Annotated in this window: 52 protein-coding genes and 2 tRNA genes; 35 read left to right on the top strand and 19 right to left on the bottom strand. The window is 67.6% G+C overall.

Going from position 1 to position 57504, the window contains the following annotated elements:
• Positions 1–612 precede the first annotated feature (612 nt).
• The 9 genes from WKF39_RS14690 to WKF39_RS14650 form a co-directional block, all read right to left on the bottom strand.
• Positions 613–900, bottom strand: a complete 288-nt coding sequence (locus WKF39_RS14690) for a hypothetical protein (protein ID WP_340389720.1) — start codon at positions 898–900, stop codon at positions 613–615.
• Positions 901–953: 53 nt separating this feature from the next.
• Positions 954–1175, bottom strand: a complete 222-nt coding sequence (locus tag WKF39_RS14685) for a hypothetical protein (protein ID WP_340389718.1) — start codon at positions 1173–1175, stop codon at positions 954–956.
• 161 nt (positions 1176–1336) lie between these two features.
• Complete coding sequence (locus tag WKF39_RS14680; RefSeq protein WP_340389716.1) at positions 1337–1537, bottom strand: helix-turn-helix domain-containing protein; 201 nt, start codon at positions 1535–1537, stop codon at positions 1337–1339.
• Between the two features lie 142 nt (positions 1538–1679).
• Positions 1680–2219 (bottom strand): hypothetical protein, encoded by a 540-nt coding sequence (locus WKF39_RS14675; RefSeq protein WP_340389714.1) that lies wholly within the window; start codon positions 2217–2219, stop codon positions 1680–1682.
• A 124-nt stretch (positions 2220–2343) separates the two neighbouring features.
• Positions 2344–2856: a hypothetical protein gene (locus tag WKF39_RS14670; RefSeq protein ID WP_340389712.1), complete on the bottom strand. Its 513-nt coding sequence runs from the start codon at positions 2854–2856 to the stop codon at positions 2344–2346.
• Positions 2853–4577: a tyrosine-type recombinase/integrase gene (locus WKF39_RS14665; protein WP_340389710.1), complete on the bottom strand. Its 1725-nt coding sequence runs from the start codon at positions 4575–4577 to the stop codon at positions 2853–2855. Before WKF39_RS14665 ends, WKF39_RS14670 begins: the two co-directional genes overlap by 4 nt.
• A 12-nt stretch (positions 4578–4589) precedes the next feature.
• Positions 4590–5996, bottom strand: coding sequence for a site-specific integrase (locus WKF39_RS14660; RefSeq protein WP_340389708.1), 1407 nt, complete (start codon positions 5994–5996; stop codon positions 4590–4592).
• Between the two features lie 112 nt (positions 5997–6108).
• A tRNA-Gly gene (locus WKF39_RS14655) sits at positions 6109–6182 on the bottom strand.
• A 47-nt stretch (positions 6183–6229) separates the two neighbouring features.
• The gene (locus WKF39_RS14650; protein ID WP_340389706.1) at positions 6230–6775 is read right to left on the bottom strand and encodes a 4-amino-4-deoxy-L-arabinose transferase; all 546 of its coding nucleotides are present in this window, start codon (positions 6773–6775) and stop codon (positions 6230–6232) included.
• 31 nt (positions 6776–6806) lie between these two features.
• Here WKF39_RS14650 and WKF39_RS14645 point away from each other — a divergent pair.
• From WKF39_RS14645 to WKF39_RS14620, 6 genes are all read left to right on the top strand, one after another.
• A tRNA-Pro gene (locus WKF39_RS14645) sits at positions 6807–6880 on the top strand.
• Between the two features lie 108 nt (positions 6881–6988).
• Positions 6989–8653, top strand: a complete 1665-nt coding sequence (locus WKF39_RS14640) for an alkaline phosphatase D family protein (protein WP_340389704.1) — start codon at positions 6989–6991, stop codon at positions 8651–8653.
• Positions 8654–8782: 129 nt separating this feature from the next.
• On the top strand, positions 8783–10150 hold the full coding sequence (tig, locus tag WKF39_RS14635; RefSeq protein ID WP_340389702.1) for a trigger factor: 1368 nt from the start codon (positions 8783–8785) through the stop codon (positions 10148–10150).
• Between the two features lie 57 nt (positions 10151–10207).
• On the top strand, positions 10208–11467 hold the full coding sequence (locus WKF39_RS14630) for an alpha/beta fold hydrolase (RefSeq protein WP_340389700.1): 1260 nt from the start codon (positions 10208–10210) through the stop codon (positions 11465–11467).
• A 27-nt stretch (positions 11468–11494) separates the two neighbouring features.
• A complete protein-coding gene (locus tag WKF39_RS14625; protein ID WP_340389698.1) occupies positions 11495–11956 on the top strand; it encodes an SRPBCC family protein in 462 nt (153 codons plus the stop codon).
• A 3-nt stretch (positions 11957–11959) separates the two neighbouring features.
• On the top strand, positions 11960–12430 hold the full coding sequence (locus WKF39_RS14620) for an SRPBCC family protein (RefSeq protein ID WP_340389696.1): 471 nt from the start codon (positions 11960–11962) through the stop codon (positions 12428–12430).
• Positions 12431–12436: 6 nt separating this feature from the next.
• On the opposite strand, the gene WKF39_RS14615 is transcribed toward WKF39_RS14620, so the two are convergent.
• Complete coding sequence (locus WKF39_RS14615) at positions 12437–13174, bottom strand: GntR family transcriptional regulator (RefSeq protein ID WP_340389694.1); 738 nt, start codon at positions 13172–13174, stop codon at positions 12437–12439.
• Between the two features lie 121 nt (positions 13175–13295).
• On the opposite strand from WKF39_RS14615, the gene WKF39_RS14610 reads away from it, so the two are divergent.
• From WKF39_RS14610 to WKF39_RS14515, 20 genes are all read left to right on the top strand, one after another.
• Positions 13296–14189: a TIM barrel protein gene (locus tag WKF39_RS14610; RefSeq protein WP_340389692.1), complete on the top strand. Its 894-nt coding sequence runs from the start codon at positions 13296–13298 to the stop codon at positions 14187–14189.
• A complete protein-coding gene (gene iolC, locus WKF39_RS14605) occupies positions 14186–15148 on the top strand; it encodes a 5-dehydro-2-deoxygluconokinase (protein WP_340389690.1) in 963 nt (320 codons plus the stop codon). The genes WKF39_RS14610 and iolC overlap by 4 nt, the downstream gene beginning before the upstream one ends.
• Positions 15148–16041, top strand: coding sequence for an aldolase (locus tag WKF39_RS14600; RefSeq protein WP_340389688.1), 894 nt, complete (start codon positions 15148–15150; stop codon positions 16039–16041). Before iolC ends, WKF39_RS14600 begins: the two co-directional genes overlap by 1 nt.
• Complete coding sequence (gene iolB, locus WKF39_RS14595) at positions 16038–16916, top strand: 5-deoxy-glucuronate isomerase (RefSeq protein WP_340389686.1); 879 nt, start codon at positions 16038–16040, stop codon at positions 16914–16916. Before WKF39_RS14600 ends, iolB begins: the two co-directional genes overlap by 4 nt.
• Positions 16913–18856 (top strand): 3D-(3,5/4)-trihydroxycyclohexane-1,2-dione acylhydrolase (decyclizing), encoded by a 1944-nt coding sequence (iolD, locus tag WKF39_RS14590; RefSeq protein ID WP_340389684.1) that lies wholly within the window; start codon positions 16913–16915, stop codon positions 18854–18856. Before iolB ends, iolD begins: the two co-directional genes overlap by 4 nt.
• 94 nt (positions 18857–18950) lie before the next feature.
• Positions 18951–19913: a sugar ABC transporter substrate-binding protein gene (locus WKF39_RS14585; protein ID WP_340389682.1), complete on the top strand. Its 963-nt coding sequence runs from the start codon at positions 18951–18953 to the stop codon at positions 19911–19913.
• Positions 19914–20010: 97 nt separating this feature from the next.
• Positions 20011–21045, top strand: coding sequence for an ABC transporter permease (locus WKF39_RS14580; protein ID WP_340389680.1), 1035 nt, complete (start codon positions 20011–20013; stop codon positions 21043–21045).
• Entirely contained in the window at positions 21042–22070 is a 1029-nt protein-coding gene (locus WKF39_RS14575; protein ID WP_340389678.1) for an ATP-binding cassette domain-containing protein, read from the top strand. The genes WKF39_RS14580 and WKF39_RS14575 overlap by 4 nt, the downstream gene beginning before the upstream one ends.
• A complete protein-coding gene (locus tag WKF39_RS14570) occupies positions 22067–23218 on the top strand; it encodes a Gfo/Idh/MocA family oxidoreductase (protein ID WP_340389676.1) in 1152 nt (383 codons plus the stop codon). Before WKF39_RS14575 ends, WKF39_RS14570 begins: the two co-directional genes overlap by 4 nt.
• The gene (locus tag WKF39_RS14565) at positions 23215–24204 is read left to right on the top strand and encodes a Gfo/Idh/MocA family oxidoreductase (RefSeq protein ID WP_340389674.1); all 990 of its coding nucleotides are present in this window, start codon (positions 23215–23217) and stop codon (positions 24202–24204) included. Before WKF39_RS14570 ends, WKF39_RS14565 begins: the two co-directional genes overlap by 4 nt.
• Before the next feature lie 7 nt (positions 24205–24211).
• Positions 24212–25219, top strand: coding sequence for a Gfo/Idh/MocA family oxidoreductase (locus WKF39_RS14560; protein WP_340389672.1), 1008 nt, complete (start codon positions 24212–24214; stop codon positions 25217–25219).
• Positions 25216–26016 carry a TIM barrel protein gene (locus WKF39_RS14555; protein ID WP_340389670.1) on the top strand — a complete coding sequence of 267 codons (801 nt, stop codon included), beginning with the start codon at positions 25216–25218 and terminating at the stop codon, positions 26014–26016. Before WKF39_RS14560 ends, WKF39_RS14555 begins: the two co-directional genes overlap by 4 nt.
• Entirely contained in the window at positions 26013–27182 is a 1170-nt protein-coding gene (locus tag WKF39_RS14550) for a phytanoyl-CoA dioxygenase family protein (protein ID WP_340389668.1), read from the top strand. The genes WKF39_RS14555 and WKF39_RS14550 overlap by 4 nt, the downstream gene beginning before the upstream one ends.
• 126 nt (positions 27183–27308) lie before the next feature.
• The gene (locus WKF39_RS14545; RefSeq protein ID WP_340389724.1) at positions 27309–27884 is read left to right on the top strand and encodes an ATP-dependent Clp protease proteolytic subunit; all 576 of its coding nucleotides are present in this window, start codon (positions 27309–27311) and stop codon (positions 27882–27884) included.
• A gap of 79 nt (positions 27885–27963) precedes the next feature.
• On the top strand, positions 27964–28566 hold the full coding sequence (locus WKF39_RS14540; RefSeq protein ID WP_340389666.1) for an ATP-dependent Clp protease proteolytic subunit: 603 nt from the start codon (positions 27964–27966) through the stop codon (positions 28564–28566).
• Between the two features lie 144 nt (positions 28567–28710).
• Positions 28711–29982, top strand: a complete 1272-nt coding sequence (gene clpX / locus WKF39_RS14535) for an ATP-dependent Clp protease ATP-binding subunit ClpX (protein ID WP_340389664.1) — start codon at positions 28711–28713, stop codon at positions 29980–29982.
• A 47-nt stretch (positions 29983–30029) separates the two neighbouring features.
• Entirely contained in the window at positions 30030–31181 is a 1152-nt protein-coding gene (locus WKF39_RS14530; protein ID WP_340389662.1) for a saccharopine dehydrogenase NADP-binding domain-containing protein, read from the top strand.
• A gap of 84 nt (positions 31182–31265) precedes the next feature.
• Entirely contained in the window at positions 31266–32669 is a 1404-nt protein-coding gene (locus WKF39_RS14525; RefSeq protein ID WP_340389660.1) for a cytochrome ubiquinol oxidase subunit I, read from the top strand.
• Entirely contained in the window at positions 32666–33679 is a 1014-nt protein-coding gene (locus WKF39_RS14520; protein WP_340389658.1) for a cytochrome d ubiquinol oxidase subunit II, read from the top strand. Before WKF39_RS14525 ends, WKF39_RS14520 begins: the two co-directional genes overlap by 4 nt.
• 37 nt (positions 33680–33716) lie before the next feature.
• Positions 33717–35369 (top strand): putative PEP-binding protein, encoded by a 1653-nt coding sequence (locus WKF39_RS14515; RefSeq protein ID WP_340389656.1) that lies wholly within the window; start codon positions 33717–33719, stop codon positions 35367–35369.
• Between the two features lie 37 nt (positions 35370–35406).
• Here WKF39_RS14515 and valS read toward each other — a convergent pair whose 3' ends face one another.
• Together valS and WKF39_RS14505 are read right to left on the bottom strand one after the other, a co-directional pair.
• Entirely contained in the window at positions 35407–37983 is a 2577-nt protein-coding gene (valS, locus tag WKF39_RS14510) for a valine--tRNA ligase (protein ID WP_340389654.1), read from the bottom strand.
• An 84-nt stretch (positions 37984–38067) separates the two neighbouring features.
• Positions 38068–40185 (bottom strand): MMPL family transporter, encoded by a 2118-nt coding sequence (locus WKF39_RS14505; RefSeq protein ID WP_340389652.1) that lies wholly within the window; start codon positions 40183–40185, stop codon positions 38068–38070.
• Between the two features lie 128 nt (positions 40186–40313).
• Here WKF39_RS14505 and WKF39_RS14500 point away from each other — a divergent pair, with 128 nt between their 5' ends.
• The 4 genes from WKF39_RS14500 to WKF39_RS14485 are packed head-to-tail and all read left to right on the top strand — an operon-like array spanning position 40314 to position 43554.
• The gene (locus WKF39_RS14500; protein WP_340389650.1) at positions 40314–41651 is read left to right on the top strand and encodes a folylpolyglutamate synthase/dihydrofolate synthase family protein; all 1338 of its coding nucleotides are present in this window, start codon (positions 40314–40316) and stop codon (positions 41649–41651) included.
• A gap of 30 nt (positions 41652–41681) precedes the next feature.
• Positions 41682–42032 carry a DUF4233 domain-containing protein gene (locus WKF39_RS14495; protein ID WP_340389647.1) on the top strand — a complete coding sequence of 117 codons (351 nt, stop codon included), beginning with the start codon at positions 41682–41684 and terminating at the stop codon, positions 42030–42032.
• 30 nt (positions 42033–42062) lie between these two features.
• Positions 42063–42695 carry a metallophosphoesterase gene (locus WKF39_RS14490; RefSeq protein WP_340389645.1) on the top strand — a complete coding sequence of 211 codons (633 nt, stop codon included), beginning with the start codon at positions 42063–42065 and terminating at the stop codon, positions 42693–42695.
• Between the two features lies 1 nt (position 42696).
• Positions 42697–43554 (top strand): chromosome partitioning protein ParB, encoded by an 858-nt coding sequence (locus WKF39_RS14485; protein ID WP_340389643.1) that lies wholly within the window; start codon positions 42697–42699, stop codon positions 43552–43554.
• A gap of 33 nt (positions 43555–43587) precedes the next feature.
• On the opposite strand, the gene ugpC is transcribed toward WKF39_RS14485, so the two are convergent.
• The 5 genes from ugpC to WKF39_RS14460 all read right to left on the bottom strand — a co-directional run bounded on the left by ugpC (position 43588) and on the right by WKF39_RS14460 (position 49659).
• Positions 43588–44751 (bottom strand): sn-glycerol-3-phosphate ABC transporter ATP-binding protein UgpC, encoded by a 1164-nt coding sequence (ugpC, locus tag WKF39_RS14480; protein WP_340389641.1) that lies wholly within the window; start codon positions 44749–44751, stop codon positions 43588–43590.
• Between the two features lie 4 nt (positions 44752–44755).
• A complete protein-coding gene (locus WKF39_RS14475) occupies positions 44756–45613 on the bottom strand; it encodes a carbohydrate ABC transporter permease (protein WP_340389639.1) in 858 nt (285 codons plus the stop codon).
• A gap of 1 nt (position 45614) precedes the next feature.
• Positions 45615–46574: a sugar ABC transporter permease gene (locus WKF39_RS14470; protein ID WP_340389637.1), complete on the bottom strand. Its 960-nt coding sequence runs from the start codon at positions 46572–46574 to the stop codon at positions 45615–45617.
• On the bottom strand, positions 46571–47884 hold the full coding sequence (locus WKF39_RS14465) for an extracellular solute-binding protein (RefSeq protein WP_340389634.1): 1314 nt from the start codon (positions 47882–47884) through the stop codon (positions 46571–46573). Before WKF39_RS14465 ends, WKF39_RS14470 begins: the two co-directional genes overlap by 4 nt.
• 98 nt (positions 47885–47982) lie before the next feature.
• On the bottom strand, positions 47983–49659 hold the full coding sequence (locus WKF39_RS14460; protein WP_340389631.1) for a glycoside hydrolase family 13 protein: 1677 nt from the start codon (positions 49657–49659) through the stop codon (positions 47983–47985).
• A gap of 38 nt (positions 49660–49697) precedes the next feature.
• On the opposite strand from WKF39_RS14460, the gene ndk reads away from it, so the two are divergent.
• Positions 49698–50105, top strand: coding sequence for a nucleoside-diphosphate kinase (ndk, locus tag WKF39_RS14455; protein ID WP_340389628.1), 408 nt, complete (start codon positions 49698–49700; stop codon positions 50103–50105).
• 31 nt (positions 50106–50136) lie between these two features.
• Here the strand turns inward: ndk and WKF39_RS14450 are convergent, their stop codons facing one another.
• Positions 50137–50766: a hypothetical protein gene (locus WKF39_RS14450; protein ID WP_340389626.1), complete on the bottom strand. Its 630-nt coding sequence runs from the start codon at positions 50764–50766 to the stop codon at positions 50137–50139.
• 113 nt (positions 50767–50879) lie between these two features.
• Between WKF39_RS14450 and WKF39_RS14445 the strand changes: the two genes are divergently transcribed.
• Both WKF39_RS14445 and WKF39_RS14440 read left to right on the top strand, forming a co-directional pair.
• On the top strand, positions 50880–52811 hold the full coding sequence (locus WKF39_RS14445) for a TIGR03960 family B12-binding radical SAM protein (protein WP_340389624.1): 1932 nt from the start codon (positions 50880–50882) through the stop codon (positions 52809–52811).
• Between the two features lie 432 nt (positions 52812–53243).
• Positions 53244–53438 (top strand): hypothetical protein, encoded by a 195-nt coding sequence (locus WKF39_RS14440; protein ID WP_340389622.1) that lies wholly within the window; start codon positions 53244–53246, stop codon positions 53436–53438.
• Here WKF39_RS14440 and WKF39_RS14435 read toward each other — a convergent pair.
• Positions 53428–54657 (bottom strand): MFS transporter, encoded by a 1230-nt coding sequence (locus WKF39_RS14435; protein WP_340389620.1) that lies wholly within the window; start codon positions 54655–54657, stop codon positions 53428–53430. The genes WKF39_RS14440 and WKF39_RS14435 overlap by 11 nt on opposite strands.
• Positions 54658–54700: 43 nt before the next feature.
• Here WKF39_RS14435 and WKF39_RS14430 point away from each other — a divergent pair, with 43 nt between their 5' ends.
• Together WKF39_RS14430 and WKF39_RS14425 are read left to right on the top strand one after the other, a co-directional pair.
• On the top strand, positions 54701–55465 hold the full coding sequence (locus WKF39_RS14430; protein WP_340389618.1) for a TIGR03936 family radical SAM-associated protein: 765 nt from the start codon (positions 54701–54703) through the stop codon (positions 55463–55465).
• Positions 55466–55631: 166 nt separating this feature from the next.
• A partial coding sequence (locus tag WKF39_RS14425; protein ID WP_340389615.1) for an Rne/Rng family ribonuclease occupies positions 55632–57504 on the top strand: 1873 nt, incomplete at its 3' end.

The following is a 57504-nucleotide window of genomic DNA, read 5'->3' as shown; positions in this document are numbered from 1 at the left end:
GCGCTGCTTGCCGCAGCCGTCAACCGAGCACACTTTGGGACGACGACGCCTAGGCGCGATGACTGGGCTGCCGGGTGACCGTCCACGGAGCTGCCGGGCGTAGTGAGTGCGGCAGAGCCCCCACTTGAGGATCTCGACCGGCCGGCGGCACCCTTCGACCTGGCACACGAGCTCTTCGTTGACCGGCTCGTTCATAGACCGGCCTCGCATCCGCTAGGCAGCGAGGACGCATGCGAGGTGCAGCAGGTCCGATCTGGGGAGGCAGAGCCGGCCAAGGCCGGCTGGTTTGTTTCGTCGGTGTCGGGATTTTGTGCCCCCGTTTTTCTGAGAATTCCGGGGGATAAATAGGAAGAACCGGTACTTCCAAGGGGGGTCGCGCACTCAAAAGTCTGACCATCTGACTGCATCTGAGGTGCGTGGCAGCTCGATCGCGTTGCGCGCGCGAAGTGAGTGGTTGGCTCGCTCCCAGGATGGTCCTCTGTCTTTGTCTTCAGTGGTTCCTCAGTGGTTCCTCTTATGTGTTGGCTGTAACGGCCAACAGGAGTGGGCATGACGGCCAACACCCATTGGCTGTAACGGCCAACTCGGTAGTTGGCTGTAACGGCCAACACCTCAACCACCTCCAGATGGGTTGTCCACAGGCAGCACGAGCTGGTTCATGTGCGGCCACTTCTCGACCAGCAGATGCCACGTCGAGGTGGTCCTGCTGCTGGCTATGTCGCTGGCCGGCGAGATGCAGCCGGCAAGCCTCAGCTCACGCCAGACGCGTGAGACCGTCGTGCGCTGGCTGTCGTGTGAACCGGCCAGGCCAAGAGCGCGCGCTATCGGACGCCAGCCGGCGAAGTAGATCGGCTGGTCGTCGGTGTCCTTCGCGGTGAGCGCCATAACAGTCAGGGCCACTCGCGCCTTATGGTGGCGAGCGAGGTGCGGCATCGCGTGTACGACGGCCGCGCTCACGAGCTGCGCGCCCACGGTGGAGGCACCTCCGCAGGCGCACCGACCGGCGGCGGCTGCGATTCCATGAGGCGGCGGAGCTTGTGCGATGCGACGCCTTGGACGCCGGTGACGATCGTGCCGCCGGCCATCAGGAACTCACAGACCTTTGCGCGGACCAGGTCCCGGTCAGCGCCGTGGATCTCGGCACTGACCGCAGGGCGCAGGCTTTGCAGAGCCACGGCTAGCTCCCAGCTGTAGTGCGAGGCGGTGCCGAGGTCCAAGGCGACGTGACAGCCGGGTGTGATTGGCTCCGTGCAGTGCAGCGTGAACCTACGTCTGTCGACTGTCACGAGGACGGGCACGCTCGGGCGTCCTCGGGTGGTGGTCGATGTGCGGCCGCTCATCGCGCGGAGGCGTCCAGGTACGCCTGAAGTTCGGAGAGCCGGACGCGGACAGCACGGCCGAACTTGGCGGATCGAATCTCGCCACGCCGGATGGCGGCACGCACGAAGTTCTCGGACAGGCCGAGGTACTCGGCGCACGCAGCCGCCGTCATCAGGGGATCAGGGTTCTTCGGGGTGGTGCTCGTGGAGTCGGACATGGGGATCTCACGCGACGCGCACGCGCGCCCAGAGGGCGAGCAGGGGCTTAGTGGCGGAAGACTGCCGAGGGCGGCGCGGTTAGCGCGTCACGTGGCTTTCAGAGCGGGATCGGCTGGGGTCTAAGTCAGGCCGAGATGGTGCTCACGCGGCGGCAGTCTCGCGGCGGGCACTCGGGGCACCCGGGGCATGGATGCATGTGGCGGTCAGATGCAACGCTCGGTCCTCTGGCGGCGACTCCCAGAGGGTGTGCGCGTGGGACGCGCGGCCGGTCTCGATCTCCGCGAGGTCAGCAAGGTTGTCGGCTTCGGTCAGTTCAGCGGTGCTGATGTGTGTCGCGTCCCGCTCGATGACCATGGCCAGCAGGAGGATGTCCCGAATGACGCTCTCAATCGTGGCCAGACCATCGGCGTCGGGACCGAAACACGACCGGATGACGCCTGCGAATCTGCCTAGCTCGATGGCAGCTGCGTGCAGCTGAACGACGCGTGCGCGGCCGTCGCTGATGTTCGCCTGGTCGTACCGATCGAGGTGCGCGTTAGCCGACTGTGCCTCGGGGAACGGCGAATCGATGTGCCAACTGAGAGTGCGGGCCGGATCCTGCTCGGTGGTAAGAACGTGACGACGCGGGGGCAGCGCAGGGCGCAACGAGGAGCGCGCTCCTCGTTGCTGCCGTGGCTTCACATCAGTGACGCTAGCGCGGCGGTGTGTCAGAACGAGGGCAACTCGCCGCGCTGGAGTCTCTGGGGTCGACTTTTCCGCTCTGGGGCACACGTTCGACGCACAGGTCGCGGGACGGTGTGCGTGGTCACTCTGGCTCACGGGCAACCCGGTCGAGAAGATTTTCGAGATTGTCTGCGGCGGCAAGTAGGGCGGCGGCTACGTCGCGGCAGTCCTCGGCGGTGAATCGTTCACCGGCGTGGTTCCCGTCGACGTACAAAGCTGCTGAGATGGCGCTGCGGTGGATGGGACCCGCCGGCGCGATCGCCAGTTCGTCTTGGGTGACCTCGACGCTCGCGCGGGAGGTCTGGTGGCTGGTCGCTTCGTGCCAGCGGACGAGGCCGCCGTCTGCGTCCTCGTCGTACCGGTGCCCCGGCGGCAGCTGGCACCAGGAAGGGCAGTCGACTTCGCTCACTGGTCCATGGATCGCGTGTCGTAGGCACGCGTGCACCAGTTCGGTGTCTGTGAGTACCTGGCGATATCGGCCGGCACGGTCGAGGGTGAAGCCGGCACTGAGGATGGATTCCCAGTCCCATCCGTGGGGTCCGCCGTACGGGGCGAGGACGGCGCTCAGATGTGTGATCACGTCGTCGCGGTTCATTCGCGGTCATCCGATGTCGAGGATGCGTTTCGAGCGCGGCCCGGCGTGCGCCTGGCGTCATCGGCTGGGTGCGCGGTTTCGAGACCCGGAACCGGCGGGACGGACTGCACAGCGGCCGTCAGGGCGGTCGATGGAATCGCGACGTACCTGGCCGTCACTGCCGGCGAGGAGTGGCCCAGCAGCTCTTGCACGGCGCGGAGGTCGTACGCGCCGGCATAGGCGCGCGAGCCAAAGCGGGTGCGCAGCTTGTGGGCGCTCCAACCGGGTGGCATGCGGTCACTGATCAACTTCCCGACGTGCTGAACGGTCAGGGGCGTGTCAGAACCGATCGCACAGAACAGGTAGCCAGACACGATGCCGCGTGCGGCGCAGTACCCGTCCAGTTCGACCGACAGGGCCGGATGCATCGGGACCATGCGAACCCTGCCGCCCTTGCCGACGATGCGCAGGCCGTCCTCGGTGATTGCGTCGGCATGCAGGTGCGCGATCTCCGCGCGTCGCAGTCCAGCCATCGCGCCGAGGAGGATCATCACACGCACGTCGGGACGAGCGCCGTTGATGGCGTCACGAATGACTGGCTCTGGGGCCGGCTGAGGTACGCCGATCGGCACACGCACGCCTGGCAGGCGGGCTGCTGGGTTGTAGCTGAGCCGGCCGCTCTCGTAGGCCCAGCTGAACATGGTCTTGAGGCTGGAGCGGTGCCCCTTGCGAGTCTCGGGGCTCCATGCCGGGTTCGCCAGGTAGTCGGTCAGAGCTTGTCGGTCGACGGCGGTCGGATCGAGCTGAGTCGCCTTCGCGAAGTGCAACAGGTGCGCTCGACGGAGCGCGAGGGTCGCCGGGCGAAGTCCGCGCGCCTGCTGCTCGCGGTCGTAGTCATCCAGCAGTCGCGCCCAGCGTGCGGCGGGGGAGTCGCCGGCCAACGACACGCTCGGGAAGCCGGCCAGCTGCCAGGCGCGCAGCACGTCGGTGGTCAGGCGGCCGCTCGCCGCGTGCGGGTAGTCGGCCTGGCGCGCCCATGCCCGCGCCGGATGTTCGTGACCTGATGCGACCAAGTGCCGCGCCTGGGGGGTCAGGGGCGGCAGCGCAGCCAGGGCGGTGTCTCTCGGCAAGATCTCAGGGGTAGCGGGCAGATCGACCGTTGGATCGAATGGCAGCCGGCCGGACGCGTGGGACCAGGAGAACAGATCGACCAGGGAGACGCGGTGCGCCTTGCGAGTTCCGGTCGCCCATTCAGGCTTAGCCAGGTACTCCAGAATCGTGGAGCGTTCAACGGCGGCCGGCTGCTGCCAGCACTCGCGCGCGAACCTTTCCAGGTGGGCCATGCGACCGGCGGCCGAGGTGGATCGGGCCAGCTTTGTCCTACGTGGCGCTTCGGCATCAGGGGCGGGGCGGTCGCGACGCCATGCGCAGGCGCGATCGAGGGCGGTTGAGTTTGGGACGCCAGCCTCACCGGCCTCCTCGAGCGCACGACGGGCGACGCGACGACCCGCAGAGTCGGGCACACCCAGACCATCTAGTCGCTCGACTAGGTCGAGTTCCTTCGTTGTCAGGCCGGCGCTGGTCTGCGGGTCGGTCTGAGGTGCTGGCTCGGCGGAGCGCTGCTGGAGGTGGGCGGCGAAATCGGCGAGCAAAGCGGGCCAGGTGACGTCCGTGGGAGCGGCTGTGTCGGGGCCGTTCGCAGGGTTCGGTGTGACTACTGAGAGGTGGCGCGATTCGATCACGGGTCGTTCCTCTCAGGCGCTCTTGTGGATGGAGATGACGTTGGCCGGAGGGACGGCGAGGTCGCTCAGCCGTTGAGCGATCTCGCGGTCGCGTTCGACCGTGGCGTGCTGGTAGCGCATCGCCGCCACGATCGTTGAGTGGCCGAGGCGGCTTTGAATCTCGCGGATGCTCGCGCCGGCCTGAGCGGCAAGGGTCGCCCCGGTGTGGCGGAGGTCGTGCCAGCGCAAGTCGGAGCGGCCGGCGGCACGACGGGCACGGGCGAAGATCTGCGTTCGCTGATTGGTCTGCACGATGCTGTCGTCATGGTTGGCAAACACGAGCGCGGAGGGGCCGGCAGGGGTATGCGCGTTGAGGTGGTCGCGCAGGATCTGCACGACGTGTGGCGGAACATGGACCATTCGACGCGAGGAGTCGGTTTTGGAGGGTCCGAAGGTGGGCGGGTGCCCGCGGAGCTCGCGCACAGCTCGCTCGACACGCACTGTGCCGGCGTCGAGGTCGACATGCTCACGTGACAGGGCGAACAGCTCGCCGGCGCGCAGGCCGGTGTACGCGGCGAGGTGAACTGCGGCCGCGAGGTGATCGGGCATGGCGGCTGCGATCGTGACGATTTGAGAGGCGGTCGCCGGCACGCGCTCGGCGGCCTTGACCTCGGCGGCTCTCGGGATCTGGCAGGGGTTTGCCACGATCAGGCCGTCGCGCACGGCTGCGTTCAGCACAGCGCGCAGCGTCCGGTACGCCTGAGCGACCTGGGGGCTCGCGGACGGGTGCGAGTCGATCACCGGGGCGACTGCCGGCGCAGCTGGAGAGCCGGCCGCCGTCCAGGCCGTCATGAGCGCCTGCGACAGGCGGCCGGTTGGCTTTACCGTGAGGCCGCGCGACTTGCCCCACTCGCGAGCGTCGTTGGTCGGCCGGCGACGAGCCCTGCTGGTAGCGCCGGCCGCGAGGCGTGTGGCGGTGTAGAGCTGCTGAGAGTGCACGGCGGCGGCGTACCACTCGCGCACGTCGGCCACCGTGATCGCGCGCAGCTGCATCGCACCGAGGTCGATCGACTTGCCCTTGCGGTTCCCGCGCGGCGGGGTCGTGAGCGTGGCACAGATCCAGCGGCGCGACACGTCGCCGTAGGTCTCGACCGTCCGAGGTGAGAGGTCGGTGCGGGTGTCGAGATAGTCGTGCAGGTAGTCCGTCAGCGTCTGCGAGCCGAGATCAGGATCGCGCCAGGTGCCACGCGTGAGGTCGGCTTGGCTGGCTGCGATCCAGGCGTCGGCGTCTCGCTTGCTAGCGAAAGTCTGCGGAGCGCTGTGGCGGTTACCCGCGTGGTCGACGTATCGAGCCTGGTAACGGCCGGACGGGAGTTTGCGAATGCCGCCGAACATGCGGCGGGGGGAGCGGGCGCGAGAGGCGTTGCTGGGGCTGGTCATGTGGGGTCCTTGAACGACGTAGGGCACGTTAGGGCACAAACGCCGTAACGTGACCCGCCGTTAGACCATGTGGCGGGGACCAAAATCCCCGCCACACCAGCGGTTTCTTACGAGCGGACGACGAGACTCGAACTCGCAACATTCTGCTTGGAAGGCAGAGACTCTAGCCAATTGAGTTACGTCCGCGGGGGCTTGCAGCAACGACGTACATCTTGCCACACGGCCCGCGCTGGTCACGCATCGGTTTGGATCACGATATCGGCGTGGCGACGAGTCTGCTCGGCGGCGAAGTGTCGCGACTCCTGCGCGGCCCAGACGTCCCAGAACGGCCTGTAGGTGTCTCCGTCGCGCGCGAGCGCGCGTCGTTTGCGCACCCCGGCGGGCGCCTCGAGCCAGAGCAGTGCACTGAGATGGGGGCGGATGATTCCGGCCCCGCTCCCGACCCCGTCGAGGATCAGCAAAGGGGCGGGCGCGACCCGCAGCAAGGGTCCGGGTCGATCTCTGACCCAGCTCCACCGGTGCACGCTGCCGATCTCGCCGACCGCGATCGCGCCGAGCACGCCGGCGATCATCGGTGGCGTCGCCGCCAGGCCGTGCCAGCCGGGATAGATGTCGTCCAGATGCAGGACAGTCGCACCGGTGACCGCAGCGAGCCCGGCGACGAGATCGGTCTTGCCGGCACCGCTCGGCCCGTCGACCGCCACGACCTTCGTCGATCCGCACACGGGCTGCCGTGAGGCGATGAGCGTGACGATGTCGTCATACCGATGCGAAGGCACGGACACAGTGTCCACTAGACTGACGCGGCTACGGGATGTAGCGCAGCTTGGTAGCGCGCGCCGTTTGGGGCGGTGAGGTCGCAGGTTCGAATCCTGTCATCCCGACCGATGTGATGCACGTCTCAGGGCGGTGCAAGACGTACGTCAAACCGATGTGTGACGTTCACCCTCAACTGGACGGTCAGTTCCGCCCGGGCTGCGGCAATGGTGGGTGTGAGAACCAGTGAAGCCACTGAGCTGCTGGATCGCCGGCAGCTGTTGGCCGGCAGTGTGGGAATCGCCGGCCTGGGCATGTTCGGCCCGGCGGCCCTCCCGGCTCGGGCCCCCGAACCGACCGGCTCGCGGTTCCAGCACGGCATTGCGTCCGGCGACCCGTTGCCGGACGCCGTCGTGCTGTGGACCCGCGTCACGCCCACCGCGGACGCGCTCCCCGGCTCGGGCCGGGGGCCCGATGCCCTGGTCAGTTGGGAGGTCTCGGTCGATCGCGACTTCGAGTCCGTCGTGCGCACCGGGACGGTGCGCGCACACGTAGGGCAAGACCACACCGTCAAGGTCGACGCGACCGGTCTCAAGCCCGCGACGAACTATTTCTATCGCTTCACGTACGCCGGGGACCTCTCACCGGTGGGCCGGACCCGGACAGCGCCCGCCCCGGGCGACGAGCTGGCCGAGCTCCGCTTCGGTGTGGTGTCCTGCGCCAACTGGCAGGCGGGCTGGTTCAGCTCCTACCGGCACCTGGCCGATCGTGGCGATCTGGACGCCGTGATCCACCTCGGCGACTACCTGTACGAGTACCAGCCGGGCAAGTACTCCTATGGCCACGACAACCTGGACGTCCGCAGGCACGATCCTCCTCGCGAGACCATCAGCCTCAGGGACTATCGGCGGCGTCATGCGCAATACAAGACCGATCAGGACCTGCAGGCGCTCCATGCGGCAGTCCCGTTCATCGTGACGTGGGACGACCACGAGGTCGCCGATGGCAGCTGGGAGCACGGGGCGTTCGAGCACCATCCGGGCAAGGAGGGGCCGTATGGTCGGCGCGGCCGGGCGGCCCAACGGGCGTACGACGACTGGAGGCCGGTTCGGTTGTCTGGAACGGCCGGCGCCGGCGACGGCCGCAAGATCTATCGCCGGCTCCAGTTCGGGCAGCTGGTCGACCTCTCGATGTTGGATCTGCGGAGCTATCGCAGCGAGCGTGCCGTGGCCGGTGAGCCCGCGATCGACGACCCGGCTCGCACGATCACCGGAGAACACCAGCTCGCCTGGCTGACCGGGACCCTGGTCACCTCGCCATGCCGGTGGAAGCTCGTGGGAAACCCGGTGATGGTCGCGCCCGTGAGGATGCCGCCCAAGCCGATCGTCGGCGACTTCGCCCTGAGTCAGGTCATCAGTCTCACCCCGCTGAAGTCCTCCGCACCCAACACCGACGAGTGGGACGGCTACACCTCGGATCGCAAGCGGCTGCTGGAGCGTCTCGAGGCAGAGGGCACGTCGGATGTCGTGTTCTTGAGCGGTGACGTGCACTCCGCATGGGCCAGCGAGGTCCCCGGCCCCCGTGGCGTCCCGCTCGCCACCGAGTTCGTGTGCAACTCGATGACGAGCAACAACGTCGATGACTTCATCGGCGCTCCGGCACGTACCGTGTCGCTGACCCTGGAGGCCGCGATCCAGGAGGAGAACCCGCACGTCCGCTTCGTCAACCTCGACGACCACGGCTATTCGGTGCTCCACGTGACTCCCGCCGCGGTCCAGATGGTCTGGTATGCCGTGACGGATCGGCGGGATCGCCGCTCCGCTGCGCCACGGCTCGCGGCCTGGCAGGTGCGGTCGGGAACCCCGCGGATCGTCGCGGCGGATCGCGAGCTGCAGGCCTGATCGGGTCGCCGACTCCCTTTTTGGCCGGTCACGGTCTCATGAGAGACTGGTACGTCGCTGTTTTGGCCGACTGAGCGTCGGCCCCAGCACCCACCCGCCAAGCACCGAGATCATGCAGGAGTCAGTCACGTGAAAAGCACCACCGAGACACTGAGCCCGACCCGGGTCAAGCTCACCATCGAGGTGCCCTTCGAGGAGTTCAAGACCAACCTCGATGCTGCCTACAAGACCATCGGCTCGCAGATCACGATCCCCGGCTTCCGCAAGGGCAAGGTCCCCGCGGCGATCGTCGACCAACGCGTCGGCCGCACCGCGGTCCTTGACGAGGCCATCAACTCCGCGCTCCCCGGCTGGTATTCCCAGGCGCTGCAGGACACCAACATCCAGCCGCTGAGCCAGCCCGAGATCGATCTCGCCAAGTTCGTCGACGGCGAGCCGATCGAGGTCACGGCCGAGCTCGACGTACGTCCTGAGCTCGACCTGCCTGACGTCTCGACCATCGAGGTGACGGTCGAGGACTCGACCGTCACAGACGACGACGTCGAGGAGCAGCTGACCGCGCTGCGCGAGCGCTTCGCGACATTCGCCGAGATCGACCGCCCGGCAACCGAGGGCGACTTCCTCACGATCGACCTGTCCGCGTCGCAAAATGGCGAGGAGATCGAGGCTGCCCAGGCCGCAGGCATGCCCTACACGATCGGCAAGGCGACGATGCTCGACGGCCTCGACGAGGCTGTCACGGGTCTGTCGGCCGGCGAGTCCAAGACGTTCACGACCCAGCTCGTCGGTGGAGACCTGGCAGGCCAGGACGTCGACGTCTCGGTCACGGTCAAGGACGTCAAGGAGCAGCAGCTGCCCGAGCTCGACGAGGAGTTCGCCCAGACCGCGTCGGAGTTCGACACGATCGACGAGCTGCGCGCCGATCTCGTCGACCGGGTGACCCGCGGCAAGCGCATGGAGCAGGCCAACGAGGCCCGTGACCTGGTGCTCGACGAGATCGTCAGCAAGATCGACGCCCCGCTGCCGGAGGCCCTTGTCGCCGAGGAGATCACGAGCCGGCGCGAGCAGATCGAGCAGCAGCTCGCGATGGCCGGAGTCGAGTTCCAGACCTACCTCGATGACGAGGAGCAGACCGTCGACGAGTTCGAGGCCGATCTCGAGAAGCGTGTGCGCGACTCGCTGGTGGCCCAGTTCGTGCTCGACCAGATCGTCGCCAACGAGGAGTTCGGCATCGATGACGCCGAGCTGTCGCAGCACATCATGCGCCGCGCGCAGCAGTCCGGCGAGGACCCCAACTCCTACATCCAGCACATCATGGAGCACAACCACGTCCCCGACATGGTGAGCGAGGTTCTGCGTGGCAAGGCGCTCGCATCGCTCGTCGAGTCGGCCAAGGTGTCGGACAAGTCGGGCAACGTCATCGAGCTGGCCAAGCTGCGTGTCGACGGCCGCTACGAGGACGAGGTCGACGACACCGAGGCTCCCGCCGAGGCGTGATCGAGGACTCGCCGCAGGGGAGTTCACTTTACGTTCGGATACCGGCAGTATGGGAACATGCCTGTCGAACCCGCACGGACGACTGATGTCGCGGCGTTGGCGCTGGACTACAGCGATCGCCTGATCGTCGGCACGGTGCGCGATCTGCACCACGCGGCGACGAGGCGCGCCTTCAAGGCGACCCGTGTCGTCGGCGGTCACCTGCCCGAGTCGCTCCATGACGCCGTCGTGACGTCGATCTACGGCGCGATCTCTGGCGTCCTGCGGGTCTCGAGTGGTTCGGTGCGCGCCATGGCATCTCGCGGTATCGGCAAGCCGATCGAGGACACGAGGCGAGGTCGGCTCGTGGTGGCAGCAGTCAACGGGCTCATCGGCGACGAGCTGCGCATGCTCGACGACCCGCAGGCCATCACGATGGCCGTGCGCCACGAGGGCCAGGATGTGTCCGCGACGTCCTGGCCACTGGCCGAGGCGTTCCGGCACGGCACGAGCCACCCCGTGGTCTTCCTCCACGGTCTGTGCGAGAACGACGAGTCATGGGCCAACGCCGCCAAGGTGCACGGCACGACGTATGCCGATCGGGTGGTCGCCGAGACCGACGGCACGCCGGTGATGATTCGCTACAACACGGGCCTGCACATCTCCGAGAACGGCAAGCATCTCGACGCCCTGCTCCAGCAGCTCGTGGCGTCGTGGCCCGTGCCGGTCACCCGCATCACGCTCGTCGGGCACTCGATGGGCGGGCTGGTCGCACGTGCGGCGACCAATCACGCGACGGCATCCGGCCAGACCTGGCAGCAGGTCGTACGCGATGTGGTCTGCCTCGGCACACCCCACGCGGGCGCCAATCTCGAAAAGGTCGCGCACCTCGGCTCGCGGCTGCTGCGGTTCTGGCCGGAATCGACCCCGTTCAGCGCGATTCTCGAGTCCCGATCGTCCGGCATCGTCGATCTGCGGCACGGCTACATCACCAAGGACGAGTGGGAGGGCCAGGACCTCACGGGGCAGTGGGGCCTGGACCGGATTGCCGCGGCACCGCTTCCCCATGCCGAATATCACTTCGTCGCGTCGACCCTCGGTGCGTCCCAGCGCCACCCGCTGAGCTCGGTGCTCGGCGACCTGCTGGTCCACTTCTCGTCCGCGACCGGCGTGGGTCGGGCCGGCCCGATCGTCGAGGGTGCGACATTCGAGTACCTCCCCAGCGCGCACCACTTCGCACTGCTCAACCACCCGAAGGTGGGAGACTGGCTGGTGGAGTGGCTCAACTCCCGCACGCGCAACCCACGCGCAATTCCCGCCGCACCGCGGCAGGCCTGATCCGCACCACCCTTTCCGAGGAGATACATGCCCAACCAGCCCGTGATCCAGGACAGCATCGAGATCGACGCCCCGCCGACCGCGGTCTGGAGCGTCGTGTCGGACCTCAAGCGCATGGGGGAGTGGAGCCCACAGTGCGTACGCATGCAGGTCTTCGGCGGTGAGGTCAAGGAGGGCACGCGGACGCTCAACGTCAACAAGCAGGGCAAGCTGCGCTGGCCGACCAATGCCAAGGTCGTCGACTTCGTGCCGGAGCAGAAGCTGGCCTTTCGCATCGTGGAGAACCGCACGGTCTGGACGTACGAGCTGGAGCCCACGCCGACGGGCACGAGGCTGACCGAGAGTCGACGAGCGCCCAAGGGCGTGTCCGGACTCTCCAACGTCCTGACGCAGCGTGTGCTCGGCGGGACCGCAGAGTTCGAGGCGTCACTCCAGCAGGGCATCCGGCGCACGCTGGAGCGCATCAAGGCCGAGGCAGAGAAGGGCTGAGTCATGGGTCAACCCGCACTCGAGTCGTCCGTCGACATCGCCGCCACGCCGGATGTCGTCTGGGCGGCCGCAGTCGACTGCAAAGCCATGGCCCGCCGCAGCCCCGAGCTGGTCGGCATGTGGTTGTTCGGCAAGCCCACGGTTGGCCGGCGCGGGATCAACCTCAATCGTCGCAAGGGTTTCGTGTGGCCGACGACGAGTCGGATCACTCGGTGGAAGCCGCCGTCCAATGACAACGGCCGCGGCACCTTCACCTTCCATGTCTGGCCGACCAATGTCGACTGGTCCTATGAGACCGAGCCCATCGCGGGCGGCACCCGGCTCACCGAGCGGCGTACGGCCTTGGTGGACCCGACGCTGTCCGTGCGGCTGACTGCGAAGCTGGCGCTGGGCGGCGCAGAAGGCCACGATGCCGAGCTCTGCACAGGGATGGACGAGACGCTCGCCAGGATCAAGGCCGACGTTGAGGGATGACCCGCCTCAGCGGTCGACGAGGGTGAGCTCGAAGGCGTAGAGGTCGGGGCGATAGGCGTGGCGACCGTACTCGACGGCTCGTCCGGCGTTGTCGTATGCCGTGCGCTGCATCGTCAGCAGCGGAGCGCCCTTCTTCTCGCCCAGCAGGGCAGCCTCATCGGCGGCTGCGCCACGCGCACCGATGCGCTGACGCGCGACTCGCATGAGGATGCCCGAGGCCCGAAGGTGCGCATAGAGCCCGGTCTTCTCCAGGTCGATCGCGGCGAGGTCCACGACGTCGACGGGGATGAAGTTGTGCATCAGGGCGAGGGGCTGCTTGCCGACGAAGCGCAGCCGCTCGAGCGACCAGACGTCGTCGCCGGGGGTGAGCTGCAGCTCGTGCGCGACGTCCTCCTCGGCGGCAACCTTGCCGACCGCGATGACCTCGGTGCGCGGCTTCTGTCCCGCGGCGGTGAGGTCGTCGAACAGGCTGGTCAGCTCGACCGATCGGCGAATCTTGCCGTGCACGACCTGGGTGCCGACCCCCCGCTTGCGCACCAGCATGCCCTTGTCGACCAGCACCTGGATCGCCTGACGCATCGTCGGCCGTGACAGCCCCAGGCTCTTGGCGAGGGCGATCTCGTTGTCGATTCGCTCACCCGGGGCGATCTTGCCGGCCAGGATCGCCTGCTCGAACTGCTCGGCCACCTGAAAGTACAACGGGACGGGGCTCGAACGATCGAGGGTGAACTTCGGGCCGGGCATGCGGACAATGTATCCATTCATGACTGGACGTCAATATGTCAGGACAAAGACTTGACAGTGCATGTGATGGGCGACACACTCGTCCTGATAGTTTGTCAGCACAAACCCGCAAAGGACATGCATGACCGCGAGCGATCTGCGCCCGACCGGGCCCCGGGTGGCCGGCGCCCCCATCTCGTGGGGGGTGTGCGAGGTCCCCGACTGGGGCTTCCAGCTCCCGCCGGAGCGGGTCATGGCCGAGATGGAGCGGATGGGCCTTCGCGCGACCGAGTTCGGACCCGATGGGTTTCTGCCCGAGGACCCGGAGGCCAGGAAGGCGTTCCTCGAGACATACCGGCTGCGGGCCGTTGGCGGCTTCCTCCCGGTCGTCCTGCATGACGATGCCCATGACCCGATGAGCGAGATCGACACGTTCGTCGACGGCTGCCTCGCCACTGGTGCGGGCGTCATGGTGCTGGCCGCGGCAACGGGTGTCGACGGCTACGACGTGCGCCCGGTCCTCGATGAGGCGCAGTGGCGGACCCTGCTGGACAATCTCGACCGGATCGCGGACCACGCCAAGGAGCGCGGCGTCCTCGCCGTGATCCACCCCCACATGGGCACGATCGTCGAGACTGCCGATGACGTCCGGCGGGTCGTGGAGGGTGCTCACATCGGTCTGTGCATCGACACCGGCCACCTGGTCGCGGCCGGAGCCGATCCCGTCGCGATCACGCTCGCCCACGTCGACCGTGTTCGCCACGTGCACCTCAAGGACGTCGACGCGGCGATCGCCGAGCGCCTGCGAACCGGTGAGATCGGCTTCTCCGAGGCCGTCGCCGAAGGACTGTTCTGCGTGCTGGGCACGGGGGACGTCGATCTGATCGCGATGTTGGAGGCGCTGCGGGACGGCGGCTATGAGGGCTGGTACGTCCTGGAGCAGGACGTCATGTTCAAGGACGGCGAGCCCGAGGGCGAAGGTCCGATCGCCGACGTACGTGCGAGTCTGGACTTCGTGAAGGCAGTGCTGGCATGACGTTCGAGCTCATCACGATGGGACGTGTCGGCGTCGACATCTATCCCGAGCAGATCGGGACACGTCTCGAGGACGTCACCTCGTTCGGCAAGTTCCTCGGCGGCAGCTCGACCAACGTCGCCGTCGCGGCCGCCCGGCTGGGTCACTGGGTCGCCACCATCACGCGTACCGGCGAGGACCCGTTCGGTCGGTTCGTCCACTCAGCGCTGCGGGGTTTCGGGGTCGACGACACGTGGGTGACTCCGGTTGCCGGCGTGCCGACCCCGGTCACGTTCTGCGAGATCTTCCCGCCGGATGACTTCCCGCTGTACTTCTATCGTGAGCCCAAGGCGCCGGACCTCGAGATCTCGCCCGATGACCTCGACTACGACGCGATCCGCGCCGCAGACGTCTTCTGGGTGACCGGGACCGGTCTCTCGCAGGAGCCGAGCCGCTCGGCCCACCTGGCCGCTCTGGAGGCCCGGGACAGGCGGGGGATCACGGTGCTGGACCTGGACTACCGCCCGATGTTCTGGGAGTCCGCGGAGCTCGCGAATGCCCAGATCCAGGCCGCGCTGCCCCACGTCACGGTCGCGGTGGGCAACCGTGAGGAGTGTGAGGTCGCGGTCGGTGAGTCCGATCCGCAGGCCGCGGCAAAGGCGCTGCTGGCAACCGGTGTGGAGCTCGCGATCGTCAAGCAGGGACCGGCCGGGGTGCTGGGCGTGCGCCGCGACGAGTCCGTCGTGGTGCCTCCGGTGCAGGTCGACGTCGTCAACGGATTGGGGGCCGGCGATGCGTTCGGCGGCGCCCTCGTGCATGGGCTGCTCCACGGCTGGGACCTCGAGGTCACGCTGCGGTTCGCGAATGCGGCCGGTGCTTACGTTGCCGGGCAGCTGGCATGTGCCGACGCCATGCCCACGGCGGACCAGGTCTCCGCCGTGCTCGCCCGAGGATCTGTCGAGCTCGGGGGAGGTTCCTGATGGCCACGGTCGACGCCGAGAGCATCGCCTCGGTCGTCAGGACCCGCGCGCTGCACCCCGAGCGCATCGCGGAGCTCGCCGCGAGCCGGCGGCAGCCGGCCGGTCTCGTGGGGGAGACCGGCCGACTGCTGCTCGTGGCGGCAGACCATCCGGCTCGTGGTGCCCTGCGCGCGGGCGACGACCCGCTGGCCATGGGAGACCGCGCCGAACTGCTGAGTCGCATGATCCGTGCGCTCGACCGTCCCGGAGTCGACGGCGTGCTCGGCACAGCCGATGTCGTGGAGGACCTGCTGCTGCTCGGCGCCCTCGAGGGGCGGGTCGTCATCGGGTCCATGAACCGCGGCGGACTGGCCGGCACAGTCTTCGAGATCGACGACCGCTTCACGGGCTATGACGCCGCGTCGATCGCGGCGGCCGGCTATCAGGGCGGCAAGATGTTGTTCCGCATCGATCCGGATGACCCGGCCACCCCGGCAACCATGCAGGCCTGCGCGCATGCGGTCGAGCAGCTCGCAGGTCAGCAGGTCATGGCGATGGTCGAGCCGTTCATCTCACGGCGTGACGAGGGCGGCCGCATCCGCAACGACCTCTCGACCGAGGCCGTCGTACGCTCCGCCACGGTGTCCGCCGGCCTGGCGAGCACCTCGGCCCACACGTGGCTCAAGCTCCCGGTCGTCGATGACATGGAGACCGTCCTGGCCGCGACGACCCTGCCGGTCGTGCTGCTCGGCGGCGAGGTCTCGACCGATCAGGGCGCCCAGTTCGCCGCCTGGTCCAAGGCGCTCGCGAGCCCCAGCGTGCGCGGCATGGTCGTGGGCCGCTCCCTGCTCTTCCCACCCGACGGTGACGTCGAGGCCGCGGTGGACGCCACGGTGGAGATGATGACGACGTGAGCCATGTCCTGCGCGCTGGAGACGCTGCGGCACCGCCGTTCATCCTCGAGATCACCCCGAAGTCGGCGGGCTGGGACTACAGCGGCCTGCGCATCTTGGCGCTCGCGCCTGGTCAGAGCGAGACGCTCGGCACCGACGACTGCGAATACGTCGTCGTGTCTCTCGGCGGCGCGGCCGAGGTGACGGTCGACGGTCAGACATACGCACTGGAAGGCCGGAGCAGCGTCTTCGCCGGCCCGAGCGATGTCGTGTATGCGCCGCGGGACGCTGAGCTCTCGGTGACCAGCGCGGCGGGCGGGCGCTTCGCCCTCGCCTCGTCGGTGTGCGCCAACCGGCTCGCGCCGGCCCACCTGGCGAAGGCCGAGGTGCCGGTCGAGATGCGCGGCGCGGGCCAATCGAGTCGTCAGGTCAACAACTTCGCCGTCCCGGGCGTGCTCGAGGCAGATCGGCTCATCGCGTGCGAGGTCCTGACGCCGGGTGGCAACTGGTCGTCATGGCCGCCGCACAAGCACGACGAGGAACGTGACGGCGAGACCGCGCTCGAGGAGATCTACTACTTCGAGATCGCGGACGGCCCCGGCGGCCCCGGGATCGGGTTCCAACGCGTCTACGGCCACCCCGGCGCGGACATCGACGTGACCGCCGAGGTGCACACCGGCGACGCGGTCCTCATCCCGCACGGCTGGCACGGCCCGTCCATCGCGGCCCCCGGCTACGACCTCTACTACCTCAACGTCATGGCCGGACCCGGGGCTGAGCGTGCCTGGTTGATCTGCGACGACCCCGCTCACGCCTGGGTCCGTGACACGTGGGCCGATCTCGAGGTCGACCCCCGGCTGCCGTTCGGCGCTGCATCGGGCGGGGGCGTGAGATGAGCATGCGGCTGACCGTCGGGCAGGCCATCGTCCGGTTCCTCGAGGCGCAGCACGTCGAGCGGGACGGGGTCGAGAATGCCTTCTTCGCCGCGTGCTGGGGCATCTTCGGCCACGGCAACGTCGCCGGTGTCGGCCAGGCGCTCCTCGAGCGGGAGCTGTCCGGCGACACGTCGCACCTGCGCTATCTCCAAGGACGCAACGAGCAGGCCATGGTGCACGCCTCCGTGGCCTATGCGCGGCACCGCGACCGGCTCGCGGCGATGGCCGTCACGGCGTCGGTCGGCCCGGGCGCGACCAACATGATCACCGGCGCCGCGCTCGCCACGATCAACCGCCTCCCGGTGCTGCTCCTGCCGGGTGACACCTTTGCCACCAAGGTCGCCAACCCGGTGCTGCAGGAGCTCGAGGACCCCGCCAACGGTGACATCTCGGTCAACGATGCCTTCCGCCCGGTGTCGGCCTATTTCGACCGGGTCCACCGCCCCGAGCAACTTGCTCCTGCGCTGCTCCACGCGATGCGGGTGCTGACCGACCCGGCCGCGACGGGCGCGGTGACCCTGGCACTGCCGCAGGACGTGCAGGCCGAGGCCTGGGACTGGCCCGAGGAGCTGTTCGCCCGCCGGGTCTGGCACATCGCGAGACCCGCGCCCGAGCCTGCCGCCCTCACCCGCGCGGTCGCCGCGATCCGGGGCGCCCGCAAGCCCCTGATCGTCGCCGGCGGTGGCGTGACGTACAGCCGGGCCAATGACGCTCTGCGGGCATTCGCCGAGGCCACCGGCATACCGGTTGCCGAGACGCAGGCCGGCAAGGGCGCTCTGCCCTACGACCACCCGAGCTCGGTCGGGGCAATCGGCGCGACCGGCACGACCGCCGCCAACACATTGGCTGCGGAGGCCGACCTGGTGATCGGCATCGGCACGCGTTACAGCGACTTCACGACCGCTTCACGCACGGTGTTCGGCGCCGACGACGTGCGGTTCGTCAATCTCAACGTGTCCGGGTTCGACTCACACAAGCTCGCCGCGACGAGTCTCGTCGCCGACGCGCGCGATGGCCTGTATGCCTTGTCGACCGCCCTCCAGGGGTGGGCGGCCGACCAGGCATACACGGCCCGCGCGGCCCGGTTGGCTGCTGAATGGGACGCGGTGGTGCAGGGCGCATACGACCTGGCCCTGCCCGATCAGGACGGCCGGCCGCGGCTGGCTCAGTCTCAGGTCATCGGGGCGGTCAACGAGCTGTCCGATCCGCGCGACGTCGTCCTGTGTGCTGCCGGCTCGATGCCCGGCGACCTGCACAAGCTGTGGCGGACCCGCGACCGCAAGGGCTATCACGTCGAATACGGCTACTCCTGCATGGGTTATGAGATCGCAGGTGGCCTCGGCGTCAGCATGGCGGCGCTCGACGCCCAGCGGCTCGAGGGAGAGGACGAGCGCGACGTCTTCGTCATGGTGGGCGACGGCTCCTACCTCATGATGAACACCGAGCTCGTGACTGCAGTGGCCGAGGGAGTCAAGATCATCGTCGTCCTGGTGCAGAACCACGGCTTCGCCTCGATCGGCGCGCTGTCGGAGTCGTTGGGCTCGCAGCGCTTCGGCACGCAGTATCGCTATCGCACCAAGTCGGGCCTCGACGGCGACCGGCTGCCGGTTGACCTTGCCGCCAATGCCGCGAGCCTCGGCGCTGACGTCCTGTCGGTCACCGGCATCGAGGACTTCCGTGCGGCGATCGTCAAGGCCAAGCAGTCCAGCCGCACGACCGTGATCCACGTCGAGACCGATCCGCTGGCTGCTGCTCCCGACAGCCCGGCCTGGTGGGATGTCCCGGTGGCTGCGGTCTCGGCACTGGACTCCACGCAGCAGGCCCGGGCGACATACGAGGACCGCAAGCGCGACCAGCGTCAGCACCTCTCGCCCCCTCACTCGAAGGACCCGACCTCATGAAGACACCTGGTTTGCGGCGAGGGCTCTCGCCAGCTGAACTTCCCGACGGCACAATGACGCCGGGAACCCACGGAAGAGACAGGATCACCATCAGATGAAGAAGATCAAGATTGCAGCCGCCCTCGTCGCCTCCGGCGCACTGTTGGCCGCTTGCAGCGGTACGGGCAGTGACGAAGGCGCGACAGACAAGGCCTCGAAGGACTACACCTACGCGGTCGTGACCCATGGCTCACCGGGCGATGCGTTCTGGGACCGGGTCAAGTCCGGTGCCGAGCAGGCCGGCAAGGACTACGGCGTCAAGGTCGAGTACAGCTCGGACGGCGACCCGGCCAAGCAGTCCCAGCTGATCGACGGGGCCGTGGCCGACAAGGTCGACGGCATCGTCGTCTCGATGGCCAATCCAGACGGTGTCGAGGACAGCGTCAAGAAGGCCGTCGCCGCCGACATCCCGGTCATCACGATCAACTCCGGTGTCGACAAGTTCGCGGACTTCGGCGCGATCACGCACATCGGGCAGACCGAGACGATTGCCGGTGAGGCGGTGGGTGAACGGCTCAAGACCGAGGGGCAGAAGAACACCATCTGCGTCATCCAGGAAGCCGGCAACATCGGCCTCGAGGAGCGGTGCAAGGCCGTCGCCAAGACCTTCGGCGGCAAGGTCGAGAACCTGCAGGTTGATGGCACCGACGACAGCGCCGTCCAGGCGACGATCACCTCGAAGCTGCAGGCCGACAAGTCGATCGACACCGTGCTGACCCTCGGTGGCCAGTATGCGATCGACGCAGTCGGAGCCGTCAAGGACTCGGGCAGCGACGCCAAGATCGCAACGTTCGATCTGTCAGAGGACGTCATCAAGGGCATCCAGGACGACACGATCCTGTTCGCGGTCGACCAGCAGCCGTACGTCCAGGGATTCATGGGCGTCACTGGCCTCTACCTCAAGTCGATCAACGGCAACGACATCGGCGGTGGGCAGCCGGTCAACTCCGGTCCCGCCTTCATCACCAAGGAGAACGCCGACTCAGTCCTGAAGTTCGCCGCGGGCGGAACGCGCTGAGCCGATCGTGGGGCCCGGCTTCCCGCCGGGCCCCACAGCACCACCTCCTCGCAACGCAGGTTCGGCGAGGACCACACGCCGAGGAAACGGAGCACGTATGACCACCGCCACCGTGGGTGACGAGCGGGTAGCCCGCACGTCGACCCTCACCAAGCTGCTGAAACGCCCGGAGATCGGCGCTGCTGTCGCGGCGATCGTGATCTTCATCTTCTTCGCGACCACGACCAGCGTCTTCGCCACGCCTTCGGGGGCGAGCACATGGCTGCGCGGAGCGTCCACGATCGGCATCATGGCCGTCGCGGTCGCGCTCCTCATGATCGGCGGCGAGTTCGACCTGTCGGCCGGTGCCATGACGGGCTTCACGGGTCTGGTGGTCGGCGTGCTCACCACCGAGTACGGCCTCAACATCTGGGCCGCAATCGTGGTGTCCCTCGGCCTTGCCCTGGGGGTGGGTGCGATCAACGGGATCCTCGTGATGAAGACCGGGTTGCCGAGCTTCATCGTGACCCTAGGAACATTCTTCGTGCTGCAGGGCATCGACCTCGCCGGCACCAAGGCCCTGATCGGACAGGTCGCGATCCAAGGGATGTCCAGCGTCCCGTTCTATGACCAGCCCAAACGGATCTTCGGGTCTGCCCTCGACGTCAACGGCGGTCTCGTCTACGCCTCGGTGTTCTGGTGGATCGGCGTGACGGCCATCGCGACGTGGATCCTGCTGCGTACCAAGACCGGCAACTGGATCTTCTCGGTCGGTGGCGCGCAGACCTCGTCGCGGCAGGTCGGCGTCCCGGTCTTCAAGACCAAGGTCGGGCTGTTCATGACCACGGCTGGAGCCGGCTGGCTGGTCGGCATGCTCTTGCTGTTCACGACGTCCACGGTGCAGAGCAACACCGGCGTCGGCCAGGAGTTCATCTACATCATCTGCGCCGTTGTCGGCGGCTGCCTCATGACCGGTGGCTACGGCTCGGCGATCGGCGCCGCGTTCGGTGCACTGATCTACGGCATGGTCAACCAGGGAATCGTCTACTCGGGCTGGGACAACAACTGGCTCAAGGCATTCCTCGGGGTCATGCTGCTGGGAGCCGTGCTCCTCAACGAATGGGTACGCAAACGAGCGGAGACAGCCCGATGAGTGGTCGATTTCGTAGGTCCAAGACTTCCTCCGAGACTTCGGAGTCCAAGACCGAGGTGGCAGGTGGTCCTGAGTCCGAGTCCACGACCGAGGTGGCAGGTGGTCCGGAGCCCGAGTCCACGACCGAGGTGGCAGGTGGTCCGGATTCGGGGGCCGAGGTGGCGGCATCCCCGGTCACCAACGTCTTCCAGCCCGCCGAGCGCGGCACCGCGATCATCGAGGTGCAGGTCATCGGCAAGCGCTACGGCAACATCATCGCGCTGAGCGACGTCTCGACGTCGGTCCGTGCCGGTGAGGTGACGTGTGTGCTGGGCGACAACGGTGCCGGCAAGTCGACGTTCATCAAGATCCTCGCGGGTGCCCACGAGCATTCCGACGGCCGACTGCTGATCGACGACCAGGAGCAGCACCTGTCGAGCCCCCGCGCCGCGCTCGAGCTCGGCATCGCGACGGTCTACCAGGACCTCGCGGTCGTCCCCCTCATGCCGGTGTGGCGCAACTTCTTCCTCGGCAGCGAGATCACCAAGGGATTCGGTCCATTCCGCAAGCTCGACATCGACTTCATGAAGAAGACGACCAAGACCGAGCTGTCGGCGATGGGCATCGACCTGCGCGACGTCGAGCAGCCGATCGGCACACTCTCCGGCGGCGAACGGCAATGCGTCGCGATTGCGCGCGCGGTCTATTTCGGTGCCCGCGTGCTGATCCTCGACGAGCCGACTGCGGCCCTTGGCGTCAAGCAGTCCGGCGTCGTGCTGAAGTACATCGCCAAGGCCCGCGACCGTGGTCTCGGCGTCGTGTTCATCACCCACAACCCGCACCACGCCTATCCGGTCGGTGATCGCTTCATGCTGCTGCGACGAGGCAAGAGCATGGGCGACTTCCCGAAGGCCGAGATGACGCTCGACGACCTGACCGCGATGATGGCCGGGGGCAGCGAGCTCGAGTCGATCGCCAAGGAGCTCGAGAAGTCCATGGGTCCGGACTCCACCGTCGCGCAGGACATGAAGGCGGACACCAGGTGACACCCGAGGTCCGGGTCGGCATCGTCGGCCTGGGCTGGATGGGGCAGGTGCACGCGCGTGCGCTCAGTCGCCTGACCCAGCACTACACCGACAGCCCCCTGCGACCCCGGCTCGTCGCGGTCGCCGACACCGTGACCGACGAACGCACGCAGCGCGCTGCGCAGGCATACGGATTCGAGCACGTCTACACCGACTGGACCGAGCTCGTGGCGCGCGACGACATCGATCTGGTCTGTGTGACCGGGCCGAACTTCATCCACCGGGATGTCGCCGTGGCCGCCGCAGAATCAGGCAAGCACCTGTGGGTCGAGAAGCCCGCAGGGCGCAGCTCGGCCGAGACGCGTGAGATCGCGGCCGCTGTGGATGCGGCGGGGGTCCGGTCCGCAGCCGGGTTCAACTACCGCAACGCACCCGCTGTCGATCACGCCAAGGAGCTCATCGCGTCGGGGCGCCTCGGTCGGGTCGAGCACACCTCGTTGCGCTTCCTCGCCGACTACGCCGCTCACCCGGACGGTGCGCTCTCGTGGCGCTTCCTCAACGAGTTCTCCGGCAGCGGCGTGCTCGGAGACCTCGTCAGCCATGCCGCCGACCTGGCGCGCCACGTCGTCGGGGACCTGCGCGAGCTCGTCGTCGACAGTGCCACGTTCATCCCGGGCCGTCCCGAGGCGGTCGCAGGTGCGATGCACTACGACCGGGGGAGCGGGGCGCTCCTCGACGTCGAGAACGAGGACTATGTCAACGCCCTCCTGCGTTTCGCCGACGGATCACGCGGTGTGCTCGAGTCGAGCCGGGTCGCGGTGGGCGAGCAGTGCACCTACGGGATCGACGTCCACGGCACCAAGGGCGCTCTCTCATGGGACTTCCGCCGCATGGGCGAGCTGCAGGTCTGCCTGGATCAGGACTATCAGAACGGTTCATACGCCACGATGTTCGTGACGCCGTCCGAGGGCGAGATGGGCGCGTTCCAGCCGGGCGCGGGGATCGCGATGGGCTATGACGATCTCAAGGTCATCGAGGCCCGCCGTCTCATCGAGTCGATCGCGACCGGCACACCTTCAGGCGCGACGATCCACGACGCAGTGGTGGCCGCCGAGATCGTCGATGCGATGCTCATCTCGGCAGATGAGAGAAGGTGGGTCGAGCTGTGAGTCTCCGCGTGGGAATCATCGGCGCCGGAGCGATGGGCGCCGACCACATCCGTACGATCTCGACGAGCATCCCGTCTGCGCGCGTCTCGGAGGTCTATGACTTCGCGCCTGCCGCTGCCTATGCCGCGGCCCAGCCGGTCTCGGCCCATGTCGCGACCTCGGCAGAGGCGCTGATCGACTCATCTGCGGTTGACGCGGTCCTGATCTGCTCGCCGGACCATACGCACGCCGATCTTGCGAAGGCGTGCATCGCGGCGGGCAAGCACGTCCTGTGCGAGAAGCCCCTCGCGGTCACGGCCGAGGACTCGCTCTCGGTCGTCGAGGCCGAGGTCGCCGCGGGCCGCCAGCTGGTCCAGCTCGGCTTCATGCGGCGCTACGACCCCGGCTATCGCGAGCTGCGGCAGACGCTGCGCGACGGCGAGATCGGCGAGGCGCGGATGGTGCATTGCATCCACCGCAACGCGTCGTCCCACACCAGCTCGACGAGCGAGGGAATCGTCACAGGGTCGATGGTGCACGAGCTCGACATCGTCCGGTGGCTGCTCGACGACGAGATCGCCTCGATCCGTGTCGAGTCGCCCGTCGTCGAAGGATTGCGTGACCCGCAGCTGTCCACGATCCAGATGCGATCGGGAGTCCTGGTCTCCGTCGAGGTGTTCGTCAACGCGGCCTACGGCTACGACGTCCGCTGCGAGGTCATCGGCACGTCCGGGACGGTCTCACTCGTGCCGCCGACCCCTTCCAGCCTTCGCAAGGGTGGGATCGACGGCGTACGTGTGAAGGACGACTTCATCGGCCGGTTCGCCGACGCCTACCGGCTCGAGCTCGGGGCCTGGGCCGAGGACGCCCTCAACGGCGTGGTCTACGGCCCGAGCGCCTGGGACGGCTACGTCGCGAACGTCGTGGCCGCCGCCGGTGTCGACTCGCTCGCGGTCGGTGCTCGGCAGAGCGTCTCGCTCGACGCACGGCCCGATCTCTACGCCTAGGAGTCACATGACCGCCACACCAGTCCGGATCGGGCTCATCGGCGCGGGACGCATCGGTGCGTCCCACGCGGCCGTGATCGCCCGCCGCGTCCCCGAGGCGCAGCTGGTGGCGGTGGCCGACCCGCGGGCCGGCGTCGCCGCCGCGCTCGCCGAGCCGCTCGGCGCCAGGGGAGAGAGCTCGCCCGAGGCGGTGCTCGCTGCCACTGACGTGGACGCCGTCATCATCGCGGCCTCCTCGACCGCGCACTGCGAGCTGATCGTCGCGGCGGCCGAGGCGGGCAAGCACGTGTTCTCAGAGAAGCCTGCCGGCATGACCCTCGACGAGATCGCCCGTGGCATCGCGGCGACTTCGGCGGCAGGCGTGGCGTTCCAGGTCGGCTTCAACCGCCGGTTCGCGGCCGACTTCCGGGCCGCCCACGACGCGATCGTCGACGGACGCATCGGCACGGTCAGGCAGCTGCGGTCGCTGACGCGCGACCCGGGTCCAGGGCCGGCCGACCCCGATTCGGTGCCACCTTGGACGATCTTCACGCAGACCCTGATCCACGACTTCGACACGCTCAACTGGTTCAACCCGGGTGCCCGGGCCGCGGACGTCGTGGTGACGGCCGGCTCGCTGACTGCGCCAGGCCACCCGACGCTTCTCGACCACGCCACCGTCGTGATCCGTTACGACAACGGGGCCATCGCGACCGCAGAGGCGAGCTTCGCCGCGGCGTACGGCTATGACGTCCGCGGTGAGGTGTTGGGGTCGAGCGGCATGGTGACCGCCGGCGAGGGTGCCTCGACCTCCATGCGCCTCCACGACTCCGAGGGGCGCGTGGCCGCGACGGCGCACGGTGACGTCGAGCTCATGATCGACGCCTACGCGGGCGAGTTCGCCGAGTTCGCCACCGCCGTCCGGGAGGGGCGGGCGCCCTCGGTGACCGGTGAGGACGCCTTCGCGGCGTTCGCGATCGCGCAGGCCTGCATCGATTCCTACCGCTCGGGCGGGCGCGTCGAGGTGTCCCGATGAGCTTCACTCTTGCGGTCTGCGCCGAGATGGTCTTCGCCGACCTGCCGTTGCTGGAGCGCATCGAGCACATCCACGAGGCGGGCTTCGCGGTCGAGATCTGGGGCTGGACCGACAAGGACGCCGCCGCGCTGGCTGCGACGGGTGCGGCGTTCACGTCGATGACGGGTTATGTCGCGGGTGATCTCATCACGCCCGACGGGGCCGACGAGCTGGTGCGGACCGCGGCGGCATCGATCGCGTTCGCGCAGGAGATCGGCTGCCCGTCGCTCAACCTGCACGGCACGGGGTTGGGCGAGGGCGGGCTGCCGCTGCGTCCGGTAGAGGTCGTGACGGGCGACATGTGGCTCGCTGCCCGGCGTACGCTCGGCCGGATCGCCGAGCTGGGGGAGCGGCACGGTGTGACGTTCGTGCTGGAGAACCTCAACACCGAGGTCGACCACCCCGGCACACCTTTCGCTCGCGCGGCGGACACCTTGGCGCTGGTGAGTGCGGTCGACAGCCCGCACCTGCGGATGAACCTGGATCTCTACCACGCACAGATTGGCGAGGGGAACCTCGTCGAGCTGATCCGGCGGTCGGTCCCTCACTTGGGCGAGGTCCAGGTCGCGGACGTGCCCGGCCGCTGCGAGCCCGGCACGGGCGAGGTCCGCTGGCCGTTCGTCGCCCGCGCGCTGGTCGATGCCGGCTACGACGGGGTCGTCGCGATGGAGGCGTTCGCGAGCGGTGACTCCCACCTCGCGCTGGAGCGGTTCCGACAGGTCTTCACGATCGATCCCCAGCAGGGATGCAGACCATGACCCAGCACCCGCCACGGCTGAGTGAGGCCGACTGCGACCTCGACGACTTCGTGTCGACCCTGTCGGCGCGGACCGAGCTCGCCGACTACCCGCACGCCAAGGAGGTCGTCGAAGAGGTTCTGGTCTACGACTCGTCCGCGCTGCGCTCGGCGATCACGGACGACGACGGGCGGGAGTCCGTCGAGGCCGAGCTGGTGCGTGCGTTCACCGCCGGGCCCGGGCTGGTGGTCCTGCAGGGAGCGTTCAACGACCTCGCGGTGGTGGACCGGGTGACCGACGCGTTCGACACCCTGATCGAGCGGGAGGCCGCATCCGGCACCGTTGCGGGCGACCACTTCGCCAAGCCGGGCGCCAACAGCCGGGTCTGGAACGCCCTGGAGAAGCTCGCCGTGCGCGACCCTGACGCGTTCGTCGACTACTACGCCAACGAGATCATCGCGCTGGTCTCGACGGCCTGGCTCGGTCCGGGCTATCAGGTCACATCGCAGGTCAACGTCGTCCGACCCGGAGGCGTCGCGCAGGACCCGCATCGTGACTATCACCTCGGCTTCCTGGCCAACGACGTCGTCGCGCGTTATCCGACCCATGTGCACCAGCTTTCCCCGGTGCTGACCCTGCAGGGTGCCGTCGCGCACTCCGACATGCCGGTCGAGAGCGGCCCGACGATGTACCTGCCGCACTCGCACCGCTATGTCCCGGGCTACCTCGCCTGGCGTCTGCCGGAGTTCCGGGCGTACTTCGCCGAGCACCACGTCCAGCTGCCGCTCGCGAAGGGAGATGCCGCGTTCTTCAACCCCGCTCTGCTGCACGGTGCCGGCTCGAACGTGTCGGCGGACATCCAGCGCATGGCCAACCTGCTGCAGGTCTCGTCGCCGTTCGGCCGGGCGATGGAGTCCGTCGACCGTGACCGCGTCTCCCGGGCGATCTATCCCGCTCTGGCTAAGCGTCGGGCAGCAGGGGTCTCGACGCAGCGGTTGCTCGACGCCGTTGCCGCGGCGGCGGAAGGCTATCCGTTCCCGACGAACCTCGATCTCGATCAACCCGTCGGCGGCCTGACGCCACCGTCGCAGGCCGCGATCGTGTCGCAGGCCGTGCTCGAGCAGTGGGACGACGCCAGGCTCGGCGCGGCCCTCGACACCCACGCGGCACGCCGGCTCACATCCTGAGCGTGGGGATGGCGCCTGCGTCACGCTGTCAGCGAACAGCCGTGTTTTTGCGTGTGTTCCATCCGCGAGCCGTCTAGGTTTGGGGACGTGAACACACCGGATACGCCCAACCCCATGTCGCCGAGAATGGCCGGCGAGGCCGGCCCGTCAGATCTCGACGGCCACATCTACCAGCGCCTGCTCAAGGAACGCATCGTGTTCCTGGGCTCGGAGGTACGCGACTCCAACTCCAACGCGATCTGCGCGCAGATGCTTCTGCTCAACGCCGAGGACCCGCAGGCCGACATCTTCCTCTACATCAACTCGCCGGGCGGCTCGGTCGACTCCGGCATGGCGATCTACGACACGATGCAGTTCATCTCCAACGACGTCGCGACGTTCGGGATGGGACTTGCCGCTTCGATGGGACAGTTCCTGCTCGCTGCGGGCACGGCCGGCAAGCGCTATGCCCTGCCGCACGCGCGCATCATGATGCACCAGCCCTCCGGCGGCATCGGCGGCTCGGCCTCGGACATCAAGATCCAGGCGCAGCAGAGCGTGCTGCTCAAGAAGCAGCTCAACGAGCTCCAGTCGCGGCACAGCGGCCAGACCGTCGAGCAGATCGAGCTCGACTCCGACCGGGACCGGTGGTTCACCCCGGACCAGGCCAAGGAGTACGGACTGATCGACCACGTCGTCGCGAGCGCAGGGGACTTGACATGAGCGAGCGTCAGCGAACGAATCATGTGGCAGCGACCATGCCGCCACATTCGTATCTTTGCTTCTCTACGGAGGTGGCGGCATGAGCTATTACATCCCGCAGTGGGAAGAGCGGACGTCCTACGGATTTCGCCGCATCGACCCCTACACCAAGCTGTTCGAGGACCGCATCATCATGCTGGGCACCCCGATCAGCGATGACGTCGCCAATGCCGTCATGGCGCAGCTCATGTCGCTGCAGGCCATGGATCCCGACCGCGACATCAGCATCTACATCAACAGCCCCGGCGGCTCGTTCACCGCGCTCACCGCGATCTACGACACGATCCGCTACATCAAGCCGGACGTGCAGACCTTGTGCCTCGGCCAGGCCGCGTCGGCGGCCGCGATCCTGCTCGCTGCCGGCACCCCGGGCAAGCGGTTGGCGTTGCCCAACAGCCGGATCCTGATCCACCAGCCCTACACCGAGGGCACCGGCGGGCAGATCTCCGACCTGGAGATCCAGGCCAATGAGATCTTCCGTATGCGTGAGCTGATGGAGAAGATGATCTCCGAGGCCACCGGCAAGTCGATCGAAGAGGTCAGCAAGGATGTCGATCGCGACAAGATCCTGACCGCCGAGCAGGCAGTCGAATACGGCCTGGTCGACGAGGTCCTCAACACGCTCAAGGTTCCAGCAGTCTGACAACCTCGGCGACATCCCGTGTCGTGACCGAGACGAAGCGCACATTCGCCGCTAGGGTGAAAATGTTGCCGTCTCGGTCGCGACCCGGCAAAAATCCGGGAAGCGTTGTTCGAAGCAGTGCTTTTCAAGGAAGGGACTCTCCACGTGGCACGCATTGGTGAAACTGCCGATCTGCTGAAGTGTTCTTTCTGCGGAAAGAGCCAAAAGCAGGTCAAGAAGCTCATCGCCGGTCCCGGTGTCTACATCTGCGACGAATGCATCGACCTCTGCAACGAGATCATCGAGGAAGAGCTCGCCGAGGGCGCCGAGCTGAGCCTCGGTGAGCTGCCCAAACCGCACGAGATCTACGACTTCCTCAACGGCTACGTCATCGGTCAGGACGGCGCCAAGAAGTCCCTGGCGGTGGCTGTCTACAACCACTACAAGCGGGTCCAGGCGCAGGTCGGGAGCTCGCGCAGCAAGGACGACCAGGTCGAGCTGGCCAAGTCCAACATCCTGCTCGTTGGGCCGACCGGCTGCGGCAAGACATATCTGGCGCAGACGCTCGCCCGTATGCTCAACGTCCCGTTCGCGATTGCCGACGCCACGGCACTGACCGAGGCCGGCTATGTCGGCGAGGACGTCGAGAACATCCTGCTCAAGCTGATCCAGGCCGCCGACTATGACGTCAAGAAGGCAGAGACCGGCATCATCTACATCGACGAGGTCGACAAGATCTCGCGCAAGAGCGAGAACCCCTCGATCACGCGTGATGTGTCGGGCGAGGGCGTCCAGCAGGCACTGCTCAAGATTCTCGAGGGCACGACGGCCTCGGTGCCGCCGCAGGGTGGCCGCAAGCACCCGCATCAGGAGTTCATCCAGATCGACACGACCAACGTGTTGTTCATCGTCGGTGGCGCCTTCGCCGGCCTCGACCAGATCATCGAGCAGCGCAGCGGCAAGACCAGCCTGGGGTTCAACACCGGTCAGGTCGACATCGGCAAGGCCGTCGCTCCCGCCAAGCTCTATTCCAAGGTGCTCCCCGAAGACCTGCTCAAGTTCGGCCTGATACCGGAGTTCATCGGCCGTCTTCCGGTCATCGCTGCCGTCGACAACCTCGACAAGGATGCCCTCGTGGCGATCCTGACCAGGCCCCGCAACGCGCTGACCAAGCAGTACGTCCGGCTGTTCGAGATCGACGGTGTCGAGCTGGAGTTCAGCGCTGACGCCTGCGACGCCATGGCCGAGCTGGCCCTCGAGCGCGGCACCGGAGCCCGTGGCCTGCGTTCCATCATCGAAGCCGTACTCGAGCCGGTGATGTACGAGATCCCGAGTCGTGACGACGTCGCCAAGGTCGTCGTGACCGAGGCGACGGTCGCGGGCGTCGAGGGTCCGACGATCCTGACCCACGACGAAGTGGCCAAGAAGGCGTCCTGACCTCCGGCTCGACCTGGCGGTAGGTGCTCTGCCTGTAAGTTGGGCCAATGACCTCAGTCGACATCGCCCTGCTCGGCGCCACCGGATTCACCGGTGGCCTGACCGCGGACTACCTCTCGACCCATCTGCCGGACGGCGCCACCTGGGCCATCGCGGGCCGCAACCAGGCCAAGCTCGAGGCAGTCGCGGATCGGGTCGAGACCCTCGGCGGTGCGCGACCGGAGATCATCTCCGCTGATGCCCGCAACCCCGACTCGATGGCTGCCCTCGCCAAGGCCACCCGGGTCCTGATCACGACGGTCGGCCCCTATGTGCTGCACGGGGAGCCTGCAGTCAAGGCGTGCGCCGAGGCCGGCACTGCATACGTCGACCTGACCGGTGAACCCGAGTTCGTCGACCGGATGTGGCTGAAGTATCACGAGCAGGCCGTCGAGACCGGCGCGCGGATCATCCATGCGTGCGGGTTCGACTCGATCCCGTATGACCTCGGGGTCCTCTACACGGTCGAGCAGATGCCCGAAGGCGTCCCGATCGCGGTCGAGGGCTACATCCGTGCTGGTGGCACAGCATCTGGCGGCACCTTCCACTCCGCCGTCGGTGCCTTCTCGCGCATCCGCCAGGCCGGCAAGACAGCCGCTGAGCGCAAGAACGCGGAGCCCCGCCCCGAGGGTCGCAAGATCCGGGGAGCCGGCAAGATCGGCCGAGGTGCGGACGGCAAGGGTTGGGCGTTGCCGCTCCCCACGATCGATCCGCAGATCGTCCTCCGCTCGGCCCGATCGCTCGACCGCTACGGGCCGGACTTCACGTATTCGCACTTTGCGCAGTTCAAGCGGCTCCCGATGATGGTCGGCACGATCGCCGGGGCTGGTGTGCTGCTCGCAGGCTCACAGCTCAAGCCGACCCGCTCACTCCTGCTCAAGCTCAAGGACCAGGGTGCCGGGCCCGATGAGGCGACTCGCGCCACGTCGTGGTTCACGTTGCGGTTGGTCGCCAAGGGTGGAGGCAAGATCGTCACGACCGAGGTCAGTGGCGGCGATCCTGGCTACACCGAGACAGCCAAGATGCTCAGCGAGTCCGCCCTGTGCCTCGCCTTCGATGACCTGCCGAAGATCTCGGGCCAGACCACCACTGCCGTGGCGATGGGTGGCGCGCTGATCGAGCGGCTGCAGAGGGCCGGCATCACCTTTCGCACGGTGTGACCTGGCCGTGTGATGAATTCGTCGTCGGGGTTTGTCACACGCTTGGGAGACGGAAGGGCGGCGGCGCAGTCGTAGGCTGAGGGCATGGACTTCACCGGAGTCGTCAGCCAGCTCATGGCCGCAAGTGATGCTCCGCCGGGTCTGCTCCCGGCACGTGAGCAGATGGCCCTTTCGCTGGGCTGGCACATCATCCTGGCGTGCTTCGGTGTGGCGTTCCCGACGATGATCTACGTCGTGCACCGCCGGGGAATCGTCCGTGACGACCCGGTCGCCCTGGGTCTGGCCAAGCGCTGGGCCAAGATCTCGGCGGTGCTGTTCGCGATCGGTGCCGTGTCCGGCACGGTGCTGAGCTTCGAGATGGGGATCCTCTGGCCGGGCCTGATGGGCCGGTTCGGAGACGTTCTCGGACTGCCATTTGCCTTCGAGGGCCTGTCCTTCTTCATCGAGGCGATCTTCCTCGGCATATATCTCTATGGCTGGGACCGCATGCCTGCCCGGCTCCACCTCGCGATGCTGATCCCGATGGCCGCTGCCGGAGTCTTCGGGACGTTCTTCGTCGTGTCGGTCAACGCCTGGATGAACAATCCGACCGGTTTCCGGATCGTCGATGGCGAGGTCACCGACGTCAACCCGTGGCAGGCGATGTTCAACGACGGCGTATGGCTGCAGTTCGCGCACATGTGGGTCGCGGCCTTCATGGTGGTCGGCTTCGTCGTGTCGGGTGTCTACGCGGCGGGCATGCTCAGGGGCCGGGTCGACGCCCACCACAGGCTCGGGTTCACGGTCCCGTTCGTGTTCGCCACGGTTGCTGCGCTCGTGCAGCCACTGATCGGCCACGTGCTGGGTCTGCGGGTCGGCAACACGCAGCCGGCCAAGCTCGCGGCGTTCGAGCTCGCCACGACGACCGAGCAACCGGCCCCGCTGCGACTCGGCGGTGTCCTGATCGACGGCAAGGTCTACGGGGCGATCGACATACCCATGATCGGGTCCTTGATCGCCCGCAACTCATTCGACAAGCCGGTCCCCGGACTCGACACGATCCCGGTGGCCGATCAGCCGCCGGTCAACATCACCCATCTGGCCTTCCAGTCCATGGTCGGCATCGGCACGCTTCTGGCGGTCGCCGTCGTGGTGTTCTGGCTCGCACGGTGGCGAGGCCACGATCTGCTGTCGAAGCGGTGGTTCCTGCGGGGGGCGGTGATCGCGGGTCCGCTGGCGATCATCGCGATGGAGGCGGGCTGGATCGCGACCGAGGTCGGGCGCCAGCCGTGGATCGTGTGGCAGGTCCTACGCACCTCGGATGCCGCAAGCCAGAGCGCGGGCCTGTGGTGGAGCCTGGCGGCCGCAGTTGTCGTCTATGTCGGTATGACGATCGGCGCCACCGTGGTGCTTCGATCCATGGCACGACGCTGGCGCGCCGGCGAGGAGGACTTGCCGACCCCCTACGGGCCGAGATCTGCCCCTGTCGACGAGGCGGCCGGCCGATGAGCCTTGCGGTCATCGTCGCGATCGCGATGTTCGCGGGGATCTTGCTGTATGCCCTGTTCGGTGGAGCCGACTTCGGATCGGGATTCTTCGACCTCACCGCCGGGGGATCAGAGCGTGGGGGCGAGCTGCGGGTCCTGATCGATCACAGCATCGGCCCGGTGTGGGAGGCCAATCACGTGTGGTTGATCTACATCCTGGTGATCTGGTGGACGGGGTTCCCGGAGACATTCGCCGCCGCGACGACGACCTTGACCCTGCCGCTGGCCCTCGCCCTGGTGGGGATCGTCCTGCGTGGGGCGAGCTTCGCGTTCCGCAAGTACTCCGCGACCCTCGCGCAGGCTCGGCTCTTCGGGGCAGTCTTCGCCGGCTCGTCGCTGATCACGCCGTTCTTCCTGGGCGCGGCGGCCGGCGCGGTTGCATCCGGCCGGGTGCCGGCGCAGGGCAACGGCGATCAGCTCGGCTCCTGGCTCAACCCGACATCGTTGTTCGGCGGTCTCATTGCCGTAGGCACATGTGCGTTCCTGGCCGGCGCCTTCCTCACAGCCGATGCGTCCCGGTCGAGACATGATGCACTCGCGGAGGTGCTGCGGATCCGCACGATCGGGGTCGGCATCGCAACCGGGATCGTCGTGTTCGCGGCGCTGATCCCGATCCGCAATGACTCACCGACCCTCAGCGACCGACTCCTCGGTCCGGCGGCTCCGCTCATCGTGATCTCTGCCGCTGCGGGGCTCGCCACCTTGGTGATGCTCCATCGGCGCAGCTACTCCTCGGCCAGATTCGCCGCCGTCGCCGCGGTCGCGTCGGTCGTGATCGGCTGGGGCGTGGCGCAATATCCCTGGATGCTGGTCGACGAGGTCCGCATCGCAGACGCTGCAGGCGCACCGGCGACCCTCGCCGGTCTGTTGGTCGTTGTGGCCCTGGCTGTCGTCCTGGTCGTCCCGGCCCTCGGCTATCTGTTCTGGCTCACCCAGAGCGACCGATGGACCGATGCCGAGCACGCCGCCTAGGCTTGGGGCCGCCGGGACCACGTGGGAGCATACGAAGATGTCGACGACCGTTCTCCATGGCAACGGCGTGGTCCCGGGGATCGGCGTCGGGCCGGTCGTCCGCCCCATGCCACGACCTGAGCTTCCGCAGCACGAAGAATCGCTCGATGCGGAGACCGGCGCCGAGCGCTTCAGTGCGGCGGCCGCGCTCGTGGCGGACCGTCTTGCGGCCCGCGCCGAGCACGCCAGCGGTGCTGCAGCCGACGTGCTCAGGGCGACATCATCGCTGGCGCGCGACCGGGGTCTCGTCGAGCTGGTCCGCACGCGCCTGACCGAAGGATCGGGCATCTGCGCCTCGACCGCCGGTGCGATCGAGGAGCTCAGCGCGATGTTCGCTGCCGCAGGGGGACTCATGGCCGAGCGGATCACCGATCTCGAGGACATCCGCGACCGGGTCATCGCCGAGCTGACCGGCCAGCCTGAGCCGGGCATCCCCATGCCCGCGGTGGCATCCGTGCTGTGCGCGGGCGACCTTGCGCCGGCAGACACCGCCGGCCTCGACCCGGCAGCCATCGTCGCAATTGCCACGTCGCTCGGCGGAGCGACCAGCCACACCACGATCATCGCCCGCCAGCTCGGGATCCCCTGTGTCGTGGGCACAGATGGACTGGACGACGTCGCAGACGGCACGGCCGTGCTCGTCGACGGCTCGACCGGCGAGGTGATCCTCGATCCGGATCCCGACCTCGCGCGGGAGCGTCAGGACGCTGCTGCGGTGGCACGCGAGGCCGCAGCAACATGGCGTGGTCCCGGGGCGACCGCGGACGGGCATGCCGTCGAGATCCTCGCGAACGTCCAGGATGGCGCCGGGGCGCGCAAGGCCGCCGAGACCCACGTCCAGGGTGTCGGCCTGTTCCGCACCGAGCTGGGCTTCCTCGAGCGGGACGTGGAGCCCACCGTGGAGGAGCAGGCCGCGGTCTACCGCGAGGTCTTCGCCGCGATGGGCGAGCGCAAGGTCGTCATCCGTACGCTGGACGCCGGCTCGGACAAGCCGGTCAGCTTCGCCACGATCAAGGACGAGCCCAATCCGGCCCTCGGTGTTCGCGGCATGCGGCTCGGACTCCGCGACGAGGGCCTCATGGATCGGCAGCTCGACGCGATGGCGCTGGCGGCCGAGGAGTCGCCAGGCCCGGTCTGGGTCATGGCCCCGATGGTGGCAGCGGAGGACGAGGCCGAGTGGTTCGGCGCCAAGGTGCGCAAGCGAGGCCTCACGCCCGGCGTCATGATCGAGGTGCCGAGCGCAGCCCTGCACGCGGACCGCATCCTGCGACACGTCGATTTCGTCTCGATCGGCACCAATGACCTCAGTCAGTACGCCTTCGCTGCGGACCGGATGGCGCCGTCGTTGGCTCGCCTGACCGATCCCTGGCAGCCTGCGCTTCTGGAGCTGATCCAACGCGTCGCTCAGGCCGGCCACGACGCTGGCAAGCCGGTCGGGGTCTGCGGTGAGGCTGCGGCCGATCCGCAGCTCGGTTGCGTGCTGGTGGGGCTGGGCGTCACGTCGTTGTCAGCTGCAGCGACTGCCGCGCCGCTCGTGGGTGCCACGCTGAGCGGCGTGACCCTCAGGGCCTGCCAGGCCGCAGCGCAGGCGGCACTGCGCGCCAAGGGTCCGGCCGAAGCCCGCGAGGGCGCTGCAGAGCACCTCGGCTGAGGCGCCGAACGCCAAGATTGGTCGAAGTCGAGCGAGGTCAGTCGATGGGTGCCGGGGTGGCGTCGACCTTGAATCCATCGACGGCGTCATCGGCGACATACGTCGGCGTGGCCGTGACCCGCCCGGCAGCGACGACGTCATCCATCGCGAGCCGCACGAGCTCGAGCCGAGGCCTGTCGGCGCTGATCTTGAGCTGGCTGATCTCGGTCTTCTGGCTGACCTTGGCGATCGACTTGGCACCGCGGATGTCCGCCAGGACCGAGGCGGCCGAGGTCAGCAGCGTGGGATCGTGCTCCGCGGTGGTCAGATCGGTGTCGTTGACCGGCCAGGCCGCACGGTGGATCGAGCCCTCCTGCCACCACGACCAGACCTCTTCGGTCACGTAGGGCAGGAACGGGGCCAGGAGGCGCAGCTGCACCGACAGGGCCAGCACGAAGGCGCTCTTGGCGGACGCGCCTGCGGGGTCGGCCCGACGGGAGCGCTCCTTGACCAGCTCGAGGTAGTCATCGCAGAAGTCCCAGAAGAACTTCTCGGTGACCTCCAGTGCGGAGGCATAGTCGTATGCCTCAAAGCTCGCGGTGGCCTCATCGACGACTCCGCGCAGGCGGCTGAGCATCGCGAGGTCGATCGGCTCGGTGACCCGGGCAGGATCCAGGTGGGACGCGTCGGCTCCGAGACCATAGGCCTCCTCGGCCGCGAGCACGAACTTGCTGGCGTTGAGCACCTTCATCGCCAGGCGGCGGCCGACCTTCATCTGGGCCTCGTCGAACGGAGAGTCCGCTCCGGGCCGCGAGCCCGCCGCGCGCCAGCGGACGGCGTCGGCGCCATACTTTGCGAGGATGTCGTCCGGCACGACGACGTTGCCCTTGGACTTGCTCATCTTCTTGCGGTCAGGGTCGACCACGAAGCCGGAGATCGTGGCGTGTCTCCATGGGGCGACGCCGTGCTCGAGGTGGGACCGCACCACCGTCGAGAACAGCCACGTGCGGATGATGTCGTGCGCCTGTGGACGCACGTCCATCGGGAAGGTCTTGGCGAAGAGCTCGGGGTCGGACTCCCAGCCGCAGACGATCTGCGGTGTGAGCGACGAGGTGCCCCACGTGTCGAAGACGTCGGGGTCGGCCATGAAGCCGCCGGGCTCTCCACGCTGCGAGTCCTCGAACCCCGGCGGTGCCTCCGCCGCCGGATCGACCGGCAGCGTCGACTCCTCGGCGAGGATCGGCTCGGTGTAGTCGGGCTCACCGTCGGCGTCGAGGCGATACCAGACCGGGAACGGGATCCCGAAGAAGCGCTGGCGGGAGACCAGCCAGTCGCCATTCAGGCCGTTGATCCAGTTGGTGAGGCGTGACTGCATGTAGGCCGGCACCCAGTCGATCTGGTTGCCGCGGTCGATCAGCTCAGCCTGCAGGTCGGAGCCGCGGCCGCCGTTGGTGATGTACCACTGCCGGGTCGACACGATCTCGAGGGGCTTGTCGCCCTTCTCGTAGAAGTTGGCCATGCGCTGGGTGGGTTTGGGGTCACCGTCCAGGTCGCCGGACTCCTTGAGAGCTGACACGGTGATCTCGCGTGACGTGAACGCCGTCTTGCCGGCCAGCTCGGCATAGAGCTCGCGCCCCGGCTCGTCGGTGATCCACTCGGGCAGGTCCGGCAGGATCCGCCCGTCGCGACCGATGATGGTCCGGTTGGGCAGCTGCAGCTCGCGCCACCAGATGACGTCGGTGAGGTCTCCGAACGTGCAGCACATGACGATGCCCGAGCCCTTGTCCGGCTCGGCCAGCGGGTGCGCGACGACCGGCACCTCGACGCCGAACAGCGGTGAGCGGACCGTGGATCCGAACAACGATTGGTAGCGCTCGTCGTCGGGGTGGGCGATCAGCGCGACGCACGCGCCGATCAGCTCCGGACGGGTGGTCTCGACGTGCACCGACGACTCGGGTCCGTGGAAAGCGACCCGGTGGTAGGCGCCGGGATATTCGCGAGCCTCGAGCTCTGCCTGGGCCACCGCACTCTGGAAGGTGACGTCCCACAGGGTCGGCGCGTCCTGCTGGTATGCCTCGCCGCGCGCGACATTGCGCAGGAAAGCGCGTTGGGACACCGTGCGGGACTTGTCGCCGATGGTCGTGTAGGTCTGGCTCCAGTCAACGCTGAGGCCGAGCGTGCGCCACAGCTGCTCGAAGACCTGCTCGTCCTCCTCGACCAGCTGATTGCACAGCTCGATGAAGTTGGGCCGGCTGACCGGAACCTGCTTCTTGGGGTCGGGCTTGTCCGGCGGGGTGTAGTCGGCCTCGTAGGGCAAGGAGGGGTCGCAACGGACCCCGAAATAGTTCTGCACCCGGCGCTCGGTCGGCAGGCCGTTGTCGTCCCACCCCATGGGATAGAAGACCTCCTTGCCGCGCATGCGTTGGTAGCGGGCAATGAGGTCGGTGTGCGTGTAGGAGAACACGTGACCGACGTGCAGTGAGCCGGAGACCGTGGGCGGCGGCGTGTCGATCGAGAAGATCTGCTCGCGCGTCTTGGTGCGGTCGAAGGTGTAGGTGCCCTGCTCAGCCCATCGGGCGGACCAGGTGGCCTCCAGGCCTTCGAGGACGGGCTTCTCCGGGACGTTGTTGGTCACAGCAGGCAAGTCTAGGTGCGCTGACGGTCCGCCCGGGCATCGGCGTCGCAGGCCACCGTGGTGACCCGCGACGTCGAGGTGACGTCAGGCGTCGACCCGGGTCCTGATCGCGTCATCGCCGGCCTGACTGACCGGGACGTCCTCCTTCTTGGCAAGGGCGCTCGGCCACCAGATGTGCCGGCCGATGTCCAGGTTGAGCGCCGTCACGAGCACGGAGCGCACGATGATCGTGTCGAGCAGGACGCCGACCGCGACCGCGAAGCCCAGCTCGGCCAGGAACACGATCGGGAGGGTCGCCAACGCCGCGAACGTGCCCGCGAGGACGAATCCGGCCGACGTGATGACACCTCCGGTCGCGGCCAGCCCGATCAGCGCGCCTCGCCGGGTGCCGTGCTTCAGCGCCTCCTCCCGTACGCGGGTCATCAGGAAGATGTTGTAGTCGATGCCGAGTGCCACGAGGAACACGAAGGCGAACAGCGGGAACGACGAGTCCGCCCCGGCGAAGCCGAAAACGTTGTTGAACACGAAGCCGCTGATGCCCAGAGCAGCACCGAACGACACGACGACGGTCACCAACAAGATCATCGGCGCCGCGATCGAGCGCAGGAGCACGGCCAGAACCAGCAGCACGACCACCAGGATGATCGGGATGATCAACTTGTTGTCCGCTGAGGATGCCCCTTGGACGTCTTTGTTGATCGCGGTGTTGCCACCCACGAGTGCATCCGCTCCGTCGACCGCGTGGACCGCATCGCGGGCTTCATCGATGGTGTCGAACGCTGCCTTGGAGTCGGGCGCCGACGTGAGCGCGCCCTCGATGTAGGACGTGCCGCCCGAGTCACCCTTGACCTCGATCGTCGAGGGGTCGATGCCTTCGACCTCGCCCAAGGCCTCGGCGACGGCGTCAGCCTGCGCAGTTTTGGTGGTCACGGCGACCGGGGAGCCTGCGCCGCTCGGGAAGTGCTCCGAGAGCTTCTTCTCGGCGGCGACCGAAGGCTGCGCCTTGGTGAAGCTGTCCTCGTTGCTGAGGCCGTTGGCGCCGAGCTGGGTCACGCCGAACGTCAGCGCGATCAGCACCAGGCTCGTGGCGACCCACACGACGCGCGGCCGCTTGGTGATGCGCTGACCGACCTTGGCCCACAGTCCGGTCTCGCTCTTGAGGGGGTCACCGAAGCGCGGGATGAACGGCCAGAAGATCCAGCGGCCGAAGATCAGCAGGAGCGCCGGCAACGTGATCATCATGACCAGCAGGGCGCAGGCGATGCCGGCTGCGCCAACTGGGCCGAGGCTGCTGGTGGAGTTCATCTGCGCGAACAACAGGCACAGCAAGCCGATGATGACCGTGGCGCCACTGGCGAGAACGGCCGGCGCGGCGCGGTGCAGCGCGTGCGCCATCGCCTCGTGGCGATCCTCGTAGTTGTGCAGCTCCTCGCGATATCGAGCCACGAGCAGCAAGGCGTAGTCCACCCCGGCGCCGAGCACGAGGACGCTCAGGATGCCGGCGCTCTGACCGTTGACCGTGAGGTCGGCATACTTGGCGAGCAGGTAGACGACGCCCTGTGCGATCAAGACCGCCCCGACTCCGCAGAGCAGGAAGAGGATCGCGAGCTGGAGGCTGCGATAGGTGATCAGCAGGATCACGAAGACGATCGCGACCGCCGACAGCAGCAGGATGCCGTCGATGCCGGCGAATGCCTTGGCCTGATCCGCGCCAAGCGCCGCCGGGCCGGCAAGCTGCGTGTCGAGCCCGTTGGCGTCCTTGTCGGTGATGCCGTTCATGTCGTCGACGACATCGGGCAGCTTTTCCCAGCCGTCGCTGCCCATGTTGATCGTCGCGATGACCTGCAGCGCCTTGCCATCCTTGGACGGGATGGGCCCGATGATCTTGTCGCTCACACCATCGATCTTGGCGATCTCGGTGCCGTCAGCCGTGGCCTTGGCGAGATCGGCCGGCGTGATGCCCGATTCGCGGACGTAGAGCACGACTGCCGGGATGGCGTCAGGGTCGGAGAACTGCGCCGACTGCTCGATGACCTTGGTCGACTCGGCGTCGCCGGGCAACCAGGAGGCGATGTCATCCTCCTGGACGGTCGCGAGCTTGGCGCCCAGTGATGCCATGGTGCCCAAAAGGACGACTGACAAGACCAGGACTACCCATTTGGTCCAGCGGTGGGCAACCCACCCGGCAATGCTGCGGTTCATTGAAGATCTCCTCAAACAGGCGTCAGAGACGCAAAACTCAGTGACAACATCATGGCGCAAGGCACAGACAGATTGTCCATAGGTGGTGCCCCTGATGAACCCCTGAGCCCCTGCGACAATGGGTCGCGATGACACCCACCTATGCGGAGGTCGAGCGCGCGCTCCTCGGCCGGTGGCCCGAGACCCGTCTCGAGCCATCCCTCGATCGGATCACGGCCCTGTGCCGGCTGCTCGGAGACCCTCAACGGGCCTGCCCGGTCATCCACCTGACCGGCACGAACGGCAAGACGTCCACGAGCCGGATGATCGACGCACTGCTGCGCGGCCTGGACCTGCGGACGGGACGATTCACCAGCCCTCATCTTCAGTCGATGACCGAGCGCATCTGCCTCGACGGTGAGCCGCTGCCGGAAGATCTGTTCGTGGATGCCTTCGCGGACATTGCGGCATACGCGCAGATCGTCGACGACTCCTCGGAGCACCCGCTGTCGTACTTCGAGATGATCACCGCGATGGCCTTCGCTGCGTTCGCGGACGCTCCGGTCGATGCCGCGGTCGTCGAGGTCGGGATGGGCGGATCGTGGGATGCGACCAATGTCGCCGACGCTCAGGTCGCGGTCATCACGCCGATCGGTGTCGATCACGAGCGCTATCTCGGTGACCGGCCCGAGATCATCGCGATCGAGAAGGCCGGCATCATCAAGCCCGGGTCCCATGTCGTCATCGCCGAGCAGGAGGACGCCGTGATGGACGTCTTGATGCGCCGGTCCATCGACGTCGGCGCGATTGCGCTGCGCGAAGGCGTGGATTTCGGCGTCAACCACCGGGTCACGGCGCTCGGCGGCCAACAGGTCAGCCTGCAGGGCATCGCCGGAGCCTACGACGATGTCTACCTCCCCCTGCACGGCGCGCACCAGGCACACAATGCGGCGTATGCCTTGGCGGCCGTCGAGGCGTTCACCGGTAGCAAGCAGCTGGATCCGGAGATCGTGCGCGAGGCATTCGCCCAGGTCACGTCGCCGGGTCGGCTGGAGGTCGTCCGGCGCAGCCCGACGGTCCTGCTCGACGCGGCACACAACCCGCATGGGGCCCAGGCGACAATCGCGGCCGTGCAGGAGGCGTTCGCCTTCAGCCCCCTGATCGGCGTCGTGGGCGTCATGGCCGACAAGGATGCGGAGGAGATGCTGCGCATCTTCGAGCCCTTCATGGCCGAGGTCGTCTGCACCCAGAACAGCACCGACCGCGCGATGCCTGTGGCGGAGCTCGCCGAGCTGGCGGGAGACATCTTCGGCGACGAGCGGGTCAGCGTCGCGCCGCGGCTCGACGATGCGCTCGAACGCGCCGTCGCGATGGCCGACGGCGGCGAGGGCGGTGACGACGCGATTGGCAGTGGCGGCGTGCTCGTCACCGGATCGGTCATCACGGCGGGCGAGGCGCGGATGCTGTTCGGCGGCAGGCCGACATGACGGGACTGTCGACATGACGGGACTGTGCACATGAGGGGCATGTGCGCCGCGATGCTGACCCTCGAGGCGATCATCCTGGCCCTCGCCGTCCCAGTCATGATCTCGGTCGAGGACGTCGGTGCGCCGATGGCGCTGACCGCCGGTCTCGGGCTTGCTCTGCTCTGCCTGCTGACCGCGGGCGCACTGCGCCGCCCGCAGGCATACCTCGTGGGCCATGCGATCCAGCTCGGCGCGATCGCCCTCGGCTTCCTCGTCACGATCGTGTTCTTCATCGGCGCGATGTTCGCAGCCCTGTGGTTCGGTGCGTTCTTCCTCGGCAAGCGGATCGAGCAGGACAAGGCACGCTGGGCCCGCGAGGCCGGGGGAACCGGACCAGTGTGACCCGGAGCAAGTCGGGCTAGTGTCGAGGTCATGGTCCGAGTGCTGGCGGTCGCCGATGAGGAAGTCCCGGGGATGCGGTCGCGCGTGCGCGATCTGCAGGTCGACCTGGTCCTCGCGGCTGGAGACCTGCCGTGGGACTACCTCGCGTCGCTGGTCTCATTGCTCGGGGTGCCGGCGGCATTCGTGCCCGGCAACCACGATCCGGTGGTCGGACGCGACGCGACGGGTCCGCCTGGCGTGCTCAATCTCGATGGGCAGACCCGCGTCGTCGGCGGTCTGCGGGTCGCGGGACTCGGTGGTTGCGTGCGCTACAACGAAGGCCCGCACCAATACACCCAGAAGGAGTACGACCGCCGCGCGCGCCAGCTCGTCAAGAGAGCCCGTAGGTCCGGCCCGGTCGATGTGCTCCTGACCCACGCGCCGCCGCTGGGACTGGGCGACGAGCCCGATCCGTGTCACGTCGGGATCTCGGCCCTGCACGAGGTCCTCGACACCCTGCACCCGGCTTGGCACCTGCACGGCCACATCCACCCGCACGGGATGCGCAAGCCTGACCGTCAGGTCGGTCCGACCACGATCCGCAACGTCATTCCGTGGCAGCTGATCGAGATCCAGCCCCATCGGGTGTCGGCCGAAATCGTCGGTGCCGGCAGGCGGATCTGAGATGGTCAGCAGCTCAGGGTCACCGCGCGTCGACGCCGAGAGTGACTTCATGCGCGCGAGGCGGCATCAAGTGCTGTCCGCGCTGGCTGCCCGCCTCCGCAATGACACCGACGAGGTGGTGCAGTCGCTGTCGTTCGACGAGGTCGTCGAGGCGCTGGGTCGGCGTGCGGAGAACTACGTCGGCACCAAGGTCATACCGCTGGACGCCATCGTGGGATCGGTCGACAAGGTGCGCGACTTCGATCGGCGGTTCCGGCCCACCTCGGCGCGCAGTCGGGAGCGCTGGGAGCGCCTCGCACGAGCCAACCGGACCGGCGAGGTCATCCCTCCGATCGAGGTCTATCAGATCGGTGACTCCTATTTCGTCCGCGACGGACACCACCGGGTCTCAGTCGCGCGGAGCATGGCGCTGGATGTCATCGAGGCGCGTGTCACGGCGATCGACACGTTCCTGTCGCCGGTCGGCGTCGATGCGCGAGCCGATCTCGAGCTGAAGTACTGGCGGCGGCTGATGTTGCAGCGGGTTCCGTTCACGGGGGAGGCGCGGGCGGCAGTTGCCGTCGATGACCCCTTCGACTACGGCATCATCGCCGAGACCGTCGAGGCGTGGGCAGCTCGGACGATGCATGCCGAGGGGGCCTATCTGGACAGGGAGACCATGGCCTCGCGCTGGTATGCCGAGGAGTTCCGTCCCGTTGTCGAGATGATCGAGGAGGCAGGCGTGCGTGGCAAGGATGAGCGACCGGCCGCGGCCTATCTGCGCGTGGCGTGCGAGCGCTATCGGCTGATCCGCGAGCACGAGTGGAACGTCGAGGTCGTGGAAGCGGTCACCCGCAAAGGCGGCAAGCGTCGAAAGTGAGGGAGTGGTTCGTCCGCCGGTCAGGCGGCGAGGCTACTGGCCGAGGGTGAGGTTCTCTCCGGTGGACGGGTCGAACAGGTGCATCTTGTCGGTGTCGATGAACAACGTCGCGTCGTCGTCCTCCTTGACCTCGCTGGCCGAGTCCAGCGACACGACGAGCTGGGTGCGCAACGAGTCGCTGTCGGCCTCCCGCGCAAGCTCCTTGAGCTGGTCCTGCACCTTGGCCTCGGCCTCGTAAGGGACATAGGCATACTGTTGGTCGCCTAGCCACTCGCGGACGTCGATGTGTGCCTCGAACGTCCGCGACGTGTCGACCTGGCTGTCGTCGATCACCGAGACGTCCTCGAAGTGCTCGGGGCGGATGCCGGCCATCAGGAGGCCCTTGCCGGCGGTCTTCTCGGCCTTGTCGTCGGGGATCGTGAACGTGCCGAACGGCAGGGTGACTTCGTTGCCCTCGACCGTGGCGGGGAGGAAGTTCATCGGCGGGGAGCCGATGAAGCCTGCGACGAAGAGGTTGACGGGTTGTTCATAGAGCTCGCGCGGTGTTGCGAGCTGCTGCAGCACTCCACGCTTCATGACGGCGACCCGGTCGCCCAGGGTCATGGCCTCGGTCTGGTCGTGCGTCACGTAGACCGTGGTGATGCCGAGCCGCTTCTGCAGGCGAGCGATCTCGGTGCGCATCTGGCCGCGGAGCTTGGCGTCCAGGTTGGACAGCGGCTCGTCGAACAGGAAGGCCCGGGCGTCGCGCACGATGGCGCGGCCCATCGCCACCCGCTGGCGCTGCCCACCAGACAGGTTGGCGGGCTTGCGCTGCAGGTGCTCGTCGAGGTCGAGGGTGGCGCTGGCGTCGCGCACCTTTTCGTCGATCTCCTTGTCGCTCCACTTGGCCAGTCGGAGGGGGAACGCGATGTTCTCGTAGACCGTGAGGTGGGGGTAGAGCGCGTAGTTCTGGAAGACCATCGACAGGTTGCGGTCGCGTGGTGCCAGGTCGTTGACCCGGTCGCCGCCGATCACCATGTCGCCGGAGGTGATGTCCTCCAGCCCGACGATCATCCGCAGCAGCGTCGACTTCCCGCAGCCGGAGGGCCCGACCAGAATCAGGAACTCGCCGTCAGCGACATCGATGCTGATGTCGTTGACTGCCGGGAAGCCGTCGCCATATTCCTTGACGATGTTCTTCATCTCGATGGTGGCCATGCGATCAACCCTTCACTGCGCCGGCGGTCAGGCCGGCAACGATCTTGCGCTGGAAGAACAGGACGAGTACAACGATCGGGACCGTGGCGACCACGGCGCCCGCGGCGAGCAACGATGCCGGCCGGTTGAACGGATCGGCCCCGACGAAGAACGACAAGGCTGCGGGGATGGGTCGCGCGTTCTCTGTCGACGTCAGCGAGATGCCGAACACGAAGTCGTTCCACGCGAAGAAGAAGGTCAGGATCGCCGCGGTGAACACACCCGGTGCTGCCAGGGGCACGATGACCTTGCGGAACGCCTGCCACGAGGTGGCCCCGTCGACCTGGGCCGCCTGCTCCATCTCCCACGGGATCTCGCGGAAGAACGCCGACAGGGTCCAGATCGCCAACGGCAGGGTGAACGACATGTAGGGGATGATGAGCCCCGGCCAGGTGTCGTAGATCCCGAATGTGCGCCACATGTCGAACAGCGGACCCACGAGCGAGACGACCGGGAACATCGCGATCACCAAGGCCGTCGTGAGCACGAACTTCTTGCCGACGAACTCGAGCCGCGCGATGGCGTATGCCGCGAGGGTCGCGAAGATCACCGAGAGGATCGTCGCGGTCAGGGAGATGCCGATCGAGTTGAAGATCGACCGCCTGAACTGATCGTCTTGCAGGACGTCGACGTAGTTCTGGAAGCCCGCACGACCGCCGGCGGAGGGGAAGAACCCCGGGCTGCCGTTTGTCACGGCCTCCTGGGACTTGAACGACAGGGAGATGATCCACACAACCGGCAGCAGGCACCAGACCAGGATCAACGCGCAGCCGGCGATGGTGCCGACCTTGCTGCCGATGTCGCCGTTCTTGTTGGCAGCCATGTCAGCTCTCCTGCCGTGCGTCGGCGAGATTGACCCTGAAGAGCTTGACGATCAGGAACGCCACGACCAGAACCGAAAGGAACAGCAGCACCGAGAGGGCGGACCCGATGCCTAGCTGGAACTGTTCGATCACCTGTCTGTAGGTCAGGAACGAGATCGACTCGGTGCCGTTGGCGCCGGCCGTCATGACGAAGATGTTGTCGAAGATGCGATAGGCATCGAGGGCTCGGAACAGCACTGCGACCATGATCGCGGCCCGCATGTTGGGCAGGATGACCTTGTAGAGCCGTTGCCACCAGGTGGCGCCGTCGACCTTGGCGGCCTCGAGCATGTCGTTGGAGACCTGCGCCAGGCCGGCGAGGAGCAGCAGCGACATGAACGGCGTGGTCTTCCAGATCTCGGACGCCATGATCGCGGCGATCGACGACGGATATTTGTCGAACCAGTTGAAGTCGTCGCCGACGAACGGGAGCCAGCTGTTGACGAACCCGTTGGTGTTGGAGAACGCGAACTGCCACGCGAAGCCGGAGACGACCGTGATGACGCCGTAAGGGATCAGGATCGAGGTGCGGATGATCCCGCGGGCGAAGATCACCTTGTGCATGACCATCGCGAAGGCGAAGCCGATGACCAGCTCGACGGCCACCGTGACGATCATGATCATGACGGTGTTGCCGGTGTCGCGCCAGAACAGCGCGTCGGTCAGGGCCGTGCCGTAGTTGGCGAGGCCCACGAACTCGCGATCGTCGGGCGCCGTCAGGGAGTAGCTGAACAGCGAGAGGTAGAGGGCCCGCAACATCGGGAAGGCCGTCACGAGCAGCATCAGGATGAGAGCCGGGGCCACCAGCTTGCGAGCCAAGGAGTTCTCGGCGCGCGACCGGTCGGTGCTCGGCGACTTGGGTGCCTTCGACTTCTTGGGAGACGTGGCTGTCTTGGACTCGGTGTCGACTGGTGCGCTCACAGCAGCGCCTCCCCGCTCAGGATTGCTCTGAGGAAGTCCGCAGACGTCTCAGGTGTCGTGGAACCGACCGAGGTCGGGGAGTGCCACCTCGCCTGCACGGCACTCGAGATCTGGCTGTAGAACGCGCTCTTGGGCCTGGGTCCTCCGGAGTCGACACTGTCACTCCAGAGCGTGAGGAGATCGACCGGGAAGGCGTCCTTGAGCTCATCGGATTCGTAGACCGACTGGCGCGACGGCATCAGGCCCTCGTTGACCGCAAGGGCGGTTTGAGCCTTGCCGTTGGTCACGCAGACGGCGGCAGCCTGTGCGAAGTCCGGGTGTTTGGAGAAAGCACCCACGCCGATGTCGATGCCGCCGATGGGGGGCTTGGACTCCTCGCCCTCGACGGTTTGGGGATAGCGTGCCCAGCCGAGGTCTTCCAGCGCCTTCTTGTCCTTGGGGCCGCCGGGCTTGCCGATCAGCCCTTCGTAGTTGTTGTAAACGAAGGTCCAGTTGGTCATGAACTCGCCCGGACCATCCTCGGGGAACATCGCTCCGAGGCTCGTGCCCTCGTTGGAGGTGCTGAAGTCGGGCTGGGCAGCTCCTGAGTCGGCAAGCTTCTTGATGACGGCGGCCGCGGCCTTGCCGGCCTCCGAGTTGATCGTCACCTTGGCGTCGCGGCCGTCCTCGACCGTGCCCGGGTCGAGGATGTTGCCTCCGGCACCCTGTATCAGGGAGTTGATCCACACGACGTAGGCCTCGTACTTGTTGGCCTGGACGCCGACCGTTGCGTCGTTGTCAGCCGCGGCGTCGATGACCTGCTCCCAGGTGACCGGCTTGCTCATGTCGAGTCCAGCGGCCTCGGCGAGGGAGCGGCGGTACCAAAGTACCTGGGTGTTGGCCCACTGCGGTGCGGCGACGACCTCGTCCTCCCATTGGACGGTCTCGCCGGCACCCTTGAGGACATCGTCGTCGAGGACCTTCTCGGCGAGCTCACCCTTGAACGGTTCGAGCCACTTGGCATTGGCAAACTCGGGGACGAACACCGGGTCCAGGCTCATCAGGTCGGTCGAGGTGTCTCCCGCGGCCAGGCGGCGGGCCAGCTGGGTGCGCTGGTCCGTCGCGCTCGCTGGGAGCAGCTGGATCTTGATGTCGTACTTGTCGGTGCTGCAGTCCTTGGCCAGCTTGGTGAGGGTCGCCTGACCGTCGGGGTTGATGTACCAGTTCAGGGTCGGCTTGCCGCCGCCTCCGCCGCACGCAGCAAGAGTCGTCGCGACAAACGTCATCGTCGCGAGACCGGCGATCAGCCGGCGCGTCGGTCGTGGATACATGCGTTCCTCCCCTGTCGAGGCGGCCATCCTCGGATGTGATGGCCGTCACACGACAGCTCCGAACCTAACTGCCGCTCAGGGGGAGCGCAACCGCGCAATCAGCCAGTGCGACGCATCCAGACTGCGACATCAGTCGGAACCTGACCTGAGTCGAGCCCACCGCTGCTGACGAGGACCGTCATGCCGTCGGCGATCGGCTGCGGTGCGTCACCGAGATTGGCCAGGACGTATGTGTCCCCACCCTCCGGCGATGCGATCTCGAACGCCAGGACGTCGTCGGGGAATCCGTCGGCCCACGTCAGGGTGCCGCGGCCGAGGCGCAGCTGGCGACGGAGCCGTAGAAGCTCGGCGTAGAGCGCGAGGGTCGACCCTGCCACGCCACTTTGCTGGGCCACGGCCAGCTCGCCATACACGTGCGGTTGGGGGAGCCACGTCCGCTCGCCCGGGCCGAAACCGAACGACGCGGCATCGCGGTCCCAGGGGATCGGCACCCGGCAGCCGTCGCGGCCCTTGTCGGTGTGTCCGGATCTCCACCACGTCGGGTCCTGCCGCGCGTCGTCGGGTAGCTCGGTCGCCTCGGGGAGACCCAGCTCTTCACCCTGGTAGAGGTAGGCGGAGCCGGGGAGCGCCAGCATCACGGTGGTCGCGGCCCGGGCCCGGCGCAGGCCGACCACGGGGTCGGGTTGCGGGTCGTCTGCGCCGATGCCGGATCCGAGGCGGAGACCCGATGTCTGCGGGAAGCCGAGGCGGGATGCGTGACGTACGACGTCGTGATTGGACAGCACCCAGGTCTGGGGCGCGCCGACGGTGGCGGCCTGGGCAAGCGAGCGGGTGATGGTCGCGCGCTGGTCGACGGCGAGCCACGGAGTCATGAGGTATTCGAAGTTGAACGACTGGTGCAGCTCGTCGGGGCGCACGTATCTGGCCAGTGCATCGCCGGGCAGGACCCACGCCTCGGCGCACAGGATGCGGTCGGCGTCCCGTCCCTCGACGGCGTAGGCATCGGTGATCGTGCGCCAGCGGCGGAAGATGTCATGCACACCCGGCTGGTCCCACATCGGGGCCAGCGAGGTCGGATCGACGGACTGGTCGAGGGTCGGATCGGTGTCCGGGAGCCCGTCGGCCTTGACCAACCCGTGGGCGACGTCGATGCGGCAGCCGTCAACGCCCCGATCGAGCCAGAACCGCAGGACCGACTCCATCAGCTCGTGGACCTCGGGATTGGTCCAGTCGAAGTCCGGCTGGGTCCCGTCGAACAGGTGGAGGTACCACTGCCCGGGCCGACCGTCGGGCTCGGTGAGCCGGGTCCAGGCCGGTCCGCCGAACTTGCTGCACCAGTTGTTGGGGGGTGCGGCGCCGTCTGCGCCCTTGCCGTCGCGAAAGAGGAACCGGGCACGCTCGGGGCTCCCGGCCCGTGCGGCGAGGGCCGCCCGGAACCAGGCGTGCTCGCTGGAGCAGTGGTTGGGCACGATGTCGACCAGGACCCGGAGGTGCAGGTCGTGGGCCGTGGAGATCAACGAGTCGACATCGTCCAGCGAGCCGAACAGCGGATCGACGTCGCAGTATTCGGCGACATCGTAGCCGCCGTCGTTCTGCGGCGATGGGTAGAACGGCGACAGCCAGATCGCATCGACACCGAGGGCGGCGAGGTGGGGGAGCCGGCTCGCGATGCCCGGCAGGTCGCCGATGCCGTCGCCGTCGGAGTCAGCCCACGAACGGGGATAGACCTGATAGATCACCGCGTCGCGCCACCACTGCTCGGCCGAGCCGGTCATGTCGTGCTCCCTTCGGCCCGCACGCTACGTTACTGGCCATGTCGCAACGCACCCTCGTCCTGATCAAGCCCGACGCAGTCCGCCGCGGACTGGTCGGCGCCATCTTGTCCCGATTCGAGTCCAAAGGCCTGAGGCTGGTCGCGCTGGAGCAGCGGATGATCGACGCAGCCCAGGCCGATGCCCACTACGCTGAGCACGTCGAGCAGCCGTGGTACCCGCCGCTGCGCGAGTTCGCGGTCTCGGGCCCCCTGGTCGCCCTCGTCCTCGAGGGTGATGAGGCCATCTCGGTCGTACGCCTGCTGAACGGTGCGACGGACGGCCGCCAGGCAGCTCCCGGCACGATCCGCGGGGACCTGTCGTTGTCGAACCGGGAGAACCTCGTGCACGCCTCGGACTCCGAGGAGTCCTCAGCGCGCGAGATCGCCCTGTGGTTCCCTGGTCTCTGACCAGGATCCCTGGCTGCCTGCTCGACGCGGCCTAGGTATAGGTCGCGGGCCTCAGATGGTGCTCGACGGCGTGGAAGCGACCACGTACGTCCTCCGGAAGCCAGATGACGTGGTTGGACTCCGAGGCCAGGTCGACGTCGTCCTGCAGGGTCACGACATCGACAACCTGCCGCGGGAAGTCGCGCTCGCGCTCCTCGAACTCCAGCAACGAGACCCGCACCGACACCCCGAACGGATTGGGGTTGACCATGCCGATGCCCCAGAACTCCTCGGGGTCGTCGGTCGCCTTCTGATCAAGGTCGATCATGACGGTCCGTACGTCCTGCTCCAGGGGCGGATGGTCGAGCTCCTCGACGGCGACCAGCTCGACGTCGACGCGGGTGACGTCTCTACTGCCGGGTCCGTCGAAGCGCAGGATGTCACGCAGCGAGCCGCCCGCAGGCAGCATCGGCCCACCACGGTGGGAGCCGTTGACGGTCTGGGTCACGACGTTCGGCAGCTCGCGGCCCCACACGTCGCGAGCGGTGAAGGCCAGGGTCGGCAGGACCGTCACCTCGGTGTGGTTCTCGACAGTCAGGACCTGGTCGGGTCCGTCATCCTTGGCTATCGGGACGTACCGGATGGAGAACGGGCGCTTGGGGCGGCGCGATCGGCGGCTCACCGCTCGAGCCTAGCGGGGACCGATCTTTCTGCGTTCGCGTGGCTGGAACGACGCAAACGCAGAAAGATCGGTCCCGGACTCGTGGGGGGTGGGCGAGCGCCTACCCTTGGGGCATGTCCGTCGAGTCCGTATTCCCGCGCCTGGAACCGTTGCTGCCCTCGGTCAGCAAGCCCATCCAGTACGTCGGCGGCGAGCTCAACGCGACGAGCAAGGACTGGGACTCCGTCCAGGTGCGCTGGGCGCTGATGTATCCCGACGCCTACGAGGTCGGGCTCCCCAACCAGGGCGTCCAGATCCTCTACGAGGTCCTCAACGAGCGCGACTGGATCCTGGCCGAGCGGACCTATGCGGTGTTCTCCGACATGGAGAAGGTCATGCGGGACAACGACATCCCGCAGTTCACCGTCGACGCGCACCGTCCGGTCCGGGCGTTCGACGTGCTGGGCCTGTCGTTCTCGACCGAGCTCGGCTACACCAACATGCTGACGGCGCTCGACCTCGCCGGCATCCCGCTGCACGCGGTCGACCGCGGCGACGACGATCCCATCGTGCTGGCGGGCGGCCACTCGGCGTTCAACCCCGAGCCGATCGCCGACTTCCTCGATGCCGCAGTGCTCGGCGACGGTGAGCAGATCGTGCTGGCGATCAGCGAGGTCGTCCGGGAGTGGAAGGACGAGGGACGCCCCGGCGGTCGCGACGAGGTGCTCATGCGTCTGGCCAAGTCCGGCGGTGTCTACGTCCCGAAGTTCTACGACGTCACCTACCTCCCCGACGGCCGCATCCAGCGCATCGTGCCCAATCGTCCCGGCGTGCCGTGGCGGGTCGCCAAGCACACCTTGATGGACCTGGATTCCTGGCCGTACCCCAAGAACCCGTTGGTCCCACTCGCAGAGACCGTGCATGAGCGGTTCTCGGTCGAGATCTTCCGTGGATGCACCCGCGGCTGTCGCTTCTGCCAGGCCGGCATGATCACCCGACCGGTCCGAGAGCGTTCGATCGAGGGCATCGGCGCGATGGTGCAGAACGGCCTCGACAAGACCGGCTTCGAGGAGGTCGGCCTGCTGAGCCTGTCGAGCGCCGACCACACGGAGATCGGCGAGGTCGCCAAGCAGCTCGGCGACCGCTATGAGGGCACCAACACGTCGCTGTCGCTGCCCTCGACCCGCGTCGACGCCTTCAACATCACGCTGGCCAACGAGTTCAGCCGCAACGGCCGCCGCTCGGGTCTGACGTTCGCCCCCGAGGGCGGGAGCGAACGCCTCCGCAAGGTCATCAACAAGATGGTGTCCGAGGACGACCTGATCCGTACGGTCGCCGCCGCCTATTCGCACGGCTGGCGCCAGGTCAAGCTCTACTTCATGTGCGGTCTCCCGACGGAGACCGACGAGGACGTCATGCAGATCGGCGAGCTGGCCAAGCGCGTCATCCAGACCGGCCGTGAGGTCTCTGGCCGCCACGACATCCGCTGCACGGTCTCGATCGGGGGCTTCGTGCCCAAGCCGCACACCCCGTTCCAGTGGGCCTCCCAGCTCGATCACGAGACGACCGACGCCCGCCTCAAGCAGCTCCGCGATGCCGTGCGAGCCGACCGTAAGTACGGCAAGGCGATCGGCTTCCGCTATCACGACGGCAGGCCCGGCATCATCGAAGGACTCCTGTCCCGCGGCGACCGGCGGGTGGGCCGGATCATCGAGGCGGTGTGGCGCGACGGAGGCCGGTTCGACGGCTGGAGCGAGCACTTCTCGTACGACCGATGGGCCGACCAGGCCGCCGAGGTGTTGGCCGGCGAGCCGGTCGACCTCGATTGGTACACCGTGCGAGAGCGTGACTACGCCGAGGTGCTCCCGTGGGACCACCTCGACGCCGGGCTCGACCGGGACTGGCTGTGGGAGGACTGGCAGGACGCGCTCAACCCCGACGGCGCGCTCGAGGTCGAGGACTGCCGCTGGACCCCGTGCTTCGACTGCGGTGTCTGCCCGCAGATGGACACCGAGATCCAGATCGGTCCGACCGGCAGGACGTTGCTCCCCATCTCGGTGGTCTGAGGCCCTCAGACCACCGCAGATCCGCAGGTCAGGCCCGAAATAGGCCATGTGCCCGATGTGGCGACGCCACCTCAGAGATCACGAGGAATGCATCGAGATTCTCTACCCGTGCAGGGCGTGGTCGGCATGACTGCATCGGACTACATGGAGCTGGCGCTCTATCGCCGCCATGAGCAAGAGATGAACCTTCGCAACGAGCGACTCCGGGTGGCCCGGGAGCGCCAGAGCGACCGGCCGATCGCGGCCGGGGACGGGAGTCTCCGCTCCCGCCTGACGGCGTTTGCGACAGGTTTCCGTCGCGTGGCTGATGTGCACCCACCTGAGGTACCTCAGGGGTGCCGGACGGCACACCCGCGGAGAAGTTAGGGCATCCGTCCGATGTGGACGGGCCACCTCAGCGACGAACGTAGGACATGACGAAAGGGAAACATCATGATCACCGAATACCTTGCACAGGCCGACACGCAGCAGCGCGAGCGTGAGCTCGTCGAGACCCTCGAGCGCCGCCGTGTTGCGGCCGAGCGTGCAGTCGAGCACTTCGGAGGCAATCGTCTCGCCCTGATCGCCCACCTGGCCCGCACCGCGCGCGCCAGCGGTGGGGTCAACGCACATCCCGTCAGCTGCTGATCCGGTCGCGCGGCCGGGGAGCGCCGAGCGTGTCCTCGAGCATCACGGGCCGTGCGACATACCAGCCGGCAACGGCGATGACGACGGCCAGAACCATCAGCCCGATGAGCGATGAGGTCCATGACCCCGTCGCATCGTGCAGGATGCCGACACCCAGCGGTCCGATCCCGCCGATCAGGTAGCCGGGGCCCTGGGTGAACACCGACAAGGTCGTCGTGCCGGCCGAAGTCCGCGTGCGCTTGCCGATCATGGTGAGCGTCCAGGTGAAGGCGCCGCCGCCGAGACCGAGCAGCACGGCCCACACCCAGGTCAGGGTCGTCGGTGCGATCAACACGCCGAGCCACCCGGCGGCGGTGACCGTCGCGAACGCCACCGGCAGGATCGGTCGGTCGCCGACGATCCGCATGAGCCAGGGGAGCGCAAGGGTCAGGGGTATGCCGACGCCGCTCAACAGCCCGAGCATCGCACCGGCGTAGGCGTTGCTGAGCCCCGCGTCGGTCAAGATCTCGGGGAACCAGCCGAACTGCGCATAGGCGCCAGCCGACTGAGAGCCGAACAGCAGCACCATCGCCCAGGCCAGTGGTGAGCGGACGACCTCCTTGACCTGCAGTCGTCTGGACCCGGTCGGATCGGTCCGGACGTCATCGCGCAGGAGGGCGAGCCAGGGCAGCAGCACCACGAGTGACAGTGCCGCCCAGAGGGCCAACCCTTGACGCCAACCGCCCAGAGCGTCGGACAAGGGGACCGTCGCCGCCGAGCCAAGGGTCGCCCCGGCCATGAGCGCGGCGCCATACAGCGAGCTCAGGAGCGCGATCCGGTCCGGGAAGTGCACCTTGACCAGAGGCGGGAGGATGATGTTGCCCATGGCAGCGCCAGCCAGCGCGATCGTCGTGCACAGCATGAACAGGGCGGCCGAGTCCGCGACGGCACGCAGTGACAGCCCGATGGTGATGAGAGCCAGCACCAACGCGGCCGTACGGTGCAGCCCGAGTCGCTTGACGACCCCATGGGCACCGACTCCGAACAGCGCGAAACATACGACCGGGACGGTCGTCAGGATCCCGCCGACGGCGGTCGACATGTCCAGATCGGCGCGAACCGGCCCGAGCACGACCCCGAGGCTTCCGACAGCCACCCGCAGGTTGAGCGCCAGCAACACGATCGCCGCTGCGACCAACAGCCGTCCGCTGCGCGTGGATGCACGGGGCTGAGGGGTCACGAGGCACCATTCAACTCCGCCACCCCACGGGTAGCCTCGTCGGGTGACAACCCTCGAGGGGACGCCGAACCCCGAAGCACCCAACCCGCAGCTCCCGATCGTGCAGAAGCTGCGCATCCGATACGCCAAGCGCGGCCGGCTGCGGTTCACGAGCCACCGGGACTTCGCTCGCGCGTTCGAGCGGGCTGTGCGGCGCGCAGGCATACCGATCGGCTTCTCCTCCGGCTTCACCCCCCACCCCAAGATCTCGTATGCCAATGCCTCGCCGACCGGGGCGGCCAGCGAGGCCGAATACCTCGAGATCGGCATGACCCGGCCCTGCGACGCCGACGAGGTGCGCACCTCGCTGGACTCGGCGTTGCCTGACGGGCTCGACATCGTGGACGTCGTCGTTGCCCGCCCGGGATCGCTCGCAGAGCGGCTGGAGGCGAGCAGCTGGGAGATCGCGCTGCCGGGAGTCAGCGTCGAGCACGCCCGGTCGGCCTCCGAGGCATTCCTTGCGACCGAGGAGATCTTCGTCGAGCGCATGATGAAGCGCGGGCTCCGCCGGCTCGACTGTCGCGATGCGGTGCTCTCGCTGTCCGTGCGTTCCGACGAGACCCGGATGGGTCCGTGTGCGATACTTGCGGTGGTTGTACGACACGACACACCGTCGATACGACCGGACGACGTTCTCGCCGGACTCCGGTCCAGCGGTGGCCTCGAGCTCGAGCAGACGCCCATCGCGACTCGCTTGGCCCAGGGCCCTCTGGACACAGAGACCGGCACGGTAGGCGATCCTCTTGCCTTCGACCGCGACGCATCCTGACCGGGTGCCGACCGCGGCGGCAAGTCGGAGAGTTGATGTGACAAGCCAAAGTTCGTCGTCAGTCCCCGGCGCGTGGCGCAGGGGTTGACCGAAGGCTTAAGGCCCGCTTGCCGGGCCGCAGACGTGCCCCGACCGATCTCGATCGGCCAAGGGCTAAGGAGAGCACATGCTCGACGACAACGACACACCCAGCGAATCCACCGAAACGCCGACTGAAGCACCGCCCGCGCGTCGCCGCTCGGCGGGTCGTCCGGCGGGTCCGCCGGCCGCCGTGAGCTTCTCGGCCCCGGCCGCCGTGCCCCAGGTTGCCACCCCTGCCGGCGACACGACTGACGAGGCGCCGGCCAAGAAGCCCGCCGCTGCCAAGGAGTCGGTGACCCCTGACGAGTCAGCCGACGACACCGCGACCGAGGCCCCGGCCAAGAAGGCTGCCGGCAGGAAGGGCGCGGCCAAGAAGGCCTCGGCCAAGAAGTCAGAGGGTGCCGAGGATGCCGCGCCAGTCGGTACCGCCGCCGCCATGTTCAAGGCTCCCGAGCCCGGCCTCGCCCCGCCTCGCCCCAAGGCGGCGCCGGCCGAGTCCACCAGCGCCGACGATGACGCGGACGATGAGGACGACGACGATCCCGATGCACCCAAGCGCCGTCGTCGCAGCCGCGGCGGACGTCGTCGCCGCAAGGGCGACAACGACGGCGATGAGGCCGCAGATGACGGCGACGACGACACCGAGGACGATGGCAACGGCGGCACGCGCCGCCGCCGCCGCCGGGCCCGGGCAGGCGAGGGTGCCGACTCCTCGCCCGACGACCCCGAGAACACCGTGGTGCGGGTGCGCAACGGCCGAAGTGCCGAGGACGAGATCACCGGCGTCGCGGGCTCGACCCGGCTCGAGGCCAAGAAGCAACGCCGCCGTGAAGGGCGTGAAGCCGGACGCCGCCGCGCCCCGATCGTGTCGGAGGCCGAGTTCCTGGCTCGGCGCGAGTCGGTCAAGCGCGAGATGGTCGTCCGCCAGCGCGACGACTACACGCAGATCGCGGTGATCGAGGACAATGTGCTCGTCGAGCACTATGTTGCCCGCGAGTCACAGGTCTCGATCATCGGCAACGTCTACCTCGGCAAGGTGCAGAACGTCCTGCCGAGCATGGAGGCCGCCTTCGTCGACATCGGCGCGGGTCGCAACGCCGTGCTCTACGCCGGCGAGGTCGACTGGACCACGCTCGGCAATGGCAAGCAGCGCAAGATCGAGGACGCGCTCAAGCCCGGCCAGACGATCCTCGTGCAGGTCAGCAAGGATCCGATCGGCCAAAAGGGTGCCCGCCTGACCAGTCAGGTGAGCCTGCCGGGCCGATTCCTCGTCCTGGTTCCCGGCGGTCAGACGAGCGGCATCTCCCGCAAGCTGCCCGAGAACGAGCGGGCCCGGCTCAAGACCCTCCTCAAGGAAGTCCTGCCCGACAACACCGGCGTCATCGTGCGCACGGCGGCCGAAGGTGCGACCGAGGAGCAGCTGACCCGCGATGTCAAGGCGCTGTCCGCGCGGTGGGAGGTCATCGAGGGCAAGGTCCAGGCCGCCAGCTCCCCGCAAGCCGGAGGGGCCACGCCTGAGCTGCTCTACTCCGAGCCCGACCTCATGATCAAGGTCGTGCGCGACCTGTTCAACGAAGACTTCCACGGACTCATCGTCGAAGGCGATGATGCCTGGGACATGATCAAGGGCTACATCGACCACGTGGCTCCGGATCTCGCCGAGCGGGTCAACCGCTGGGAGAGCGCGGACGGCAAGGACGCCTACGCCTCATATCGACTCGACGAGCAGATCCACAAGGCGCTGGACCGCAAGGTCTTCCTGCCATCGGGCGGCTCGCTCGTGATCGACCGCACCGAGGCCATGACGGTCGTCGATGTCAACACCGGCAAATACACCGGCTCCGGGGGCAACCTCGAGGAGACCGTGACCAAGAACAACCTCGAGGCCGCTGAAGAGGTCGTGCGCCAGCTCCGGCTGCGCGACATCGGCGGCATCATCGTCGTCGACTTCATCGACA

The organism is Aeromicrobium sp. (assembly GCF_037719875.1).
GTDB lineage: Bacteria > Actinomycetota > Actinomycetes > Propionibacteriales > Nocardioidaceae > Aeromicrobium.
Note: the sequence above shows the minus strand (reverse complement) of the source record. Positions and strands in the feature narration are given on the sequence as shown.

What these genes read in the sequence shown, in the direction of transcription:
- WKF39_RS14485 (WP_340389643.1), top strand. Translation starts at nt 42,697, where the DNA reads ATGGTCAGCAGCTCAGGGTCACCGCGCGTCGACGCCGAGAGTGACTTC.
- WKF39_RS14525 (WP_340389660.1), top strand. Translation starts at nt 31,266, where the DNA reads ATGGACTTCACCGGAGTCGTCAGCCAGCTCATGGCCGCAAGTGATGCT.
- WKF39_RS14505 (WP_340389652.1), bottom strand. Translation starts at nt 40,185, where the DNA reads ATGAACCGCAGCATTGCCGGGTGGGTTGCCCACCGCTGGACCAAATGG.
- WKF39_RS14495 (WP_340389647.1), top strand. Translation starts at nt 41,682, where the DNA reads ATGAGGGGCATGTGCGCCGCGATGCTGACCCTCGAGGCGATCATCCTG.
- WKF39_RS14580 (WP_340389680.1), top strand. Translation starts at nt 20,011, where the DNA reads ATGACCACCGCCACCGTGGGTGACGAGCGGGTAGCCCGCACGTCGACC.
- ugpC (WP_340389641.1), bottom strand. Translation starts at nt 44,751, where the DNA reads ATGGCCACCATCGAGATGAAGAACATCGTCAAGGAATATGGCGACGGC.
- WKF39_RS14615 (WP_340389694.1), bottom strand. Translation starts at nt 13,174, where the DNA reads ATGCCCGGCCCGAAGTTCACCCTCGATCGTTCGAGCCCCGTCCCGTTG.
- WKF39_RS14515 (WP_340389656.1), top strand. Translation starts at nt 33,717, where the DNA reads ATGTCGACGACCGTTCTCCATGGCAACGGCGTGGTCCCGGGGATCGGC.
- WKF39_RS14575 (WP_340389678.1), top strand. Translation starts at nt 21,042, where the DNA reads ATGAGTGGTCGATTTCGTAGGTCCAAGACTTCCTCCGAGACTTCGGAG.
- WKF39_RS14460 (WP_340389631.1), bottom strand. Translation starts at nt 49,659, where the DNA reads ATGACCGGCTCGGCCGAGCAGTGGTGGCGCGACGCGGTGATCTATCAG.
- WKF39_RS14500 (WP_340389650.1), top strand. Translation starts at nt 40,314, where the DNA reads ATGACACCCACCTATGCGGAGGTCGAGCGCGCGCTCCTCGGCCGGTGG.
- iolD (WP_340389684.1), top strand. Translation starts at nt 16,913, where the DNA reads ATGAGCATGCGGCTGACCGTCGGGCAGGCCATCGTCCGGTTCCTCGAG.
- WKF39_RS14540 (WP_340389666.1), top strand. Translation starts at nt 27,964, where the DNA reads ATGAGCTATTACATCCCGCAGTGGGAAGAGCGGACGTCCTACGGATTT.
- WKF39_RS14445 (WP_340389624.1), top strand. Translation starts at nt 50,880, where the DNA reads ATGTCCGTCGAGTCCGTATTCCCGCGCCTGGAACCGTTGCTGCCCTCG.
- WKF39_RS14600 (WP_340389688.1), top strand. Translation starts at nt 15,148, where the DNA reads ATGGCCACGGTCGACGCCGAGAGCATCGCCTCGGTCGTCAGGACCCGC.
- WKF39_RS14555 (WP_340389670.1), top strand. Translation starts at nt 25,216, where the DNA reads ATGAGCTTCACTCTTGCGGTCTGCGCCGAGATGGTCTTCGCCGACCTG.
- WKF39_RS14490 (WP_340389645.1), top strand. Translation starts at nt 42,063, where the DNA reads ATGGTCCGAGTGCTGGCGGTCGCCGATGAGGAAGTCCCGGGGATGCGG.
- WKF39_RS14530 (WP_340389662.1), top strand. Translation starts at nt 30,030, where the DNA reads ATGACCTCAGTCGACATCGCCCTGCTCGGCGCCACCGGATTCACCGGT.
- WKF39_RS14550 (WP_340389668.1), top strand. Translation starts at nt 26,013, where the DNA reads ATGACCCAGCACCCGCCACGGCTGAGTGAGGCCGACTGCGACCTCGAC.
- ndk (WP_340389628.1), top strand. Translation starts at nt 49,698, where the DNA reads ATGTCGCAACGCACCCTCGTCCTGATCAAGCCCGACGCAGTCCGCCGC.
- WKF39_RS14660 (WP_340389708.1), bottom strand. Translation starts at nt 5,996, where the DNA reads ATGACCAGCCCCAGCAACGCCTCTCGCGCCCGCTCCCCCCGCCGCATG.
- WKF39_RS14475 (WP_340389639.1), bottom strand. Translation starts at nt 45,613, where the DNA reads ATGGCTGCCAACAAGAACGGCGACATCGGCAGCAAGGTCGGCACCATC.
- WKF39_RS14610 (WP_340389692.1), top strand. Translation starts at nt 13,296, where the DNA reads ATGACCGCGAGCGATCTGCGCCCGACCGGGCCCCGGGTGGCCGGCGCC.
- WKF39_RS14520 (WP_340389658.1), top strand. Translation starts at nt 32,666, where the DNA reads ATGAGCCTTGCGGTCATCGTCGCGATCGCGATGTTCGCGGGGATCTTG.
- WKF39_RS14630 (WP_340389700.1), top strand. Translation starts at nt 10,208, where the DNA reads ATGCCTGTCGAACCCGCACGGACGACTGATGTCGCGGCGTTGGCGCTG.
- WKF39_RS14585 (WP_340389682.1), top strand. Translation starts at nt 18,951, where the DNA reads ATGAAGAAGATCAAGATTGCAGCCGCCCTCGTCGCCTCCGGCGCACTG.
- WKF39_RS14670 (WP_340389712.1), bottom strand. Translation starts at nt 2,856, where the DNA reads ATGAACCGCGACGACGTGATCACACATCTGAGCGCCGTCCTCGCCCCG.
- WKF39_RS14620 (WP_340389696.1), top strand. Translation starts at nt 11,960, where the DNA reads ATGGGTCAACCCGCACTCGAGTCGTCCGTCGACATCGCCGCCACGCCG.
- WKF39_RS14680 (WP_340389716.1), bottom strand. Translation starts at nt 1,537, where the DNA reads ATGTCCGACTCCACGAGCACCACCCCGAAGAACCCTGATCCCCTGATG.
- WKF39_RS14560 (WP_340389672.1), top strand. Translation starts at nt 24,212, where the DNA reads ATGACCGCCACACCAGTCCGGATCGGGCTCATCGGCGCGGGACGCATC.
- WKF39_RS14625 (WP_340389698.1), top strand. Translation starts at nt 11,495, where the DNA reads ATGCCCAACCAGCCCGTGATCCAGGACAGCATCGAGATCGACGCCCCG.
- WKF39_RS14465 (WP_340389634.1), bottom strand. Translation starts at nt 47,884, where the DNA reads ATGTATCCACGACCGACGCGCCGGCTGATCGCCGGTCTCGCGACGATG.
- WKF39_RS14440 (WP_340389622.1), top strand. Translation starts at nt 53,244, where the DNA reads ATGATCACCGAATACCTTGCACAGGCCGACACGCAGCAGCGCGAGCGT.
- iolC (WP_340389690.1), top strand. Translation starts at nt 14,186, where the DNA reads ATGACGTTCGAGCTCATCACGATGGGACGTGTCGGCGTCGACATCTAT.
- WKF39_RS14545 (WP_340389724.1), top strand. Translation starts at nt 27,309, where the DNA reads ATGGCCGGCGAGGCCGGCCCGTCAGATCTCGACGGCCACATCTACCAG.